This is a genomic window from Bradyrhizobium sp. 17 (genome assembly GCF_023073515.1).
Lineage (GTDB): Bacteria > Pseudomonadota > Alphaproteobacteria > Rhizobiales > Xanthobacteraceae > Bradyrhizobium > Bradyrhizobium canariense_D.
Genome location: NZ_JADPJQ010000105.1, coordinates 242162 through 299361 on the forward strand (window position 1 = coordinate 242162; position 57200 = coordinate 299361).

Annotated in this window: 49 protein-coding genes, 1 pseudogene and 3 riboswitches (1 of these 53 cut by a window edge); of the genes and pseudogenes, 37 read left to right on the forward strand and 13 right to left on the reverse strand. The window is 65.8% G+C overall.

Features of this window, described 5'->3' with window-relative positions; translation table 11 throughout:
• Both IVB13_RS20120 and IVB13_RS20125 read left to right on the forward strand, forming a co-directional pair.
• Nucleotides 1–967: ABC transporter substrate-binding protein (locus IVB13_RS20120; RefSeq protein ID WP_247490138.1), on the forward strand; the 967-nt coding region annotated here is incomplete at its 5' end.
• 355 nt (nucleotides 968–1322) lie between these two features.
• A complete protein-coding gene (locus tag IVB13_RS20125) occupies nucleotides 1323–2297 on the forward strand; it encodes a magnesium transporter CorA family protein (protein WP_204510757.1) in 975 nt (324 codons plus the stop codon).
• A gap of 42 nt (nucleotides 2298–2339) precedes the next feature.
• Here IVB13_RS20125 and IVB13_RS20130 read toward each other — a convergent pair whose 3' ends face one another.
• Both IVB13_RS20130 and IVB13_RS20135 read right to left on the reverse strand, forming a co-directional pair.
• A complete protein-coding gene (locus tag IVB13_RS20130; RefSeq protein WP_247370821.1) occupies nucleotides 2340–2966 on the reverse strand; it encodes an alpha/beta hydrolase in 627 nt (208 codons plus the stop codon).
• A complete protein-coding gene (locus tag IVB13_RS20135; RefSeq protein WP_247490140.1) occupies nucleotides 2963–3901 on the reverse strand; it encodes a ring-cleaving dioxygenase in 939 nt (312 codons plus the stop codon). Before IVB13_RS20135 ends, IVB13_RS20130 begins: the two co-directional genes overlap by 4 nt.
• A 130-nt stretch (nucleotides 3902–4031) precedes the next feature.
• Here IVB13_RS20135 and IVB13_RS20140 point away from each other — a divergent pair, with 130 nt between their 5' ends.
• On the forward strand, nucleotides 4032–4943 hold the full coding sequence (locus tag IVB13_RS20140) for a LysR family transcriptional regulator (RefSeq protein ID WP_247490142.1): 912 nt from the start codon (nucleotides 4032–4034) through the stop codon (nucleotides 4941–4943).
• Between the two features lie 52 nt (nucleotides 4944–4995).
• Here the strand turns inward: IVB13_RS20140 and IVB13_RS20145 are convergent.
• From IVB13_RS20145 to cobU, 6 genes and pseudogenes are all read right to left on the reverse strand, one after another.
• A pseudogene (locus IVB13_RS20145) lies at nucleotides 4996–5878 on the reverse strand (alpha/beta hydrolase).
• 76 nt (nucleotides 5879–5954) lie between these two features.
• Complete coding sequence (locus IVB13_RS20150; RefSeq protein WP_247490144.1) at nucleotides 5955–8630, reverse strand: hybrid sensor histidine kinase/response regulator; 2676 nt, start codon at nucleotides 8628–8630, stop codon at nucleotides 5955–5957.
• A complete protein-coding gene (locus tag IVB13_RS20155) occupies nucleotides 8627–9658 on the reverse strand; it encodes an ABC transporter substrate-binding protein (RefSeq protein ID WP_247490146.1) in 1032 nt (343 codons plus the stop codon). The genes IVB13_RS20150 and IVB13_RS20155 overlap by 4 nt, the downstream gene beginning before the upstream one ends.
• Before the next feature lie 177 nt (nucleotides 9659–9835).
• The gene (gene bluB, locus IVB13_RS20160; protein ID WP_026233630.1) at nucleotides 9836–10468 is read right to left on the reverse strand and encodes a 5,6-dimethylbenzimidazole synthase; all 633 of its coding nucleotides are present in this window, start codon (nucleotides 10466–10468) and stop codon (nucleotides 9836–9838) included.
• 4 nt (nucleotides 10469–10472) lie between these two features.
• On the reverse strand, nucleotides 10473–11255 hold the full coding sequence (gene cobS / locus IVB13_RS20165; protein ID WP_018458652.1) for an adenosylcobinamide-GDP ribazoletransferase: 783 nt from the start codon (nucleotides 11253–11255) through the stop codon (nucleotides 10473–10475).
• A complete protein-coding gene (cobU, locus tag IVB13_RS20170) occupies nucleotides 11252–11755 on the reverse strand; it encodes a bifunctional adenosylcobinamide kinase/adenosylcobinamide-phosphate guanylyltransferase (protein WP_018458653.1) in 504 nt (167 codons plus the stop codon). The genes cobS and cobU overlap by 4 nt, the downstream gene beginning before the upstream one ends.
• Nucleotides 11756–11877: 122 nt before the next feature.
• On the opposite strand from cobU, the gene cbiB reads away from it, so the two are divergent.
• Nucleotides 11878–12819 (forward strand): adenosylcobinamide-phosphate synthase CbiB, encoded by a 942-nt coding sequence (gene cbiB, locus IVB13_RS20175; protein ID WP_247338634.1) that lies wholly within the window; start codon nucleotides 11878–11880, stop codon nucleotides 12817–12819.
• Between the two features lie 11 nt (nucleotides 12820–12830).
• Nucleotides 12831–13793: a threonine-phosphate decarboxylase CobD gene (cobD, locus tag IVB13_RS20180; RefSeq protein WP_162496361.1), complete on the forward strand. Its 963-nt coding sequence runs from the start codon at nucleotides 12831–12833 to the stop codon at nucleotides 13791–13793.
• Here the strand turns inward: cobD and IVB13_RS20185 are convergent.
• Together IVB13_RS20185 and cobO are read right to left on the reverse strand one after the other, a co-directional pair.
• The gene (locus IVB13_RS20185) at nucleotides 13782–15230 is read right to left on the reverse strand and encodes a cobyric acid synthase (protein WP_247338638.1); all 1449 of its coding nucleotides are present in this window, start codon (nucleotides 15228–15230) and stop codon (nucleotides 13782–13784) included. The genes cobD and IVB13_RS20185 overlap by 12 nt on opposite strands.
• 10 nt (nucleotides 15231–15240) lie before the next feature.
• A complete protein-coding gene (gene cobO / locus IVB13_RS20190; RefSeq protein ID WP_247338640.1) occupies nucleotides 15241–15876 on the reverse strand; it encodes a cob(I)yrinic acid a,c-diamide adenosyltransferase in 636 nt (211 codons plus the stop codon).
• Between the two features lie 40 nt (nucleotides 15877–15916).
• A riboswitch (cobalamin riboswitch) is annotated at nucleotides 15917–16135 on the forward strand.
• A gap of 94 nt (nucleotides 16136–16229) precedes the next feature.
• On the opposite strand from cobO, the gene IVB13_RS20195 reads away from it, so the two are divergent.
• Genes IVB13_RS20195 through cobJ form a run of 7 tightly spaced genes read left to right on the forward strand, consistent with a single transcriptional unit; the run spans nucleotide 16230 to nucleotide 24161 of the window.
• Complete coding sequence (locus tag IVB13_RS20195) at nucleotides 16230–16613, forward strand: DUF1636 domain-containing protein (RefSeq protein WP_247338643.1); 384 nt, start codon at nucleotides 16230–16232, stop codon at nucleotides 16611–16613.
• Entirely contained in the window at nucleotides 16610–17659 is a 1050-nt protein-coding gene (cobW, locus tag IVB13_RS20200; RefSeq protein WP_247338645.1) for a cobalamin biosynthesis protein CobW, read from the forward strand. Before IVB13_RS20195 ends, cobW begins: the two co-directional genes overlap by 4 nt.
• Entirely contained in the window at nucleotides 17659–20907 is a 3249-nt protein-coding gene (gene cobN / locus IVB13_RS20205; RefSeq protein ID WP_247490150.1) for a cobaltochelatase subunit CobN, read from the forward strand. The genes cobW and cobN overlap by 1 nt, the downstream gene beginning before the upstream one ends.
• Nucleotides 20904–22067, forward strand: a complete 1164-nt coding sequence (cobG, locus tag IVB13_RS20210; protein ID WP_247490152.1) for a precorrin-3B synthase — start codon at nucleotides 20904–20906, stop codon at nucleotides 22065–22067. Before cobN ends, cobG begins: the two co-directional genes overlap by 4 nt.
• Entirely contained in the window at nucleotides 22067–22696 is a 630-nt protein-coding gene (locus tag IVB13_RS20215; protein ID WP_247490154.1) for a precorrin-8X methylmutase, read from the forward strand. Before cobG ends, IVB13_RS20215 begins: the two co-directional genes overlap by 1 nt.
• Nucleotides 22697–22698: 2 nt before the next feature.
• Complete coding sequence (locus tag IVB13_RS20220) at nucleotides 22699–23430, forward strand: precorrin-2 C(20)-methyltransferase (protein WP_247404376.1); 732 nt, start codon at nucleotides 22699–22701, stop codon at nucleotides 23428–23430.
• Nucleotides 23427–24161, forward strand: coding sequence for a precorrin-3B C(17)-methyltransferase (cobJ, locus tag IVB13_RS20225; protein ID WP_018458664.1), 735 nt, complete (start codon nucleotides 23427–23429; stop codon nucleotides 24159–24161). Before IVB13_RS20220 ends, cobJ begins: the two co-directional genes overlap by 4 nt.
• Here cobJ and IVB13_RS20230 read toward each other — a convergent pair.
• The gene (locus tag IVB13_RS20230; RefSeq protein ID WP_247404374.1) at nucleotides 24137–24883 is read right to left on the reverse strand and encodes a cobalt-precorrin-6A reductase; all 747 of its coding nucleotides are present in this window, start codon (nucleotides 24881–24883) and stop codon (nucleotides 24137–24139) included. The genes cobJ and IVB13_RS20230 overlap by 25 nt on opposite strands.
• On the opposite strand from IVB13_RS20230, the gene cbiE reads away from it, so the two are divergent.
• The 8 genes from cbiE to cobT all read left to right on the forward strand — a co-directional run bounded on the left by cbiE (nucleotide 24882) and on the right by cobT (nucleotide 32088).
• The gene (cbiE, locus tag IVB13_RS20235; protein WP_247404372.1) at nucleotides 24882–26063 is read left to right on the forward strand and encodes a precorrin-6y C5,15-methyltransferase (decarboxylating) subunit CbiE; all 1182 of its coding nucleotides are present in this window, start codon (nucleotides 24882–24884) and stop codon (nucleotides 26061–26063) included. The genes IVB13_RS20230 and cbiE overlap by 2 nt on opposite strands.
• On the forward strand, nucleotides 26060–26428 hold the full coding sequence (locus tag IVB13_RS20240) for a cobalamin biosynthesis protein (RefSeq protein ID WP_018458667.1): 369 nt from the start codon (nucleotides 26060–26062) through the stop codon (nucleotides 26426–26428). The genes cbiE and IVB13_RS20240 overlap by 4 nt, the downstream gene beginning before the upstream one ends.
• A complete protein-coding gene (gene cobM / locus IVB13_RS20245; protein ID WP_018458668.1) occupies nucleotides 26425–27207 on the forward strand; it encodes a precorrin-4 C(11)-methyltransferase in 783 nt (260 codons plus the stop codon). Before IVB13_RS20240 ends, cobM begins: the two co-directional genes overlap by 4 nt.
• Entirely contained in the window at nucleotides 27207–28517 is a 1311-nt protein-coding gene (locus IVB13_RS20250; protein ID WP_247393806.1) for a cobyrinate a,c-diamide synthase, read from the forward strand. The genes cobM and IVB13_RS20250 overlap by 1 nt, the downstream gene beginning before the upstream one ends.
• Nucleotides 28514–29245 (forward strand): uroporphyrinogen-III C-methyltransferase, encoded by a 732-nt coding sequence (cobA, locus tag IVB13_RS20255; protein ID WP_018458670.1) that lies wholly within the window; start codon nucleotides 28514–28516, stop codon nucleotides 29243–29245. The genes IVB13_RS20250 and cobA overlap by 4 nt, the downstream gene beginning before the upstream one ends.
• A gap of 45 nt (nucleotides 29246–29290) precedes the next feature.
• Nucleotides 29291–29511: riboswitch (cobalamin riboswitch) on the forward strand.
• A 36-nt stretch (nucleotides 29512–29547) separates the two neighbouring features.
• Nucleotides 29548–30225: an energy-coupling factor ABC transporter permease gene (locus IVB13_RS20260; RefSeq protein ID WP_085395464.1), complete on the forward strand. Its 678-nt coding sequence runs from the start codon at nucleotides 29548–29550 to the stop codon at nucleotides 30223–30225.
• A gap of 45 nt (nucleotides 30226–30270) precedes the next feature.
• Entirely contained in the window at nucleotides 30271–31020 is a 750-nt protein-coding gene (gene cobF / locus IVB13_RS20265) for a precorrin-6A synthase (deacetylating) (RefSeq protein ID WP_247404365.1), read from the forward strand.
• A gap of 15 nt (nucleotides 31021–31035) precedes the next feature.
• Nucleotides 31036–32088: a nicotinate-nucleotide--dimethylbenzimidazole phosphoribosyltransferase gene (gene cobT / locus IVB13_RS20270; protein WP_247404362.1), complete on the forward strand. Its 1053-nt coding sequence runs from the start codon at nucleotides 31036–31038 to the stop codon at nucleotides 32086–32088.
• Here the strand turns inward: cobT and IVB13_RS20275 are convergent, their stop codons facing one another.
• A complete protein-coding gene (locus IVB13_RS20275) occupies nucleotides 32089–32661 on the reverse strand; it encodes a histidine phosphatase family protein (RefSeq protein WP_162496359.1) in 573 nt (190 codons plus the stop codon).
• 72 nt (nucleotides 32662–32733) lie between these two features.
• Nucleotides 32734–32936, forward strand: a riboswitch (cobalamin riboswitch).
• A gap of 116 nt (nucleotides 32937–33052) precedes the next feature.
• Between IVB13_RS20275 and IVB13_RS20280 the strand changes: the two genes are divergently transcribed.
• From IVB13_RS20280 to IVB13_RS20310, 7 genes are all read left to right on the forward strand, one after another.
• Nucleotides 33053–35410 (forward strand): TonB-dependent receptor, encoded by a 2358-nt coding sequence (locus tag IVB13_RS20280; RefSeq protein ID WP_247338654.1) that lies wholly within the window; start codon nucleotides 33053–33055, stop codon nucleotides 35408–35410.
• 11 nt (nucleotides 35411–35421) lie between these two features.
• Nucleotides 35422–36858, forward strand: coding sequence for a PepSY domain-containing protein (locus IVB13_RS20285; RefSeq protein ID WP_247490157.1), 1437 nt, complete (start codon nucleotides 35422–35424; stop codon nucleotides 36856–36858).
• A gap of 469 nt (nucleotides 36859–37327) precedes the next feature.
• A complete protein-coding gene (locus tag IVB13_RS20290; protein WP_247490159.1) occupies nucleotides 37328–39337 on the forward strand; it encodes a hydantoinase/oxoprolinase family protein in 2010 nt (669 codons plus the stop codon).
• On the forward strand, nucleotides 39334–40914 hold the full coding sequence (locus IVB13_RS20295; protein WP_247404354.1) for a hydantoinase B/oxoprolinase family protein: 1581 nt from the start codon (nucleotides 39334–39336) through the stop codon (nucleotides 40912–40914). The genes IVB13_RS20290 and IVB13_RS20295 overlap by 4 nt, the downstream gene beginning before the upstream one ends.
• Before the next feature lie 10 nt (nucleotides 40915–40924).
• On the forward strand, nucleotides 40925–42220 hold the full coding sequence (locus IVB13_RS20300; RefSeq protein WP_247490161.1) for an aminotransferase class III-fold pyridoxal phosphate-dependent enzyme: 1296 nt from the start codon (nucleotides 40925–40927) through the stop codon (nucleotides 42218–42220).
• Nucleotides 42221–42357: 137 nt separating this feature from the next.
• Nucleotides 42358–43290, forward strand: a complete 933-nt coding sequence (locus tag IVB13_RS20305) for an N-carbamoyl-D-amino-acid hydrolase (protein ID WP_247490164.1) — start codon at nucleotides 42358–42360, stop codon at nucleotides 43288–43290.
• Between the two features lie 5 nt (nucleotides 43291–43295).
• Nucleotides 43296–43964, forward strand: coding sequence for a flavin reductase family protein (locus IVB13_RS20310; protein WP_026233636.1), 669 nt, complete (start codon nucleotides 43296–43298; stop codon nucleotides 43962–43964).
• On the opposite strand, the gene IVB13_RS20315 is transcribed toward IVB13_RS20310, so the two are convergent.
• On the reverse strand, nucleotides 43961–44623 hold the full coding sequence (locus IVB13_RS20315) for an aspartate/glutamate racemase family protein (RefSeq protein ID WP_247490166.1): 663 nt from the start codon (nucleotides 44621–44623) through the stop codon (nucleotides 43961–43963). The genes IVB13_RS20310 and IVB13_RS20315 overlap by 4 nt on opposite strands.
• Nucleotides 44624–44679: 56 nt before the next feature.
• On the opposite strand from IVB13_RS20315, the gene hydA reads away from it, so the two are divergent.
• The 10 genes from hydA to IVB13_RS20365 all read left to right on the forward strand — a co-directional run.
• Complete coding sequence (gene hydA / locus IVB13_RS20320) at nucleotides 44680–46149, forward strand: dihydropyrimidinase (protein WP_247490168.1); 1470 nt, start codon at nucleotides 44680–44682, stop codon at nucleotides 46147–46149.
• Nucleotides 46150–46165: 16 nt separating this feature from the next.
• Nucleotides 46166–47140: an NAD(P)-dependent oxidoreductase gene (locus IVB13_RS20325; RefSeq protein WP_247490170.1), complete on the forward strand. Its 975-nt coding sequence runs from the start codon at nucleotides 46166–46168 to the stop codon at nucleotides 47138–47140.
• Between the two features lies 1 nt (nucleotide 47141).
• Nucleotides 47142–47891 carry an SDR family oxidoreductase gene (locus IVB13_RS20330; protein ID WP_247404347.1) on the forward strand — a complete coding sequence of 250 codons (750 nt, stop codon included), beginning with the start codon at nucleotides 47142–47144 and terminating at the stop codon, nucleotides 47889–47891.
• Nucleotides 47888–49324, forward strand: coding sequence for an NAD(P)/FAD-dependent oxidoreductase (locus IVB13_RS20335; protein ID WP_247490172.1), 1437 nt, complete (start codon nucleotides 47888–47890; stop codon nucleotides 49322–49324). The genes IVB13_RS20330 and IVB13_RS20335 overlap by 4 nt, the downstream gene beginning before the upstream one ends.
• 119 nt (nucleotides 49325–49443) lie before the next feature.
• Complete coding sequence (locus tag IVB13_RS20340) at nucleotides 49444–51063, forward strand: ABC transporter substrate-binding protein (RefSeq protein WP_085352389.1); 1620 nt, start codon at nucleotides 49444–49446, stop codon at nucleotides 51061–51063.
• A 28-nt stretch (nucleotides 51064–51091) separates the two neighbouring features.
• A complete protein-coding gene (locus tag IVB13_RS20345; protein WP_247490174.1) occupies nucleotides 51092–52123 on the forward strand; it encodes an ABC transporter permease in 1032 nt (343 codons plus the stop codon).
• Nucleotides 52120–52968, forward strand: a complete 849-nt coding sequence (locus IVB13_RS20350; protein WP_247490175.1) for an ABC transporter permease — start codon at nucleotides 52120–52122, stop codon at nucleotides 52966–52968. The genes IVB13_RS20345 and IVB13_RS20350 overlap by 4 nt, the downstream gene beginning before the upstream one ends.
• Complete coding sequence (locus IVB13_RS20355; protein WP_085352390.1) at nucleotides 52965–54635, forward strand: ABC transporter ATP-binding protein; 1671 nt, start codon at nucleotides 52965–52967, stop codon at nucleotides 54633–54635. The genes IVB13_RS20350 and IVB13_RS20355 overlap by 4 nt, the downstream gene beginning before the upstream one ends.
• Nucleotides 54636–54776: 141 nt before the next feature.
• A complete protein-coding gene (locus tag IVB13_RS20360) occupies nucleotides 54777–56378 on the forward strand; it encodes an ABC transporter substrate-binding protein (RefSeq protein ID WP_247490177.1) in 1602 nt (533 codons plus the stop codon).
• Nucleotides 56379–56395: 17 nt separating this feature from the next.
• Nucleotides 56396–57200, forward strand: partial view of an ABC transporter permease gene (locus tag IVB13_RS20365; RefSeq protein ID WP_247338677.1) — the 5' portion only. The gene runs 137 nt beyond the window's last position; 805 of the gene's 942 nt are visible here — the first part of the coding sequence; the start codon lies at nucleotides 56396–56398; its stop codon lies beyond the right edge, outside the window.

A 57200-nucleotide genomic window follows, 5' to 3' on the forward strand; every position in this document is an offset into this window, starting at 1 on the left:
GCAGCCGGTCGGGACCGGGCCCTATCAGCTGGGCGCCTGGGCCAAGGGCTCCTCGATGACCCTGACCAAATGGGCTGACTATCGCAACGCCGCCGCGATCAAGCTCGCGAAGGTGACGATCCGCTTCATCTCCGATCCGTCCGCACAGACGGCGGCGCTGCTGTCGGGCGACGTCGACGCGTTTCCCCGGGTGTCGGCCCAGCGCACCATCGCGCAGTTCAAGGCGGATCCGCGCTTCAACGTTATGGTCGGCGGCTCCAGGGCCAAGACCATCGTCGGTATCAACCATCGCAAAAAGCCGCTCGACGATGTTCGCGTGCGCCGTGCCATCCTCGCCGCGATCGATCGCAAGGCGATGATCGACGGTGCGGTCGACGGTTTCGGCACGCCGATCGGAAGCTTCTACGTGCCGGGCGCGCTCGGCTATGTCGACACGACAGGCATCAACCCCTACGATCCCGAGAAGGCCAAGAAGCTGCTGGCCGAAGCCGGCGTTACCACCCCGCTCGAGCTGTCGTTGAAGCTGCCGCCGCCGTCCTATGCGCGCCAGGGCGGCGAGGTCCTCGCGGCCCAGCTTGCCAAGGTCGGCATCATCGCCAAGATCGAGAACGTCGAATGGGCGCAATGGCTGTCGCAGGTGTTTGCCGGCAATGGTCCGCATAATTTCGACCTCACCATCGTCAGCCATGTCGAGCCGTTCGATCTCGTCAAGATCACCGAGCCGGACTACTATCTCGGCTACAACAACGACGCCTTCAATGCGCTCTACAAGCAGATCGTGTCGACGCCGGATGAAGCCGCCCGTGCCAAGCTTCTCGGCGACGCCCAGCGCATGCTGGCCACCGATGCAGTCTCGGGCTATTTGTACCAGCCGCAGCTGATCACCATCACCAACAAGAAGCTGAAGGGCGTCTGGAAGGACGTACCCCAATACGAGAACGATTTCTCGACATGGGCGTGGGAGTAGGGCGCGCATGTCGATTGCGCGATGTCGGTGACGATCTCTCCCAACGGAAGAGATCGTCACGAGACCGGTCCAAACAAAAAACCTGAAGAACAACCCCATGCACAGTAGCCGAGGGTAGTGATTTCAATGACTTGCGCGCGACGCGATTGATGAGTTGCGCGTCGCGCGATGCCGTTGACGCGTCGGGCAAAACACTGGCATGATGGCATCATCGAAGAAGGCCGCGCCCGCTTGGTTTGATTGGGCCGCTCGATGCTCCCCCGACTTTTGAACGTTCGGAACCCTCATGCGTTAGCTCGGCGCAGGATGGCCGCAGGCCGTGCGATCCGGCGCGAGGGTATGCGGAGTTCGGTTCTTGCTCAAACTATACAGGTGGCCATCCGACGACTGGCAGAAGATCGGCGCGGAGATGCCCTCCGAGATCATCTGGGCTGATCTATTGGACGCAACCGCGGAGGAAAAGCAGTTCGTCGAACGATTGCTCGGGATACGCGTTCCGTCCGAGGATTCGCTCAGCGAGATCGAAGCGTCGAGCCGCCTGATCCTCGACAACGGCACGCTCTATCTCAGCTCGCCGGCGGTCCGGCTCAACGAGAACAACGAGGCCGAGATCACGCCGGTGGGATTCGTCATCGGACCGCACGTGCTGGTGACGGTGCGTTTCGCGCAGCTGCCGATCTTCGAGGACATCGGCAAGCGCATCGGTTCCGATGACAGCCTGGAGAACGGCATGTGCGTGTTCACCAGCCTGATCGAGGCCATGGTCGACCGCGGCGCCGATGTCCTTGAGCATCTCGGCGCGAAGGTCGACAGGCTCTCGCGGGACGTCTTCAAGGGCGGGCTCGTTCGCAGCAAGCGGCCGGTCCGCTCCAGCCGGCGGATGCGCGAGGCGCTGGAAAACATCGGCGAGTTGGCGGATCGGCTCGCCAAGGCGCGCGATGTCCTGCTTGGCGTTGGCCGCATCGCTTCATTCGCCGGCGATGTCGGGGGTGAATGGATCACCGCCGCGTCGAAGAAGCGGCTCGAAGCCGTCTCCAAGGATGTCGCTTCGCTCGGCGATTACGAGACGCGATTGTCGGACAAGATCCAGCTTCTGCTCGATGCCGTGCTCGGCTTCATCAACATCCAGCAGAACGAGCTGTTCAAGATCTTGACGATCGTCTCGGTCGTCGGCGTGCCGCCCACGATTCTGGTCGGCATCTGGGGCATGAACTTCAAGCACATGCCGGAGCTGGACTGGACCTTCGGCTATCCGCTGGCGTGGCTCGCCATCATTGCCAGCGGCGTGCTGCCGCTGATTTGGTTCAAGCGGCGTGGCTGGTTCGAATGAAGCCGCGGCGCACCGTTCGAAATCGATGCGCCGCTTCTTCTGTCAGGCGACTTCGGCGGCGAATTTGCCGATCCAGTCGCGGGCAAGCGTCAAATCGGCCTGCGATAATTGATGGCCCGCCGGCAGGACCTTGTGACCGACCTGCGCGCCCGCTTCGGAAAGCAGTGATGCGAGCCGGGCCGAATTGCTCGCCGGCACGATCGGATCAGCCTGCCCGGACAACAGCAGGATCGGCTTGCCTGCGAGGTTGACCTTGGGCGGATCCGACAGCGGCACCATGGCGCGGAGCAGGATCGCACCAGCAAGCGCGTCCGGCTTCAGCAACAACAGCGCGGCTGCGATGTTGGCGCCGTTGGAGAAGCCGACCGCGACCGGCGCGGCGAGGCCATATCGCTGCCGCGCTTCCGCAACGAAGTCGCCGAGCTCAAGGGCGCGGCGGCGCACGTCGTCCTCGTCGAACACGCCCTCAGTGAGGCGGCGGAAGAAGCGCGGCATGCGGTGTTCGAGCACGCGGCCGCGCGGCGATAGCAGGGCCGAGCCGGGCGAGATCATCTTGCCGAGCCCGAGCAGGTCGTTCTCGTCGCCGCCGGTGCCGTGCAGCAGCAGGAGAGGAGGAGAGCCCGCGTCACGCGCGGGCTCGAAACGATGGATGAATGAACTCTCGGTCACGACACCCTCTCTTCCAGGTTCGGCAACACGCCCTCGATCTGCTTGCGCTGTGCTTCGAGGAAGCTCGGCAGCTTCAGGTCGCGTCCCAGCGTTGCCACGGGCTCGTCGACGGCGAAGCCTGGGATGTCGGTCGCGATCTCGAACAGCACGCCGCCGGGCTCGCGGAAGTAGATCGAGCGGAAGTAGTTGCGGTCGCGCTGTTCGGTCGGGTGCAGGCCGTGATTGCTCACGAGCCTTTGCGCCATCTTGCCCTGCTCGGCGTCATCGGCCGCGCGGAAGGCGATGTGATGCACGGAGCCGCCACCTTGGTGTCCGCGCAGGAAGCCCTTGGCTTCGTAGATGTCGACGACGCTGCCTTCGGCATCGCCCGGTGCCTTGAAGCGGATCACCGAGCCTTCGCGCGCCGTCTCCTTGAAGCCGAACACGTCGGTGAGGACGGCAGCCGTCTTCGCGGCGCTGTCGAGCAGCAAGGTCACGCCGTGGAAGCCGCGGATCGCATGCTCGGCCGGCACCTCGCCATTGCTCCAGCCGGGCTCGCTCTCGGCACCGGGAATGCCGACCAGCGCGAGTGCCATGCCATCTGGGTCTGTGAACGGCAGCACGGACTCGCCAAAACGCTTCTCCAGCGCCTCGTAAGCGATGCCCTTCTCGACGAAGCGCTGCGTCCAATAGCCGAGCGAACCTTGCGGCACGCGGAAGGCGGTCTGGTGCGTCTCGCCGACGCCGCGGCGCCCGGTCGGCACGCCGGCCCAGGGAAAGAACGTCAGGATGGTGCCGGGGCGACCGGTCTCGTCGCCATAATAGAAGTGATAGGTGCCGGGATCGTCGAAATTGACCGTCTTCTTGACGAAGCGCAGACCGAGATCACGGGTGTAAAAGCCGAAATTCCTGATGGGGTCGCCCGCGATCGCGGTCACATGGTGCAGTCCAGACATTGTCGGTCCTCCAAACCTCGGGGAGCGGTCTTGCTCTGCAGGGAAATATCGTTCCGCTTTGGATTGGAGACAATCCATGCAAATATGACGTCTATGTCTACGATTTGGAAACAATCGCCGGCGCCAGCCTATGGATAAGGTCGCCAGCCTCCGGGCCTTCGTAAAGGTGGTCGAAAGCGGAAGTTTTGCCGAGGCGGGCCGGCAGTTGCGGCTGTCACGCTCGGCGATCAGCAAATACATCGCCGACCTCGAAGAAAGCCTCGGCGTCCAGCTCCTGAACCGGACCACGCGCCATGCGAGCCCGACCGAGAACGGCCAGCGCTATTTCGAGCGCGCGGTCGTGATCCTGTCGGAGATCGAGGCGGCCGACCAGGCCGTAGCGCAAGCCCAGTCGGCGCCGCGCGGCCTGTTGCGCGTCAACGCGCCGATGTCGTTCGGCACCCTGCGGCTCGGGCCGGTGCTTGCCGATTTCATGGCGCGATTTCCGGAGCTGCAGCTCCAGCTCGTCCTCAGCGACGATCTGCTCGATCCCGTCCAGGATGGCTTTGACGTAACCTTGCGGATCGCCGAATTGGAATCCTCGAGCTTGATCGCGCGCAAGATCACGCCGGTGGCGCGCATGATCTGCGCTTCGCCCGATTATCTCGCGCGTCACGGCACACCAAAACATCCGCAGGATCTGCGCGGGCATGCCTCGCTGACCTACGGCTTCCTGCTGACGGGCAATCAGTGGAAGCTCACCGGCACCGACGGTGATCATTGGATCCAGCCGGCCTGGTCGCTCTGCGTCAACAATGCCGAGGTGCTGCGCGATGTCGCGATCAAGGGCAGGGGGCTCGCGCTGCTCCCGGAGTTCATCGCCGCCCACGCCTTGAGGACAGGCGAACTGCGAACGGTGCTGGACAAGTATTCTGCGCCGCCGCTTGCGCTCTATGCGGTGTATCCGCCGACCCGACATCTGTCGGTGAAAGTGCGGCTGTTCATTGATTTCCTGGTCGAGCGGTTTGGCCGGGAGGGCGAGGCGTCAACCCGATCAAAATGACCCGCGCGGAACGGCTGAGCCGAGATATGTCGGCTCCGCGCGGCTCGCTGCTCTATTTTTTGTTATCGAGGAATTGGCGTATCGCCTTCACGGTCGCCGCCGGTTGCTCTTCCATCAGCCAATGACCGGCGTCCGGAATGACCAATTCGGTGACGTCAGTCGCGGCGTTTCGCATCACGACGGCCTCTGTCGCACCGAAGGATTTTTCGTCCCCGACAGCCAGCACGGGGAATGGTCAACTTGGTCGCGATTGCCTTCATGTTGTCCTCGGCGTCGGTTCGGATCGACCTGAACTGGGCGAACGCAGCACGCATGGCGCCCGGCCGCGCATAGAGCGCTGCGTAATGACGGCGTGTTGCGTCCGCGATCCTGGAAGGCGTCCCCGCGAAGTCATTCCAGAAGCGGTCGAGGTAGATGCGCTCGCGGCCCTTGACCAGCCGCTCCATGTCCGGGCCTCCGAGATCAAAATGCCAAAGCTGCGGGCTGCGAACCACCTCGTCCCATGGCGGCACCCCAGGCACCGGGGCATCCATCAAGATCAGCTTCTCGGCCAGGTCGCGATAACGGGCCGCGTAGGCCTAGGCCACCATGGTTCCGATGTCGTGGCCGACGACGACGGCCTTTTCGATGCCGAGCGCTGCGAGAACGGCCCGCATGTCGGCAGCCTGGGTCCATTTGTCGTAGCCATTGTCGGGCTTGCTCGAGAGGCCCATACCGCGAAGATCGGGCACGACAACGGTGTGGTCGCGCGCGATATCAGCGGCGAGCTTGACCCACATGTCGCCGGTATCACCAAAACCGTGGATCAGGATCACGACAGGCCCCTGACCGCCGACGCGAACATGAATCTGCGTGCCGTTGGCCGCGATGGTTTTGGTCTTGAAGCCGGACGGAAACTGTTCGACCTCGGCGCGCGCGGCAGGGGCGAGCAGCATGAGAAGAATGGCGAGACATCTTGCGCGCACCGGCGCCTCCGATCATCTTGTATTTCAGTCCAGTGACCGAACGCTGTTAGGCCGGCCGGAGCAATTCATCCAGCGCGTTCATCGAGGCCTCTCGAAGCGCGGCGAGTTCGCGGGCGGCGCTCTCGCATTCGGGCGGGGACATCGTGACTGCCGCCAGCTCGACCTCACGGCAGAATTCGAAAAGGCGGACGAGGCCGAGCGTACTCGCGCCGCTGCCGAGCTGGTGCGCGCCGCGAGCGAGCTGCGCGGGATCGCCAGTCGCCGCAGCCTTGGCAATCTCCTCGACCAGCTTTTCGCTCGTCAGTTCCAGCAGGTCGTGGAGTTTTGCGATCTGCGCCGCGCCCAGCAGCTCCTTCTGGTCATCAAGGAAATGCCGGTCGATCAAGGCGCCTGCGGCGAGCTGCGGCGTGGCTGGCTGGTTTTGGGCATCGTCCTCGATCGCCTCGCGCAGCGCATTGATCAGGATCGGCTTGCTGACGATCCTGGCAATGCCTGCGCCCGCGAGCCGCTCGCGGGCGCGGCGCGACATGTCCGCGGTTACCGCGATGATGCGCGGCATGCTCGGCAGACCAAGCTTGCGGATCCGCGATGCCGCCTCGACGCCGTCGATGTCGGGCATGTGCAGATCCATCAGGATGATGTCGAACGCCTGATCGCGGGCGAGCGCGATGGCCGACGCGCCGTTCGTGGCGATGGTGGCGCGGTGGCCGAGCCTCTCGAGCATCGCTTCACCAACCTCGCAATTGACGGGATCGTCGTCGACCAGCAGCACGCGAAGCTGCCGCGATGGCGGCTGAACCGCACCTTGCGCGATGTCGGTGGTGGCGAGGCCAAGCGGTACCTCAAGCATGAAGGAGCTGCCCCTACCCGGCGTGCTCGCCACCGTCAGCTCGCCGCGCATCAGGCGGGTGAGGCGCCGCGCGATCGCCAGTCCAAGACCGGTGCCGCCGAACCGCCGCGCGATGCTGTCGTCAGCCTGGACGAAATCCTCGAAAATCCGCTTGTGCATGTCGGGCGCGATGCCGATGCCGGTATCGCGCACGGTGATGCGCAGCAGCACATGATCGTTATGTCCCTCGGCGGCCGCGCTCAAGCCGATGCCGCCCCGCGGGGTGAACTTGATCGCGTTGCCCATCAGATTGAGCAGGATGCGATTGAGCCGCACCGGGTCGCCGTGCACGGAAGTATTGACCGACGCGTCGCAGGCGAGATCGAAGGAGAGGCCCTTGTGAGAGGCCTGCGGACGCATCAGATCGGCGGCCGTCTCGATCAGCTGGTCGAGGCGGAAATCGCGGGTCTCCAGAGTCTCGGCGCTGGCCTCCAGGCGCGCATATTCGAGGATGCCGTCGACCAGCGCGATCAACGTTTCGCCCGACGCGGCCGCGGTCGTGAGGTGGCGCCGCTGCGCTTCGCCGAGGCTGCCGTCGTCGAGCAGTTGCAGCACCCCCATGACGCCGTTCAACGGCGTGCGCAGCTCGTGGCTGACGACCGCGAGAAAGCGCGATTTGGTCTCGTTGGCCGCGACCGCCGCGCTGCGCGCGCGCTCGGCGGCATCGTGCTCGGCAAGGGCCTGGTCGCGGGTCTTTTCCAGTTCGGAGGTGCGTTCGATCACCTTGCGCTCGAGCGTCGCATAGGATTCGCGCAAGTGAGCGGCCATCCGGTTGAACTGATCGCCGAGCGCCTCCAGCTCGTCACCGGTCTTGATCGCGAGCCGCAGGCTGAGGTCGCCGCTGCCGATCCGCCGCGCGCCCTGCGTCAGGATCTGGATCGGCACGGTCATGCGCCGGCTCAGAAAGAGAGAGACCAGCACCGCACATGCCAGCAGGATGACCAGGAGAAAAGTCGAGCGCCCGATCGACGCATAGATCGGCGCATAGGCCTCGGTGAGCGGCAGCTCGACGAACACCAGCCAGCCCAACGAGGGGACCGTCGCATAGGTCGACAGCACGCGTTGACCGGACAGATCCTCCTTGACCAGGCCGCCGGAGGGCGGCCCGATGCCATCGAGCGCGGCTCGGACGTCGGGATGGCCCGAGAGATCGCTGCGGCGCAGCGCCCGCCACAAATCGGGATGCGCGATCAGGATACCCATGCGATCGACCACATAGGCCTTGCCGGTGTTGCCGACCCTGATTCCGGCGACGAGGTCCCAGATGAAGCGAAGATTGACCTCGGAGACAATCACATCCGGCGCCAGGCCCGTTCCGCGCGTGGCGAGTGTCATGAACGGCTCGGTGTCGCCGAGGAAGTAGACCGGCCCGTAATATGCGCGGCTTTCGTTGGCGCCGCGGAAGGCCTGCGAGGCGGAGAGGTCGGTCTTGCTGCCGATCCTGTCCGCGACACGGCGCGACACGCGCACCTGCTCGCGGCCTTGGGCGTCGAGCTCGGCGATGTCCGCAATCGCAGGCGAGAGGCGCAGGAGGCGGATGGCGTTCAGGCGCTGGTCCTCGTTCGTGGACAGCTCCGGGGGCAGGCGCGAGAGCCATCTGATCTGGTTTTCGATCTGGCCAATGAACTGGCCGATCTGGACGGCGGCGCTTGCTGCCTGCTCGCGCTGGGTCGCCGCCAGGAGTTGCTTCTGCTCGCGATAGGAGAACCAGACGTCGAAGCCGGTGTTGATGGCGAGCGCGGCGAAAGCGAGCGCGACGATCGAGTAGAGGTATTTGCGGAACAGCCGGCCGGGAGGTGGCCGCAAATCTCCCTGGTCGATCGTCTCGTTCACTCGCGGATCTCGTCGGCGCGCGCGAGCAGTGTGAATGGTATCGTCAAATCCAGCGTGCGGGCGACCGTGCGGTTGATCAGGAGTTCGTATTTCCGTGGCGATTGCACCGGCAGATCGCCGGCCTTGGTGCCGCGCAGGATGAGATCGATATAGTCGGCCGAGCGCACTTCGAGCGTCGGCCCGTAGCTCATCAGCCCGCCCGCATCCATGAAATAATAGAACGGGTAAATCGCAGGGACGCGATATTTGGCCGCCGCCGCCACCGCCGCCTGCCGGTGGACCACCAGGAAGCTGTCGACCAGCGCAATCATTGCCGCCTTGGGGGGAGCGGAAAAGGGCCTGACGGCTTCGTCGATCTCCGTTGGCGCGCTGACGGGGGCGGGGATCACGGACACGCCGGCCAGTGCTGCCTCTTGCTCGATGGAATCGAGGAAGAAACGGCCGCCGCGAGGAGTGGTCGCCGGGTTGTACAGGATACCGACGCGCGCAAGATCCGGCACGGCCTCCCGGATGAGCTGAAGCCATTTGCCGCCCATCTCGGCGCTGCTGTTGGTGAAGCCGGTCACGTTGCCGCCGGGATGGGCGAGGCTTTCGACGAAGCCGTTGCCGACGGGATCGTTGGCCGTCGCGAACACGATCGGAATGGTTTTGGTGGCTTCCAGGACTGCTGCGGTTTCTATCGTCGAGCCGGTCAGGATCACATCCGGCTTGAGCGCCAGCAATTCCTGAACCGCGGTTTTCACTCTATCCGGCGCGCCGAAGGTCGAACGGAGCTCAAGGCGGAAATTGACGCCTTCGACCCAGCCTCGCTGCCTCAAGCCCACGATGAGGCCACCCAGGCGGGAGGTCGGGCTGTCCATCATGCTCCTTCTGGTCAGTTCGTCGTCGAGCGGCAATGCCGTCAGCGATCCCACGACCCGTACGCGATCAGATGTTGCGCCGAGCGCCAGCCACCCCGCGGCGGTCGTGCTGGCAAGGCGAATGAACCCGCGGCGATCGACCGCGAGAGCGGAAGGCCGTTCGGTCATGACATTCTTTGCATGGTGGCTAGCCCCAGGCGCATGCTTAGCGCGAACGGCCGGCATCCACAATTGACGAAAAAATGCGTTTGTGACTGCTCATTCGCAGCGTTTGGCAGTCCGATACCGTATTCCTACGTCGGCAGTCGTTCGCAACACGGAAGATGGATCTCCGGCGTGGCCTGATTAACGCTGCAGCGTGAATTCCTCTGCCCCCCGCCGCTGCTCCCACTTCGCCTGTTCCAGCTCGGGCCGGTCGCATTCGACTTCCGGATAGCCGATACAGAGATAGGCGATGAATTTCCAGGTGTCGGGCACGTCGAGAATGGCGTGGATGCGATCCGGATGGAGGATCGATACCCAGCCAAGCCCGATGCCCTCGGCGCGCGCGGCCAGCCACATCGCGGTGATCGCCGCAACCACGGAATATTCCGTCGTCTCCGGCATCGTCGCGCGGCCGAGGCCGTGACCGGTGTCGCTGGCCTTGTCCGCGAACACGGCGAGGTGGCCGGGGGCCTGTTCGAGACCCGAGAGTTTCAGCGTGGCATAGCGTGCTGCGCGCTCACCGGCATAGGAATTCAGCGCGTCCGCGTTGCACGCTTTGAAGTCGTCGATCACGGCGCGACGCCGTGCGGCGTCATCGACGATGACGAAGCGCCAGGGCTGGCTGAGGCCGACCGAGGGTGAGAGACAGGCCGTCTCGATCAGGCGATCGATGGCGCCGTCCGGCAACGGGTCGGCGCGAAAGCGGCGCACGTCGCGGCGCCACACGAACAGCTCGCGCAAGTGCTGGCGAAAGGTGTCGTCGAACTCGACCATCACGTCAGCCTCCGATCTGGACAGCTGCGGCAACCAGCAGGATCAGGATCTCGCCGGTCTGCTCGAACGCGCCAAGGATGTCGCCGGTCTGCCCGCCGATCTGGCGGATGGCAAGTCGCGCCAGCATCAGGCCGGAGAGGGCGAGCAGGATCAGGCTCACCAGCGCCTTGCCCGGCCCAAGCGCGAGCACGAGCGCGAGGATTCCAACAGCGAATGCGATCGCAACGCTTCGACTCGGCGGTGATCCGGCGCTCGCCGACAGGCCGTCAGGTCGCGCAGGCGCGACCTGCGACATGAAGGCCGGCAAGCCCGCGCGGGCCGCAGTGTGCGCAGCGCACAGTGCGAGCGCGACGGCCCACGGATTGGCGATCGTCGCGAGCGCGCTCCAGCGCAGGCCGAACGACAGGATCAGCGCGCAGACGCCATAGGTGCCGATCCGGCTGTCGCGCATGATCTCGAGCTTGCGCTCGCGGGTGCGGCCGCCGCCGAGCCCGTCGGCGGTATCGGCAAGGCCGTCCTCGTGCAGCGCGCCGGTGACGAGGGCGGTCGCGGCCAGCGCGAGCAGGGCGGCAAGGTTCGGCGACAGACCCAACAGGCTCGCGACCTTGTAGACCAAGGCGCCGGCAAGGCCGACCAGCAGTCCCGCGACTGGAAGAGCCCAGGTCGCGCGTGCGACGGCGCCGTCAGCTGCGGGCTTCGACAATGCGACGGGGAGGATTGTCACGAACGATGCCGCCATCCTGAGATCGGCGATGACGTCTCGCAAAAATTGGTCGCGCGGCATCATTTCAGTTTCATCGGCAGGCCGGCGACGACGAACTCGGCCTCGTCCGCAACGGCGGCGATGGCCTGGTTCATGAAGCCGGCGGCGTCGCGGAAGCTCCGCGCCAGCGCATTGTCGGGGACGATGCCGAGGCCGACTTCGTTGGTGACGAAGACGACGGGGCTCTTCTGGCCGCGCAGGAAGAGGGCGAGCTTCATGACTTCGTGATCCCAGTTGCGCTGCGCAAGCATCATGTTGGAGAGCCACAGGGTCAGGCAGTCCACCAGTCTAGGCCCGCCGCCATCGGTCTCGATCAGCGCCTGCAGAAGATCGAGCGGTACCTCCCGCTCGATCCAATCGGTTGAGCGGCGTCTGCGATGCTTTTCGATGCGTGCTTCCATTTCCGCGTCGAGCGCCTCGGCCGTCGCGATGTAGACGGGTCGGCCCGGAAAGCTGCGTGCGCGTTTTTCCGCATGGGCGCTCTTGCCCGATCGCGCTCCGCCCGTGATCAAGATGACGGCCATAAAAATCTCCTGTCGGCCAGCACTAATCACCAAACGCGGCCAAAAACAAAGCCGAAATCCGCCAGCCGGGGGCTTGCGCTCCGGCCGTCGTTTGCGCAACAGGGGCGGGACAGGAGGCGGGTGTGGGTTTTGCGGGTGCGATGGCGGTGGCGATGGTGGTGGATGCCCTGTTGGGCTGGCCGTCGTGGTTGTTCGCGCGGATCGGCCATCCCGTCACCTGGCTGGGCGGGCTGATCTCTGCCATCGACACCTCGTGGAATCGACCGTCCGATCCGCCGGCATTTCGCCGCGCCGCGGGTCTTGCCGGAGCACTCGTCGTGATCGCGCTCGCTGTCGCGCTCGGCTGGGTGCTGCAGTCTCTGCTTCCCTTGGGATTGATCCAGCTCGTGCTGGTCGGGGTTCTGGCCTGGCCGCTGATCGCCTTGCGCTCGTTGCACGACCACGTTGCTGCCGTCGCAAATCCCATGCGGGCCGGTGATATCGCCGCCGCACGCGAGGCGGTCTCGCGCATCGTCGGCCGCGATCCCGCCGCGCTTGACGAGGCCGGGATCGCGCGCGCTGCGATCGAGAGCCTCGCCGAGAATGCGTCCGACGGCATCGTCGCACCGGTGTTCTGGGGCGCGCTGTTCGGTCTGCCCGGCATTTTGGGCTACAAGGCGATCAACACGCTGGACTCCATGATCGGCCATCGCTCTGAACGCCACGAAGCCTTCGGCTGGGCCGCGGCGTGCATCGACGATGTCGCCAATTTCATTCCGGCGCGGCTGACCGGACTTCTGTTCGTGCTGCTGGCGCCACGGCGATCAGAGGCGCTGTCGTGCATGACGCGGGATGCACGCCGTCACCGTTCGCCCAATGCCGGCTGGCCGGAAGCGGCCATGGCGGGCGCGCTTAGTGTGCGGCTCAGCGGTCCGCGGATCTATCACGGCAGCATCACGAACGAGCCATGGCTGAATGAAGCTGCGCGCGATCCGCTTGCCGCCGACATCGATCGAGGCTTGACGGTTTACCGCCGCACCATGCTGCTGCTCGCCGGCATCCTTGCGATCCTGGCCTTCGCGTGAAAGAACAGCGCATGCGCGAGCACGGTGGAAATCTCGATCAGGCCCAGCAGCGCTTCGGCGGTCGCGCGGAGGACTGGATCGATCTGTCGACCGGTATCAACCGCCTGCCTTATCCCGTGGGCGAGGTGAGTTCGCGCGCGTGGAGCGCGTTGCCGTCGCGCGCCGAGATCGAGGCGCTGCATCAGGCGGCGCGGCACGCTTACCGCACGAGCGCGGCGGTTGTCGCGCTCGGCGGCGCACAGGCGGCGATTCAACTGCTGCCGCAACTTGCGCCACCCGGCCGCGCGCGCATCCTCGCCCCGACCTACAACGAATATGCCGGGGTCCTCTCGGCCGCCGGCTGGGAGGTCCAGGAGGTCGGGGACTTCGACGCATTGGCGGGCGCGGACCTCGCCATAGTCGTCAATCCCAACAATCCCGACGGCCGATGCCACCCACCAAGGGATTTGCTGACGCTGCTGCCGCGCGTCGGTCGTCTCGTCGTCGACGAGAGTTTCGCCGATGTAGCCCCGCAGCTATCGCTTGCATCCGGGGACCGGCCGGGGCTGCTGATCCTGCGCTCCTTCGGAAAGTTCTATGGCCTTGCCGGCCTGCGGCTAGGCTTCGCGCTCGGCAATTCGTCCGACATCGCCAGGGTCGCGGCGATATCGGGACCTTGGCCGGTCTCGGGAGCGGCGATCGCGATCGGCTGCCGCGCTCTGCGTGACGATGCCTGGGCCGAGGCCACGTCCGCGCGGCTCGCGCGAGACTGCGTTCGCCTCGACGGGATGGTGCAGTCGCAAGGCTGGACGCTGGTTGGCGGGACGCAGCTGTTTCGTCTCTACGAGACGCCTGACGCGCCTGCCGCGCAGGAGAAGCTGGCGCGTCGCCATATCTGGTCTCGCGTGTTCGCGCGAGAGCCGACATGGCTGCGCCTCGGGCTTCCGGGCAGCGAATCCGAATGGACCCGCCTGGCCGAGACTCTAGCGCGCTAGGGCGAGCAGGCCGTCGACATCGAGATGGGCTTCGATGTGATCGGCGAGCGCATCGAGCGCGCTCTCGACCCTTGCGTGATAGGGCTCGTCGCCGGCGGGAATGTCGAGCTTCGCCAAAAAGGCCTTGCGGAAATCATCCGACGTGAACAGGCCGTGCAGATAGCTGCCCTGCACGCGCCCGTCGCGCGAGATCGCGCCTTCCGGTTCGCCATTCAGCCTTGCGAATGGCCGCGCGCGGTCTGGCCCATCAGTGCGGCCGATATGGATTTCGTAGGCTTCGATCGGTTGATCCGTCGCGGCATGCAGCGCCGCGACGCGTGTCAACGTCTTCTCCGAGCTCATCACCGTTTCCACATCCAGAAGTCCGAGACCCGGTGTGTCGCCGGCGGGGCCCTCGATCCCCTCGGGATCAGCGACGCTGCGTCCGAGCATCTGATAGCCGCCGCAGAGGCCGAGCACATGGCCGCCTCTGCGGTAATGCGCCAGGAGATCGATGTCCCAGCCCTGCGCGCGCAGAAAGGCGAGGTCGCCACGGGTGGATTTCGAGCCGGGAATGATGACGAGGCGCACGTCGCCGGGAATGGCCTCGCCCGGCCGCACCATCACGAGATCGACGCCGGGCTCGAGCTTGAGCGGATCGAGATCGTCGAAATTGGCGATTCGCGACAGCGCGAGACAGGCGATCTTGCATTGGCCCGGTTTGCGCGCATCGCTCAGGCCCAGCGCATCCTCGGCCGGCAGCTCGCCGGCGCGCGCGAACCAGGGCAGCACGCCGAGGCCGCGCCATGCGGTCTTTTCTTCGATCAGTCTGTAGCCGTCGTCGAACAATGTGGGATCGCCGCGGAACTTGTTGATGACAAATCCCTGGATCATCGCGGCATCGTCCGGGTCGATCACCGTCTTGATGCCGACGAGTTGCGCGATGACACCGCCGCGGTTGATGTCGCCAACCAGCACGACCGGCACGTCGGCCTTGCGCGCAAAACCCATATTGGCGATGTCGGCCTTGCGCAGGTTCACTTCGGCCGGACTGCCGGCACCCTCCACCAGAACGAGATCGGCGCGCGCCTTCAGCCGCTCGAAGCTCTCCAGCACGGCGCCCATCAATGACGGTTTCATCGCCGCATATTCACGCGCACGCGCGGTCGCGATGCGTTTTCCTTGCACGATCACCTGCGCGCCGACATCGGTCTCGGGCTTGAGCAGCACCGGGTTCATGTCGGTGTGCGGCTCGACGCCGGCGGCGAGCGCCTGGAGTGCCTGGGCGCGGCCGATCTCGCCGCCGTCAACGGTGACGGCTGCATTGTTCGACATGTTCTGCGGCTTGAACGGGACCACGCGCAGGCCGCGTCGCACAAAGGCGCGTGCGAGGCCGGCAACGATGAGCGACTTGCCCACGTCCGAGCCGGCTCCCTGGATCATCAATGCGCGCGCCATCGCGAGTTTCTTAGAACTCGACGCCGGCTTGCGCCTTGATGCCCGAGCGGAAGGGATGCTTGACCAGCGTCATCTCGGTGACGAGATCGGCGATCTCGATCAGCTCGTCCTTGGCGTTGCGGCCGGTGAGCACGACATGCGTCATCGGCGGCTTCTGCGTCGTGAGGAATTCGACGACCTCCGCGATGTCAAGATAGTCGTAGCGCAGCGCGATGTTGATCTCGTCGAGCACGACCATGCGGAGATTCTGGTCGAGGATCAGCTCCTTGGCCTTCTCCCAGCCGGCGCGCGCGGCGGCGATGTCGCGGGCGCGGTCCTGCGTCTCCCAGGTAAAACCCTCGCCCATGGCGTGGAATTGGCATAGGTCGCCGAAATGGCCGGTCAGCATGCGGCGCTCGCCGGTGTCCCAGGCGCCCTTGATGAACTGCACGACCGCGCAGGGGAAGCCATGGGCGACGCAGCGGACGATCATGCCGAAGGCCGAAGAGGACTTGCCCTTGCCGGCCCCGGTGTGGACGATGATCAGGCCCTTTTCGCCGCTCTTGGTCGCCATGATCTTGTCGCGGGCGACCTTCTTCTTCGCCATTTTCGAGGCGTGGCGGGCGTCGGTTTCGTCGGCCGTCTGGGTATCCGGTTCGGGCGTCATCGGACGGGGTCCTTCGGCTTGACAAGAGGCGGTCGGGGGCAAATGGTGGCCCGGCGTTGGTTCCTGTCCTACGACAGGCGAAGAGGGAATGCGATAGGGTCCGAATCGGCAAGATTTGGTTCCAAAATGCAGCCGCCCCCGCGACCGTGACCGGAGAGATGCCCGAAGCCACTGATCCCCTGGGGATCGGGAAGGCGGGGATCGAAGGGGAAACCCTGCTCCGCAAGCCGGGAGACCTGCCAACGCGGACGATTTTGGACCGGCGGACGGGGTGTTCCGCGACGGGGAAACGGGCCTTCGCAAGAACGGTTCGTGGGCCTCATCGCTTCCCGCTGTTTATTCTGGAAGAAGCGATGACCGTCACACTTCATGTCTGCATTACCTGCCGCGCCGGCGAGACACTTGGCGAAGGCGAGACGACGCCCGGCAAGCGCCTGCATGGCGCGATCCTCGAGGCCGGCGTGCCCGACGGCGTCAGCGTGGTTCCCGTCGAATGCCTGTCTGCATGCAACCAGGGTTGCTCCGTCGCGCTCAGCGCGCCCGGCCGCTGGTCCTATGTCTATGGCCGTCTGTCGGATGCGAATGCGAGCGATGTGGTCGCGGGCGCCGCGGCCTATGCGGCCGCGCCCGACGGCCTCGTGCCCTGGCGCAGCCGCCCGGAGGTATTCCGCAAGCAATCGCTTGCCCGCATTCCCCCCATTTCCCCCTTGGCCGTCGTGCCGGAGGCCGCCGAATGAATTCGCTCGCAAAAGTCCCGGTCACGGTCGTCACGGGCTTTCTCGGCTCCGGCAAGACCACGCTGATCCAGCATCTGCTTGCCAATGCCAACGGCAAGAAGCTGGCGGTGCTCGTCAACGAGTTCGGCAGCGAGGGCGTCGATGGCGAGATTCTGAAATCCTGCGCCGATGCGAATTGCCCGGAAGAGAACATCATCGAGCTCGCCAATGGCTGCATCTGCTGCACCGTCGCCGACGATTTTATTCCGACCATGGAGAAGCTGCTGTCGCGGGCCGTCAAGCCCGATCACATCCTGATCGAGACCTCGGGCCTGGCGCTGCCCAAGCCGCTGCTCAAGGCGTTCGATTGGCCGGAGATCCGTTCGCGCATCACGGTCGACGGCGTGATCGCGCTGGCCGACGCCGAAGCTGTCGCCGCCGGCCGTTTTGCGCCCGACCCTGACGCCGTCGAAGCGCAGCGCGCGGCGGACGGCAATCTCGACCATGAGACGCCACTGTCGGAAGTGTTTGAGGACCAGATCGCCTGCGCCGACATCGTGCTGCTGACCAAGGCCGATCTTGCGGGCGCGGCAGGCCTCGAAGCAGCCAAGGCGGCGATCACCGCCGAGATATCGCGCCGCGTGCCGATGCTGGCGATCACCGACGGCGCGATCGACGCGCGCCTCATCCTCGGCCTCGGTGCTGCCGCCGAGAACGATCTCGCCGCGCGTCCCTCGCATCACGACGGCGAAGAGGATCACGAGCACGACGATTTTGCGTCCGTCGTGATCGATCTTCCTGAGGTCACCGATATCGAAGCGCTGGTTGCATCCGTTCAGCGTCTGGCGCGCGAGCAGAATGTGCTGCGCGTCAAGGGTTACATCGCGGTGCAAGGCAAGCCGATGCGCCTCTTGCTGCAAGCGGTCGGCGAGCGCGTGCGCCACCAGTTCGACAAGCCCTGGGGCGCGGGCGCGAGGCAGTCAAAGCTGGTCGTGATCGGCGAGCACGGCGATATCGACGAGGCCGCGATCAAGGCGGGACTCGGTCTTTCAGGATCCGGTATCTGATGCACGTCGTCTTCCGCGAGAGCCGCGGTCTCGAGGAGACCGCGATACCAAGGGACATTGGCCAGGACCCGGCCGATCTCGTGGTGCTCTCGTATTCGGATTCCGATCTTGCCGCGTTCGCGGCCGGCTGGCGCCGTGGCCGCGACAGCCTGCCGTCGCTGCGGCTCGTCAATCTCGCAGAACTTCGTCATCCCCTCTCGGTCGACACCTATGTCGAACGCACGCTTGCGCACGCGCGCGGCATTCTCGTGCGTTTGATCGGCGGGGAATCCTATTGGCCGTATGGGCTCGCGGCCCTGCAGCAGCTGGCGAAGGAGCGCGGCATCGTGCTGGCCGTGCTGCCGGCCGACGGCCGCGACGATACGCGGCTGGACGCGTATTCGACCCTGCCGGTCTCGACGTTGCGGCGGCTCAAGGTGCTCTGCGACACCGGCGGCCCCGTCGCATCGCAAGCCGCGATCGCGCAGCTTGCGCTGGCTTCGGGCCTCTATGCGGGACCTATTATCGGCGACATGACCGTGCCCGAGATGGGCTTTTACGATCCCGCGCGCGGCGTCATTGCAGCGCCGGCGTCGGGTGAGGGCAGGCCGCGCGCGCTCGTGACCTTCTATCGCTCCTATCTCACCGCTGCCGACACCGGCCCGGTCGATGCCCTGATCGCCGCATTGCGCGAGAAGGGATTCGACGTGTTTGGTGTGTTCGTCACCTCGCTGAAAGCCGCGGGGGTCGCGGATTGGTTGCGGGTGCATCTTGCGCAAAATCCTCCGGCCGCGATCGTCAATGCGACGGCGTTCTCGGCGATGGCCGACGACGGCACGACGCCGTTCGATGCCGCATCCTGCCCCGTGTTCCAGGTCGCGCTCTCCACGGCCCGCCGCGAGGACTGGGCGAGCTCGCTCCGCGGCCTGTCGCCCGGCGACCTCGCGATGCATGTGGTGCTGCCCGAGGTCGACGGCCGCCTGTTCGCGGGCGTGGTGAGCTTCAAGTCTGCCGCGATGCGCGATCCCGATTTGCAATTTTCGCATCTGGCACACAAGCCCGACGAGGAGCGCGTGAAGGCCGTGGCCGCGCGCGTTGCGGCCTGGCGGCGTCTTGCGGAGACGCCGGCCGCTGACAAGCGGATGGCACTCGTGCTCTCCAACTATCCGGGCCGTCCGCATCAGATCGCGCACGCGGTGGGTCTCGATGCGCTGGCGTCGGTCGAGGCCCTGGTGTCCGATCTCGCGGAGGCCGGCTTCGATCTCGATCCGGTCCATGCGCTCGGTGAGACGCTGCTCAAGCAGACCTTGAGCTGGAGCGTCGCCGATTACCGTGCTGCACTGTCGCGCCTTCCGCAAGTGTTGCAGGATGATCTCGCGCAAGCCTGGGGCGCGCTGGAGACCGATCCGGGTTGTCGCGACGGCGCGTTCCATTTCGCTGCGATTCAATGCGGCCGGTCGATCATCGCGGTTCAGCCGGAGCGTGGCGATGCGACCGCGCGCGATGCCGACTATCACGATCTCGCCCGCACGCCGCGCCATGCCTATGTCGCGTTCTATCTCTGGCTCCGCGAGCAGGGCTGTGATGCCGTCGTGCACATGGGCGCGCACGGCACGCTGGAATGGCTGCCCGGAAAATCCGTGGCGCTGTCGCAGGCGTGCTGGCCGGAAGCCCTGATCGGCGATTTGCCCGTCATCTATCCCTTCATCGTCAACGACCCCGGCGAGGCTGCGCAGGCCAAGCGGCGCCTGGGGGCCGTCACCATCGGCCATCTGCCGCCGCAGCTCGCAATATCAGCGGTGCCGGACGGATTGCGCAGGCTTGAACACCTCCTCGACGAGTACTCGACGGCCGATGGTCTCGATCCCGCCCGCCGCCAGCGTCTGATCGCCGCGATCCGCGATGAGGCAGGAGCGGCTGGCCTCGAAGACGATCTTGGCCTCGATGCAGCGGCCGCTCCGGCCGAAGCGATCCCGCGGATCGACCGCTTCGTCTGCGATCTCAAGGAAAGCCAGTTCGGCGACGGCCTGCACGTGTTCGGCCGCGGCGCCTGCGGTGAAGCAGAGCGCGACGCTTTGCGGGCCGCGCTTGCAGGCCGGCGCGTCGCGCCGGGGCCGTCAGGTTCGCCCTATCGCGGCCGCCAGGACGTGCTGCCCACGGGACGCAACCTTTTCGCCGTCGATCCGCGCGCGGTGCCGACGCCGTCGGCGCACGCGCAAGGCATCAAGCTCGCCGAAGAATTGCTACGTCGTCATCTGCAGGATCACGGCGACTGGCCAAAGGGCCTTGTCGTCGATCTCTGGGGCTCGGCGACGATGCGCACCGCCGGCGAAGAGTTCGCCATGGCGCTGCATCTGGCCGGCCTTGCACCGCGCTGGGATCACGCGTCCGGCCGTGTCACCGGCTACGACATCATCGCGCCTGCGGAGCTTGGCCGGCCCCGCATCGACGTCACGCTGCGTGTCTCGGGCCTGTTTCGCGACGTCTTCTCAGGCCTTGCGCAATTGTTCGAGGCGGCAGCCGAGGCGCTGTCGGCCCGCGAGGACGAGGGCGACGAAAATCCCTATCGCCATCGCACATCGCGCGTGTTCGCGCCGCGTCCCGGACAATACGGCGTGGGTCTCTCGGCAATCCCGGACGCCTTCACGCCCGAGACGCGCGAAGCCGCCGGCGAAGCGTGGCTCTCGGCATCGTCATGGGCGTTCTCGGCCGATGGCGAAATCAAGCTCGATCGTGCCGGTATCGAGAAGCGGATCGTATCGGCCGATGCTTTTGTTCACATGCAGGATTTGCCGGAAACCGATCTTCTGCTCGCGGCCGACTATGCCGCGCATGAGGCCGGCATTGCGGCTGCCGCGGCCCATCTCGGCGCGGCGGGACCATCGCTCTATCATCTCGATGCGACGCGCCCCGAGCAGCCGCATGCGCGTACGCTGACCGAGGAAATCTCCCGTGTCGTCCGCGCGCGCGCGGCCAACCCGGCCTGGATCGCGGGCATGATGCGCCACGGTTTTCGCGGGGCGGCCGAGATCACCGCGACGCTCGAGCACATGGCCGCCTTCGCGCATCTGGCCGGCGCCGTGCCGCCGCATCTGTTCGACCTCTACTACGATGCGACGCTCGGCCATGACGACGTCCGCGCCTTCATGGCCCGCGAAAATCCGGCGGCACTCGCCGCGATGGAAACGTGTTTCACGCGCCTGCATGAAGCCTCGCTCTGGCGAACGCGCCGCAACTCGATTGCGGCTGCGCTGCGGGAGGCCTCATGAGTGCTTCCGTGGTCAAGGGCTGGTGTCCCGGCGCGCTGCGCCCGATGCAATCGGGCGACGGGCTGGTGATCCGCGTGCGTCCGTTCGGCGGACGGCTCGACGCGGCGCAGATCTCCGGACTGGCTCATCTCGCCGAACGCCATGGCAATGGCCTGATCGACGTGACCAGCCGGGCCAATCTCCAGATCAGGGGCGTCAACGAGACCAGCCACAGGCTGCTGCTCGATGGCCTTTCCCAACTGGCGCTGCTCGACCCGGATGCGGAGACCGAATCCCGTCGCAACATCCTTGTGACGCCGTTCTGGCGTAGCGGGGACGAGACCCAATCGCTCGCCGCCGAGCTCGAGGAGGCGCTCGCCGACAGCCGGCTCGAACTTCCAACCAAGTTCGGCTTCGCCATCGATGACGGCACCTCACGCGTGCTGGCGGGCGCTTCCGCGGACGTGCGGATCGAGCGCGATCGTTCCGGCGGACTGCTGGTGCGGGCTGATGGCGACAAACTCGGCCGCTCCGTCGCCCGTGGCGAGGCCGTGACCACCGCGCTCGCATTCGCCGGCTGGTTCGTGACCTCAGGCGGCGCGAGAGGCGGGCGAGGGCGGATGGCGGCGCATCTTGCGGCCGGTGCAATCCTGCCGGCGGAATTGCGCGGCGAGGCCGAGCCGGCGCCGATCATGGCCGCGGCGCGTCCCGGCCTCTATGCGCAAGGTGCGATGGTCGGGGTCGCCTTCGGACAGATGGCGCATGCAACGCTCAACCAGTTCGCCGGTTGCGGACATGCGCTGCGCATGACGCCGTGGCGAATGGTTTTGAGCGAAGGCAAGCGCGTGATGCCGAACGCGACCGGCCTGATCACCGAGGCCTACGACCCTGCGCTGCGCGTCATCGCCTGTAGCGGTGCGCCACGCTGTCGCGAGGCGCATGCCGATACCCATGGCCTTGCCGCGGCCCTGGCGCCGAACATCGGCGCGGCCGCACGGCTACACGTCTCCGGCTGTGCCAAGGGCTGCGCCCATTCTGGTCCCGCCGCCATCACTCTGGTCGCGACCGGCGCAGGCTTCGATCTCGTGCGCGCCGGGTCGACGCGCGATGAGCCCATCCTGCGCGGGCTGAATCGCGACGACATCGTCAAAGATCCCTCCATCCTGATGGGAGGGCACTGATGCCGCACACGTACGAGACCGACGGCGCTGCGATCTACCGGCAGTCCTTTGCCACCATCCGGGCCGAAGCCGATCTTGCGCGCTTCACGCCGGACGAGGAGCAGGTGGTGGTGCGGATGATCCATGCCGCCGGCATGGTGGGCCTCGAAGCGCATATCCGCTTCACATCAGGCATGGCGGTCGCCGCACGCGCGGCCTTGCAGAAGGGCGCACCGATCCTGTGCGACGCGCGCATGGTCTCTGAAGGAATTACGCGGGCGCGGCTTCCCGCCGCCAACGCCGTCATCTGCACGCTGGGCGACGAGACCGTTCCCGCGCTCGCGCAGTCCATGCGCAACACCCGTTCGGCCGCGGCCCTGGAGCTGTGGCGGCCGCATCTCGACGGCGCGATCGTGGCGATCGGCAATGCGCCGACCGCGCTGTTCCATCTCCTCAACATGCTGGAGGACCGGGACTGCCCACGGCCCGCGGCAATCATCGGCTGTCCGGTCGGCTTCGTCGGCGCGGCCGAATCCAAGGCTGCGCTGATGGCCGTTTCCCCGGTGCCGGCGCTCACGGTCGAAGGCCGCCTTGGCGGTTCCGCGATCGCGGTCGCCGCCGTGAACGCGCTCGCGAGCCGGAGCGAATAGCGATGGGACGCATCATCTGCTGCGGCCTCGGCCCTGGTGACCCCGACATGATGAGCGTGCGCGCCGATCGCACGGTGCGCGGCGCGAGGCATGTCGCCTATTTCCGCAAGAAGGGCCGGCCCGGCCAGGCGCGCCGCATCGTCGAGGGCATGCTGGCTGCCGACGTCACCGAATATCCGATGGAATATCCTGTTACGACCGAGATCGCCTTCGACACGCCTGAATATGTCCAGTTGCTTGCCGGCTTCTACGACGAATGGGCGGAACGGTTGGCGCGGCTGGCGCGCGCGGTCGACGTCGTTGTGCTCTGCGAGGGCGATCCTTACTTCTACGGCTCCTTCATGCATCTGCACACGCGCCTGCAGGGCCGCGTCGAGATCGAGGTGATCGCCGGCATTCCCGGCATGGTCGGCTGCTGGAATGGCGTGGGACAGCCGATTGCGCTCGGCGACGACGTGACGACGGTGCTCATGGGCACGCTCGCCGAGGACGAACTCGAACGCCGCATGCGCGATTCCGATGCGCTCGTGATCATGAAGACTGGGCGCAATCTCGCGAAAGTGCGCCGCGCGCTCGCTGCCGCCGGACGGCTGGACGATGCGTGGCTGGTCGAGCGCGGCACCATGCCGGGCGAGCGCGTGGTGCGGCTTGCGGAGATCGACGCCGCCGACTGCCCCTATTTTGCGATCGTGCTCGTGCACGGCAAGGGCCGGCATCCGGACGCCGCCGAATGACGGGCACGCTGACCATCGCTGGCCTCGGCCCGGGCAGCGCTGCGCTGGTGACGCCCGAGGTCTCCGCCGCGCTTGCCGCCGCGACCGACATTCTGGGCTACGCGCCCTATGTCGCGCGCGTGCCAGCGCGGGCAGGGCTCACTTTGCATCCTTCCGACAATCGCGAAGAGCTGCAGCGCGCGAGCGAGGCGCTGCGGCTCGCGGCCGAAGGCGGCCAAGTCGTCATCGTGTCCTCCGGCGACCCCGGCGTCTTCGCGATGGCGTCCGCCGTGTTCGAGGCGCTCGAACAGGCGCCGCAATGGCAGGAGCTGCCGATCCGCGTGCTGCCCGGCGTCACTGCGATGCTGGCGGCTGCCGCGCGCGCCGGCGCACCGCTCGGCCATGATTTCTGCGCGATCAATCTCTCCGATAATCTCAAGCCGTGGGCGGTGATCGAGAAGCGCCTGCGGCTCGCCGCGGAAGCCGATTTTGCCATCGCGATGTACAATCCGCGCTCGGCGAGCCGGCCGGAAGGATTTGGCCGTGCGCTCGCGGTGCTGAACGAGGCCGGCTGTGGCGACCGTCTTGTGATTTTCGCGCGCGCGATCAGCGCCGCCGACGAAAAGATCGAGACCGTCAGGCTGAACGAAGCCCGGCCCGAGATGGCCGACATGCGCACGCTGGTGATCGTCGGCAACTCGCAGACACGCCGCGTCGGCCGCTGGGTCTATGCGCCGAGGCAGGCCCGATGACCGAGCCACTGCATGATCTCGGCCACGCTCTCGACCCGCAAGCGTTCCGGCAGTTGCGGTCGCGAGATCATGATCACGGGCAGGCCGAGCCTGCGGGCGGCGTCGATCTTGGCGCGCGCGCCGTCGCCGCCGGAATTGCGGGCGACGATCCGGGTGATGCCTCGCGCGCGCAGCATCTCCAGTTCGCCCTCAAGCGTAAACGGCCCACGCGACACGATGACGTCCGCGGCGAAGGGCAGCGGCGCATCGGGCGGATCGACGAATCTCAGCGTGTAGGCGTGCTGCGGCTTGGTCGCGAACGGCGCGATGTGCTGGCGGCCGATGGCGAGGAACACATTTGCCGGCACTTCAGGCAGTGCGGTGACCGCGGCGTCGACATCAGGTATTTCGATCCAGTTGTCGCCGGGCGCTTTGGTCCACGGCGCTCGCTCGAGAGCGATCAGCGGCGTGCCGGTTTCCGCACATGCCGCGACCGCATTGCGGCTCATCTCGGTGGCAAAGGGATGCGTCGCGTCGATTACATGCGTGATGTGTTCCCGACCAATGTAATCGACAAGTCCGCTTGCGCCGCCAAAACCGCCGATCCGCGTCGGCAACGGCTGACCGGCGGGCGCGCGGGTGCGGCCGCCATAGGAATACACGGCATCGACGCCGGCGCGCGCGATCTCCGCCGCGAGCAGGCTCGCGTCGGCCGTTCCGCCCAGAATGAGGGCGCTCGTCATGGCTGATCCCTGGCTGACCATCATCGGTATCGGCGAAGATGGCCTTGCCGGGCTGTCCGAGGCAAGCCGAAAGGCGCTCGATGATGCCGAAACTGTCTTTGGCGGTGAACGGCATCTTGCACTCGCCGGCATAACCGGGCGCGGCCGTCCATGGCCGGTGCCGTTCGATGCAGAAATCGTGTTGAGCTGCCGTGGTCGCCCGACGGCGGTGCTCGCCTCCGGCGATCCGTTCTGGCACGGGGCCGGCGCGAGCCTCGCCGAGAAGCTCCATGGCGACGAATGGATCGCGTATCCGGCTCCCTCGACATTCTCGCTCGTTGCTGCGCGGCTTGGCTGGCGTCTGGAATCCGTTGCCTGTCTCGGTCTCCACGCCGCGCCATTCGAGCGTCTCGTGCCACACCTGGCGCGAGGGGCACGCATCATTTGTCTCGTGCGCGACGCAAAGGCGGCAGGCGATCTCGCGAAACGGCTGACGGCGCGCGGATGGGGTGCCTCGGCATTCTGGACACTCGCTGCGCTTGGCGGGCCGCGCGAAAGGATCAACGCGCATCGCGCCGACAGCTTCGCAGGCGATCTTGCCGGAAATCTGGTCGCGGTAGCCGTTGAGGCGGCGGGCGCGCAGGGCATCCCCCACAGCTCGGGACTATCGGACGAACTCTTCGTCCATGACGGCCAGATCACCAAGCGTCCGGTCCGTGCGCTCGCGCTTTCGGCGCTGGCGCCGCGTCCCGGTGAACGGCTATGGGACATCGGTGCGGGCTCGGGCTCGATCTCGGTCGAGTGGACGCTGTGCGGGGGCACCGCGATCGCCGTCGAGGCGCGCGAGGATCGCGCAGCGAACATTCGCAGCAATGCGACGGCGTTCGGGTTGGCACATCGGATCACAGTCATCGCGGGAAAAGCGCCTGAAGCCCTTGCTACGCTGGACGGGCCTGACGCCGTGTTCATCGGCGGCGGTCTCGACATCGCGATGTTCGACGCCATCTGGCCGCGGCTCTCGCCCGGTACGCGGCTGGTCGCGCATTCAGTAACGTTGGAGACGGAAGCGTTGCTCGGTGAGCTGCACCAGCGCCACGGCGGCGAATTGATGCGGGTCGAGATTGCGCATGCCGCTTCGCTCGGCCGCTACCGGTCCTGGGAGGCCGTGCGGCCCGTGGTGCAATGGAGCGCGGTCCGATGAAGGTCGCCGGGCTCGGATTCAAGCGGGACGTCACGCTGGCCTCGCTGCGTGAGGCGCTTCTGGCGGCCGGTGGTCCCGAAGGCCTCGCAGCAGTGGCGACGGTCAGCGATAAGGCCGACGAGGAGGTGTTGAAGCAGCTCGCGCGCGAATGCGGCTTGCCGATCAAGGCGGTTGCCGCCGAAATGCTTGTTGGCATCGACACGCCGACGCAGTCAAAGCTCGTCGTGGAAAAGTTCGGGACGGGATCGGTTGCCGAGGCGGCGGCGCTCGCAGCGGCCGGACCTCGCGCGCGATTGATTGCGACGCGGGTGGTCTCGCAGGATCGCACCGCGACCGCGGCGATCGCGGAAGGAGACGGCGCATGACGGTGCATTTCATCGGGGCAGGGCCAGGCGCTCCTGACTTGCTGACGTTGCGCGGCCGCGATCTCATCGCCGCCTGTCCGGTCTGCCTCTATGCTGGCTCACTTGTGCCCGAGGGCGTCTTGGCGCATTGCCCGCCCGGGGCGCGGATCGTCAACACCGCGCCGCTGTCGCTCGATGAGATCGTCGCGGAGATCGCCGCCGCCCATGCCGATGGCAAGGACGTTGCGCGGCTGCATTCCGGTGATCTCTCGATCTGGTCGGCGATGGGCGAACAGCTCCGCCGCCTGCGCACGCTCGACATTCCCTACACGGTCACGCCCGGCGTTCCCTCTTTCTCGGCCGCCGCGGCTGCGCTGGAGGCCGAGCTGACGCTGCCCGGCCTTGCCCAGACCGTGGTGCTGACGCGCACGCCGGGCCGCGCCAGCGCGATGCCCGAAGGCGAGAAGCTTGCCGCCTTCGCCGCCACCGGCGCGGTGCTCGCCATCCATCTGTCGATTCATCTGCTCGACAAGGTCGTCGCTGAGCTGACGCCGCATTATGGCGCGGATTGCCCGGTCGCGATCGTCTGGCGTGCGAGCTGGCCCGAGCAGCGCATCATCCGCGCCACGCTCGCAACACTCGACGCTGCTGTCGGGGGCGAGATGGAGCGCACCGCGTTGATCCTGGTCGGCAAGACGCTGGGCTCGGCGGATTTTTCCGAGAGCCGTCTCTATGCTGCCGACTATGACCGCCGCTATCGGCCGGTCGGCGCCGAGCCGCGCTTTCCGGAGGTGTCGTGATGGCGGCAGGGCTCGTTATCTCCGCGCCGGCCTCCGGCGTCGGCAAGACCACACTGACGCTGGCGCTTGCCCGCGCCTGGCGCAACAGCGGATTGCGGGTGCAGTGCTTCAAGAGCGGCCCCGATTACATCGATCCCGCGTTTCATGCCGCCGCGACGGGACGCGCCTCGGTCAACGTGGACAGCTGGGCGATGGATCGCGGGACAATCTCGCATCTCGTCAGTCGTGGCATTGACGCCGATGTCGTGCTGGCCGAAGGCTCAATGGGCCTGTTCGACGGCGTTGCCGCGCGCGGCGTCTGCGGCACCGGAGCGACCGCCGATATCGCAGAGATGCTGGACTGGCCGGTGCTGCTGGTGATCGATCCCTCGGGCCAGGCACAAACGGCGGCCGCGATTGCCGGGGGCCTTCGCGACTACCGCCCCGGTGTGCGCCTTGCAGGCGTCGTGCTCAATCGCGTTGCCAGCCCGCGCCACGAAGCCCTCGTGCGGCGCGCGCTGCTGGATGCCGGCATCGCCGTGTTCGGCGCGTTGCCGCGCCATGCGGAGATCAGCCTGCCGAAACGGCATCTCGGACTGGTCCAGGCCGAGGAGCAGGCGGAGATCGGCAAGCTGATCGACGAGGCCGCGCGCTTCGTTGCCGAGCATGTCGATCTCGACGCGGTGCTGCGTTCGGCGGCCACCTGGTCGCCGCAACCTGCCGCAAGCGGCGTCAACGTGACGCCGCCCGGCCAGCGCATTGCGCTTGCCCGTGATGCCGCGTTCTCCTTCGTCTATCCGCACATGCTGGAAGCGTGGCGCGCGGCGGGTGCGGAGATCTCGACATTCTCGCCGCTCGCCGATGAAGCCCCTGATCCGGTCGCCGATGTGTGCTGGCTGCCTGGCGGCTATCCCGAGCTGCAGGCCGGCAGGATCGCTGCCAATGCGCGCTTCCGCAGCGGATTGCGCGCCTTCGCCGAGACGCGCCCGGTGCACGGCGAATGCGGGGGCTATATGGTGCTGGGCACCGCTTTGACCGACGCCGATGGCATCAGCCACGAGATGACGGGCCTGCTCGGCCTGGAGACGAGCTTTGCCAAGCGCCGCATGCATCTGGGCTATCGTCTGGCCGAGCTCGCCGCGCCGATGCCGGGTCATCAGGCGGGTGCACGCCTGCGTGGCCATGAATTCCACTATTCGACCATAGTCGCGCAGCCCGACACGGCGCTGGCGGTCGTGCACGACGCGACAGGTGCGGTCATTGCCGAGACCGGCTCGCGGCGGGGACAAGCTACCGGCACGTTCTTCCATCTGATCGCGGAGGACCGGTGAGCGGTTTTGTCTCCTTTGTCTCCGCCGGGCCCGGCGATCCCGAGCTGCTCACGCTCAAGGGTGCAGCGCGGCTGCGCGAGGCCGACGTTGTGCTCTATGACGATCTTGCTTCAGGCGCGATCCTCGATCTGGCCCGGCCCGGCGCCAATCTCGTCGCGGTGGGAAAGCGGGCAGGGCGGGCCTCGACCAAGCAGCACCATGTCAACCGCCTGCTGGTCGACTATGCCGTGACAGGCGCGCGCGTGGTCCGGTTGAAGTCGGGCGATGCCGGCATCTTTGGCCGGCTTGAGGAGGAGCTCGAGACGCTGCGCGAAGCGGGCATCGGCTACGAGATCATTCCCGGCGTCACCTCGGCCTGTGTCGCCGCCGCGCAAGCCGGCATTCCGCTGACCCGGCGTCACACCTCGCGCCGCGTGCAGTTCGTGACCGGGGCGGACGTCACCGGCGAGCTGCCGCCAGATCTCAATTGGGCGGCGCTGGCCGATCCGGAGGCGACAACCGTGGTCTATATGGGCCGGCGGACGTTTCCGGCGTTGGTCGTCAAATTGATCGAGCACGGGCTCGCCCCAACCACGCCGGCGTTGTTTGCCGAATCGCTCGGCCGTCCCGATGAGCGGCTGGTCCGCACCACCATTTCGGAACTTGCCGAGCAGCTTGCGCGGGGCGGAGCGGCCTCCACGGCGGCCGTCATCCTGTTCGGCGCGCTGGCGGGGAATTATCCGTCATGACTGCCTCGTCCGCCCGTCGCCCCTTGACGCCCGGCCGGCGAAAGAGGCACACAGGAGACGCATGGTGCTCGACGCGGCGCAAAGCGCCGGAGCATAATCGGGAATGGGGATGGGCGGACCCAGTTGCGGCGCCCAAAACCCCAGCCGCCCCCGCGACTGTAAGCGGTGAGGGACTTCGATCAGCCACTGGGCCGCGAGGCCCGGGAAGGCCGGAGACTCCCAGTGAACCGCGAGCCAGGAGACCGGCCGTGCATGTTTTGAGGCCAAGGCCGTCGGGTGTGACGGCAAGAAGGATCTGAGCCATGCATATCGAACCCGGACTAGTCTCGGACGCCAAGCTCGTATTGAGTTACGCAACCGGCATCGCTGTCGGCGGTGTTGCCCTGAAGCTCGCGGTTGAGACCGTGCGCGAGCAGGGCATCACGTCGTTCGCGGCGCGGACGCTCGCCACCACGGGGCTTGTGTTTATCTTCTTCGAGATCCTGCCGCACTTCCCGGTCGGCGTCTCCGAAGTGCACTTCATCCTCGGCTCGACCTTGTTCCTGCTGTTTGGCGCGGCGCCTGCGGCCTTCGGCCTCGCGTTTGGCCTGCTGTTCCAGGGCATCTTCTTCGAGCCGCCCGACCTGCCGCAATATGGCATGAACGTCACCACGCTATTGGTGCCGCTGTTCGGAATCCAGGCGATCGCCACGCGGATCATTTCGAGCAACACGGCCTATGTCGATCTGAAGTACCGCCAGGCGCTGGCGCTTTCGACGACCTATCAGGCGGGCGTCATCGCCTGGGTGGCGTTCTGGGCGATTTATGGCTCCGGCTTCGGCGCGACCAACCTCGCCAACATCGCGACCTTCGCGGCGTCCTATGCGCTGGTCATCGTGATTGAGCCGCTCGCCGATCTCGGCGTGCTGGCGCTGGCAAAGTCGCTGCGCGGCGTCACCGCGCCCGGCCTCGTCACGCCGCGTTTGCACAACGCGGCCTAGAGACAAGCGAACGGGCGGCCATGATGGCCGCCCTTCGCAGCCACCATGCTCACGCTCTCTCTGATAGGCATCGGTTGCGGCGATCCCGAGCAGCTCACGCGTGCCGCGATTACTGCCATCAACGCGGCCGATCTCGTCCTGATCCCCCGCAAGGGGACGGCCAAGTCCGACCTCGCCGATCTCAGGCGGACGATCTGCGCCGATGTGCTCACCAGCGACACGACCCGCATTGCCGAGTTCGATCTGCCCGTGCGGGACGCCGCTGAAGCGGACTATCGCAAGGGCGTGGACGATTGGCATGATGCCGTGGCTGCCGTCTGGTCGCAGACGATCGGGGATCATCTCGAAGGAGAGGGCAAGGTCGCGCTGTTGATCTGGGGCGATCCCTCGCTTTACGATTCCTCGCTGCGTATCGCGCGGCGGCTCGATCCCTTGCCGACAATCGAAGTCGTGCCCGGCATCACCTCGATCCAGACGCTGTGTGCGGCGCATGCGTTGCCGCTCAACGACATCGGCGAGCCCTTTCTAGTTTCGACCGGACGCCGCTTGCGCGATGGCGGCTGGCCGCAAGGTGTCGATACCGTGGTGGTGATGCTCGACGGCGGCACGGCATTCGAGTCGCTTGATCCGGCGGGCCTGCACATCTGGTGGGGGGCCTATCTCGGCATGCCCGATCAGATCGTCATGTCCGGCGCGCTGGCCGAGATCGGCCCGCGCATCGTCGCCGTGCGGCAAGAGGCGCGCGAACGGCACGGCTGGATCATGGACAGTTACATCCTCAAGCGCAGGCTGTGAGGCAAGCGAGGCAGCATGCTCCCCGAATGGGTCACCCAACAATGCCCCGACATCTCCGCAGTCCACCGCGAGGCGGCGGTGGCGCGGCAGGCGCAACTGACGAAACCGACCGGCGCGCTCGGCCGGCTCGAGCAGCTCGCGATCGAGCTTGCGGGCCTGCAAGCAACCGAGCAGCCGCGCGCGGCGCGGGTGCCGATCATCATCTTCGCCGGCGATCACGGCATCGTCGCGCAGGGCGTCTCGGCCTATCCGCAGGAAGTGACGATCGCGATGCTGGCGAACTTCGCCTCCGGCGGTGCCGCAATCTCGGTGCTGGCGCGTGAGCTGGGCTCCAGCCTGGAGGTCGTCGACGCCGGCACGCTGGCGCAGGAGGAGATGGCTGGAATCGTGACCGACAAGCCGCGCAGCGGTACGCGCGATTTCAGCGTCGAAGCTGCGCTCACCCCCACGGAGCTGGCATTTGCGTTCGAAGCCGGCCGACGTGCGGTGACGCGCGCACAGGCCGGGCAGCCCGATCTTCTGATCTTCGGCGAGATGGGCATCGGCAACACCACGACATCGGCGGCGATCGCGGCCGGCTTGCTCGGCGTGAGCGCCGCGGAGATCGCGGGCAGCGGTACCGGCATCGACGCGGCCGGCCGTGCGCACAAGGCGGGGGTGATCGACGCTGCAATCGCACGCCATGACATTGTGGGCGCTGCGCCCGAAAAGATCCTGTGCGCCGTCGGCGGTCTCGAGATCGCCGCCATCTGCGGTGCCGTTATCGCGGCTGCACAGCACCGCATCCCCGTGTTGATCGACGGCTTCATCGTGTCGGTCGCGGCGCTGGCGGCGGTGCGGCTCAACCCTTCGTGCCAGCTGTTCCTGCTGGCCTCGCACCAGTCGGCGGAGCAGGGGCATCGGCTGGTGCTGCGCGCGCTGAACGTGCAGCCGCTGATCAGCCTGGATCTCAGGCTCGGCGAAGGATCGGGCGCGGCCATCGCGCTGCCGCTGGTGCGGTCGGCCTGCGCGCTCCACAACGGCATGGCGACCTTTGCGCAGGCCAATGTGCCTGATCGTCCGGCCTGATCAAATCGTCCGCTGATTGACGGAGACGACGCGCCAGCCGGTCGCGAGCCGGTCAATCCTGGTCAGCGACAGCGGATCGATCATGAAGCGCAGGGCCGCTTGTGGCGTCAGGTCGAGCGCGATGCACAGCGCCGCCCGGATCGTGCCGGAATGCACGACGAGCGTTGCGGCCCCGGTGCCGATCTTCGACAAACCCAGGCGGACCCGCGCGACCTGTTCCTCAAAGCTTTCGCCGCCGGGCGGCCGTCCGCGCGCCGGATCGCTCCAGAACCGTGCATAGGCCTCGCCACCGGTCGCGGCGAGTTCGTCATGCCGACGGCCGGTCCAGTCGCCAAAGTCTTGCTCGCTGAATTCGTCCAGCTGCAGCGGCTCGAGTCCCAGCGCGCGGGCCGTTTCGACGGTGCGCCGCGACGGGCTCGCATAGCTCGCGGCGTCCCGCGGCAAGCGCTGGCGCAGCGCCTCCAGCTGCGCGCGAGCACCGAGATCGGCCGGCGCGTCGGCTGCATGGATGATCCCCGAAACGCCATCGACGGGCGCGTGCCGTATCAGCCAGAGGAAGGTCTCGCCTTCCATGCTTTTCTCCAAGGAAACTGGTCGTTGTGGCAATAGCGCCGCAACTGGCACATTGACTCTGTCTGGATCGTAATCCTAGATGCTCGCGACGGTTTCCCCGAGAGGGGATGAAAAGGGAATGCGGTGCGGGGAGTTTGTCCCCAATGCCGTGGCTGCCCCCGCAACTGTAAGCGGCGAATCTTGCGTCACGAGCCACTGGGTATCTCGGTCCCGGGAAGGCGATGCAAGGTACTGACCCGCAAGCCAGGAGACCTGCCGTCAGCCGTGGTCACACGCGAAGATGTCGGTCGGGGAGTACAGACATTCGGCTTCACCGGAAGGCTGACAAGCCGGACGATGGAACCCTGGTTCGCGGTGACGTGCCACTGACGTCGCTCCGAGGTCCAAGACCGTGTATTCCCTTCGTATTGTACGACCACGCCGTTTCCTACTGGCATCCGCCGCTCTCACATCTTTCGTCGCCATCGACATGCCAGCGGCCTTGGCGCAGCAGGCCCGCGAGCCACTGCCGCCCGTCGAGGTGTCGGCGCCACAATCCCGCAGGCAGGCCAAGCCGGCCGGACGGGACGCGCAGCGCTCACGCCGCGCAGCAGCGCGCCGGCCGGAGACTGCATCCGCAGTGCCCAAGCCCGTCGCGCCGACCACGGCGGCACAGACGCCGCTCAACACCAATGCCGTCGCCGAAAGCGCTTCGCGCCTCGGCCTGACCGTGCGAGAAACGCCCGCGACCGTGGAGGTGATCTCGGCCGCAACCATGCGCGAGCAGGGCTACCGCACCGTGTCCGACGTTGCGCAGGGAGCGGTGGGCGTCACAGCCGGCGACAATCCGGCCGAGCCTTCGGCTTTCTCCATGCGCGGCTTCACCAACAGCCAGATCAACACGCTCTATAACGGCATCAAGATCGGTCCGCAGAACATGACCTCGCGGATCATGGACACGGCCAATCTGGAGGCAGTCGAATTCCTGAAGGGTCCGGCGTCGCTGATGTCGGGCGAGGGCGCCGCCGGCGGCGCGATCAACTTCGTCACCAAGCAGCCGCACACCGGTCCGATCCGGAACGAGGCAGATTTCTCCTGGGACTCGCTGAACTCGTTCCGGGCGCATTACGGCTCGGGCGGCAGCACCAATGTGCAGGGGCTGGACTACCGCTTCGACGTCAGCCGTTCCTCGCTCAACGGCTTTGCCGACGACACCAACACCAAGACGGTCGATGTCTCCGGCCAGCTCAACTACCGCATCTCCGACAGCCTCAAGGTCTGGGGCGCGATCGAGTATCGCGAAGATCGCTCGAAAGCCTATTGGGGTGCGCCGCTGGTGCCGATTGCCTTCAGCGGCTCGCATGCGACGACGGGGATCGTTTCCGGCAATTACGTCTCGAACTACAACAAAACCGATCTCGGTGCGGTCACGATCGACGACCGCACCTTCAATACCAACTACAACGTCCTCGACAACAAGAACGTGGCGAAGGAGGTGTGGCTGCGCGGCGGTTTCGAGCTGAATCTGGCGCCCGACCTGACGCTGAAAAGTCAAGCCTATGCTTACGGAGCTGAGCGCACATGGTTCAACAATGAGATCGAGGCGTTCAATTCCGGGACCAACATGGTCGATCGTGAGCGCTTCTATGTCGCGCACAGCCAACGCTTGGTCGGCAACGTCACCGATTTGATCTGGGATGCGAATATCGCCGGCTTTGACAACCGTTTGGTCACGACGCTTTCCTCAAGCTACCTTGATTTCGTGAGGCCGGGCGCCGCAAATTTCCCCGGCGATTCCGTTCCGCTGGTCGATCCGCCTCGCGGCTATTACGGCCTGCTCACCATTCAGCAGCAGACCGCGCGCATCGACAATGAGGCGCTGTCATTCGAGGACCGGCTGAAGTTCACGCGCAGCTTTGCGCTGGTCGGCGGCCTGCGCGTCGAGCATATCGGGCTCGACCGCAATTCGACCGACAAGTTCGGTCTGGAGAAGGCGAACTTCCCGTTCTCGCAATCCTGGGTCCCGACCACAGGCCGTATCGGCTACACCTGGGAAGCCGTACCGGGCCTGACCTTTTTCAGCCAATACGCCACCGGCGCCGACATCTCGGCCAACAACATCTTCCTGCTCAATCCGACCGATCCGCTGAACCTGACCACCGCGCGCACCTACGAGACCGGCGTCAAGCACCTGTTCTGGGACAACCGGGCGGAGTGGTCGTTCTCGGCCTACGACATCCTGCGCAAGAACGTCTATGCCGCGGCCGGCGGCATGCAGCTCAACCTTGCCGGACGGCAGGAATCGAAGGGCGTCGAGCTTGCCGCGTCCGTGCGTCCGATCGATCCCCTGCGTCTCTGGGGCAACATCGCCTATGTCGATGCGCGCTACGCCGACTTTAATTTTGTCGGCGGCTCGTTCTCCGGCAACACGCCGCCGAACGTGCCGCGCGTCGTGGCGAATGCCGGAGCGTCGTATCGGTTCTTCACGCCGTGGCCCGTGGAAGTCGGCGTCACCGGCCGTCACGTCGGCGACCGCTACAACACCGATGCGAATGTCGTGACGATGAAGGCCCACACTGTCGCGGACGTCTATGCCTTCGTCGACATCCCGAAGACGGTGTTCAACGCGGTCGACCAGGCTCGCCTGACTTTCCGGGTGCGCAACATCGCCGACAAGCGCTATGCGATCTGGGGTGATCCGTTCTATCCCGACCAGATCCTCTTGGGTGCACCGCGCACCTATGAACTCTCGGCCGCATTCAAATGGTAGGATGCTGATCGATGATGCGCGCGATCGTCCTGCTGCATCGATGGCTCGGGATCGCGTTCTGCCTGCTGTTCGCGATGTGGTTCGCGACGGGAATCGTGATGCACTTCGTTCCGTTTCCGTCTCTGACGGAAGCGGAACGCTTCGCCGGGCTTGGGCCGCTGGATGGCGCCGAGACGAGGCAGCTTGCGGTCGCTGATGCCGTGGCCGCGAGCGGCATTGCTGATGCGACTCGCGTTCGCCTGATCCAGCGCAGTGACGGACCGGTCTATGTCGTCTCGGGGCCGTCGCGCGCGGGCGCAGTGCGTGCCTCCGACGGAGCCGGCGCCTCGGTCGCATCTTCCGACGTCGCGCTGGCCATCGCGCGAGACCACGCGCGCAGCCGCGGGCTGGATGCCGCGCGGGCCGCAATCCTTGCGCGCGCGGACTATGACCAATGGAGCGTGCCGAACGGCTTTGACCGCCACCGGCCCTTGTTTCGGGTTGCCCTGGGCGACGCCGCTGGAACGGAAGTCTATGTCTCCTCGCTCACCGGCGAGATCGTCCTGGATACGACGCGCAACGAGCGGACCTGGAATCTGGTCGGGAGTGTGCTGCACTGGATCTATCCAACGGTCCTGCGAAGCAACTGGTCGCTGTGGGATCGCGTGGTCTGGACCTTGTCGCTGCTGGCCCTGATCGCGGCTTTGCTTGGCTCTGTGCTCGGCCTTGCGCGGATCAAACCTCGAAGCGGTCTGATCGGCTCGCCCTATCGCGGCTGGCATGCGCTGCATCATCTCATCGGCCTCGTTGCGATGGTGTTCGTGCTGAGCTGGATTTTCAGCGGCTGGCTCTCCATGGATCACGGGCGGCTGTTCTCGCGCGGGCAATGGGCCTCCGCTGAATCCAGCGTGATGAACGCTTCACCGAACTGGACGGCGGCCCCATCGCTCGATCGGCAGCCTGTATCGCCATCGACCCGTGAAATCGAATGGTTTGCCTTCAACGGCACTCTCTATCGGCGGGATCGAACGGCCCTTGCCGGTCAGACCTTGATCAAGGCAGGGGACGCGCCCCGCGATGGACCGACGAGATCTCTGGATGTGCACGAGGTCCAGGGGTTGACCGCGCGCCTGGCGGCCGGCTGCGGCGGTCCGTCTGTACTTGCCGAGGACGACAACTATCCCGCGCGGTCCACTGTCCCGGGCGCCCCGGTCTACCGCTCGTATTGCGGTGACCTCTGGTTCGACATCGACGGCGCCGACGGCAATTTGCTGCAAAGGCTGGATCCATCGCGGCGGGCCTATCGCTGGTTCTACGGCGCGCTGCACACGCTGGATTTTCCGGTTCTCGTCGCGCACCCGTTACTGCGCGACGGCTTGGTCGTCGGGCTCTGCTCCCTTGGCTTTCTGTTCTCCATCACGGGCATCATCATCGGCTGGCGCCGCCTGCGTCCGTCCTTCGCGGCCTGAGAGCCGGAGCGGGCAAAACCACCGCTTACTGATCGTACAATAAAGAGAGGCTGAGCCGACTGCCATGCATAGCTCATAAGCAATCGCATGGTCCGTAGGGCCGGTCGATCGCCTGCAAATTAGACAGTGCGTGCGGGGCGCGTGGATTGCGCTGCAGCGGATGTGGTGTTTCGTCCGGAAAAATTCGTGGTGCGCCGCACTTATGTCGCGTCGAACGATCCACACCGACGTGCTCTCCATGCGGGCAGGGCTGCACTAAAATGTGCCTCGCCGCGCCGCGCCGGTCGCGGGCTGGTCCAGTGCATTGCGACAACTCTGGCCCTATCCCGAGGCCATCGCTCTGTCCCACGCTCGCAAGCGGTGGCATGACAGGGGATGATGATGAGCGCTCTCGGTTTGCGATTGAACCTCGCGAAGGACGGGAACCACCCGGCGTCCGGTTCGAATGTCGTCCGCAGCTGACCCACACATGAGCACTGACGAAAATCACTGGGAAGTTGGCACCGATATCGGCGGCACCTTCACCGACATCATCGCGATCCGACACTCCCCCGCGGAGGCACGGATCGCGAAGGTGCCGTCGCGACCTCAAGCTCCGGTTCAGGCGATGCTGGAGGCGATCGAGGCGGTCGGCCTGCGCAAGAGCGAGGTCAAGCGCTTCGTCCACGGCACCACGCGCGTGACCAACGCCATCGTCGAAGGACGGCTGCCGAAAGTGGCACTGGTGGCGACCGAAGGCTTTGCCGACGTGCTGGAGATCGCGCGCTATCGCCGCCGCGATCTCTATCGTCTCGACGTCCCGCCAAAATCGCTGCCGCTGGTGCCGCCGGAACGATGCTTCGGGCTTGCTGAGCGCCTCGATCACGAGGGCCGGGTGCTGAAGGCGCTGGATGACGCGGAGATCGAGCGTCTGGTGGCCTGGCTGAAGGGGACCGGCGTGCAGAGTGTCGCGGTCGCGCTGCTGCATGCCTATGCCAATCCGGTGCACGAGAAGATGCTCGGCGAGCGGCTCAAGGGCGTCGTTGCCCACGTCTCGCTGTCGCACGAGGTCAATCCCGAGGCGCGCGAATACGAGCGGACTTCGGCGACCGTGTTCAACGCCGCGGCGATGCCGATTGCGGTGGAATATCTCAGCGAACTGGAGCTGCGGCTGCCGATCGGTCCCGGCCTGCAGGTGTTTCATTCGGCCGGCGCCATGGTGCCGATCTCGGCCGTGAAGCGGCGGCCGCTGGTGATGGCGATGTCGGGCCCCGCGGCCGGCGTCTCCGCATCGGTCAGCATCGCGCGCCAGCTCGGCACGTCCCGGATGCTGACGTTCGATATGGGCGGCACCACGACCGACGTGTGCCTGATCGTCGACGGTCAGGCCGAGATGACCGACGGCCGCATGCTCGGCGACAAGCCGCTGCGCCAGCCGATGCTCGCGGTGCACTCGATCGGGGCGGGCGGCGGCTCGATCGTGCGCAACGGCTCCGGTGGCCTGACGGTCGGACCGGAAAGCGCCGGCTCCGAGCCTGGACCGGCCTGCTACGGCCGCGGCGGTACCGAGCCGACCATCACCGATGCCAACGCCGTGCTCGGCTATCTCAATCCGGACGCCAAACTCGGCGACCGGATCGGAATTGACATCAAGGCAGCCAGTGATGTCATCGCGCCGATCGCGCGCACTCTGGGGCTGAGCCTGACCGAAACCGCGCTCGGCATCATCAAGGTCGCGAACGCGACAATGGCGCGCGCGCTCCGCCGCGTCACCGTCGAGCGCGGCATCGACGGGCGCGACTGCACGCTGCTCGCCTTTGGCGGTGGTGGCCCGATGCATGCCGCGGGCCTTGCAGATCTCTACGGGATTGCCGAGGTCGTCGTTCCCAGCGCGTCGAGTGCGTTTTCGGCACTGGGCTGTCTCACTGCCGATTTCAGCTTCCTCCAGCAGCAAACTCTGCGCGCTGCGCTCCATGGCATCGACCTCGCCCGTGTGTCGGAGCGGATCGGGGTGCTGATCGACGATGCCTCGGCGCCGCTGATCGCCAACGGGGTTGCCGCGACCGAGATTCAGATCGAGCTGGTGGCCTTGATGCGCTACGCGGCGCAGAACGACGCCATTCCGGTGCCGTTCGCGCGACCGCTCGACGTCATCACGCTGAAGAAGGATTTTCTGGCCCGGCACCACGAGCTGTTCGGCTATGCGACGGGCGAGAGCTGCGTCATCGAGTCCGTGCGGGTGCAGGCGCGCCGTCCATCGACGACCGTCGTGAGCCGGCCGGCCATCGCGGTCAGAACGGTCTCCAAAGGCGAGCGCATCTGCTCGTTCGATGGCTTTCACGACATCGCCACAAGCATCATCAACCGTGCCTCGCTGACCGAAATCGTCAGCGGCCCGGCCATCATTGAAGACGCATGGTCGACCGTGGTGGTCCCGCCCGGCTGGCAGGCGAGGCCTGATGTTTCAGGCAATCTGTTCCTGACGCGGGGGGCCGCATGAAGCTCGATCCGTTCGTCGTCGAAGTCATCCGGCACGGGCTTTCGGCCGCCGCCGAGGAAATGAGCCTGGTGATGACGCGCTCGGCGCGCTCGCCGCTGCTGCGCGAGGCCGGCGACCTGTCGTCGGCGATCACGGACGCCCGCGGCGACCTGGTCGGGCAGGGCCGCGACATCCCGATCCATCTCGGCGCGATGGCCTACACGGTCCTCGAATTGCTGAAAGTGGTGCCGCGCGACAGCCTGAACGACGGCGACGCATTGATCTACAATGTCGGCCCGCTCGGCGGCAATCATCTCAACGACGTCAAGGTCGTGCGGCCCGTCTTCGTCGATGGCGAGATCGTCGCGTTCGCGGTCAGCCTCGCACACTGGCCCGATATCGGCGGCACCTGGCCCGGCAGCTATTTTGCGAAAGCCATCGACACCTTCCAGGAGGCGATGCGCATTCCGCCGGTTCTGATCGCCACGGCAAGCGGCGTCAATACGTCGATCGTGCAGCTGCTCAAGGCCAATGTTCGCGATCCCGAATCCTGCGAGGGCGATCTTCTCGCACAGATCGCCGCAACGAAAGCCGGCGAGAAGCGCATCGTCGAGCTCTGCCGCGAGCACGGCAAGGCGGTCTTCACGGCGGCGCAGTCGCGCCTGCACGATCTCTCCGAAATCGAGATGCGCGAGGCGTTGCGCGATCTGCCTGATGGCGTCTACGAGGGTGAGGACTATCTGGACGACGGCGGCGTCGACGACGCGCCCGCGCGCATTCATGTCAAGATCACCATCGCCGGCGACGAAGCGACCTTCGATCTTTCAGGAAGCTGCGACCGCGTCTCGAATTTCTGCAACACGACGCCGTTCATGGCGCGCTCGGCGGTGGCCTATGCCGCGCGCATCATGAGCGGGCGCGACATGAACCAGAACGCGGGCGCGTTGCGGCCGCTGACCATCATCACGCGCCCTGGCTCGATCCTGGAGCCGGGCTGGAATGCCTCGGTTGCTGCCGGCAATCATGAGACCTCGATGCGCATCGTCGATGCGATTTTTCGGGCAATGCAGGACACTATTCCGGAGCGCCTGTCTGCGGGCGGGGCGACCACGGCGGGCGTCCTCTTCTTCGCCGAGCCGCGGCAGAACGGTTCGTGGAAGATGCTTTACGAGGTGCACGGCGGTGGCGAGGGCGCGCGGCATGATCGCGACGGCATCTCGGCGACGCGGGTGCATCTGTCCAACACCTCAAACACGCCGGTCGAGGTGATCGAGGCGAATTACGCGATCCAAATCGAGCAGCAGGCCATTCGCTGGCAGTCCGGCGGCGCGGGCGCCCATCGCGGCGGGGACGGCGTCATTCGTAGCTATCGCATCCTGGCACCCTCAATGCATCTGACCACCTGCATCGAGCGCATGGTGATGGCGCCGTTCGGCATGCAGGGCGGTAAGCCCGGCAAGGCCTGCCGCATCTCGCTGATCCGGCAGGGCGCGAACGTCGCGATCGACGGCAAGTCGAACCTGGTGCTGCAGCAAGGCGATCTCGTCACGATCGAGACCTGTGGTGGCGGTGGCTACGGCGCCGAGGCTGCGGAATGAGGGGATTGCAATGAGCAGATTGTTGCGAACCGGGCTGAATGCCGGCGACAGCGCGCCCATGGACGTGGTCGGCGGCGAGGGCGTCTATTTTCATCTCTCGGATGGTCGCAAGCTCATCGACGGCAGCAACACCGGCGGCGGTCTCGGACATCGTCATCCCGCGATGGTGGAGGCGATCCGCCGCGCCGCGGATACGCCCGTCGTGAACGAGGGCTGGACCTGGGTCGGCCGCGAGCAGGCGGCTGACGACTTGATGGCCACCGCGTTCAAGGGCGAAGACGATTGGGTCGGTGCGGTGCGCTTCTGCATCAGCGGCAGCGAGGCCAATGACATGGCGCTGTCGCTCTGTCAGGCCCTGACGCAGCGGTCCGCGCTGGCGACGCGCGAACGCGCCTATCACGGCATTACGGGCCTCTCGCGCAGCATGACCGTGCAGCCGCAATGGCATGGCGGCCTCGCGGTGCATTCAGGCGGTTCGCGGCTGCCCGCGCCGATGGCGCCGGTGCGGATATTGCCGGCGCCGCAGGGCGCGATCTACGGCGCGCCGGCCAACAATGTTCCCCCCAGCGAATATCTGGCCGATGCCACGCGCCTGCTTTCGGATACGGCAGCGACGATCATCGACTACACGCAAGGCGGCATCTACTACGATGGCGCCTATCAGGACGAGGTGGCGCGGTGCGCGCGGCAGGCCGGCTCCTACTGGATCGCCGACGAAGTGGTGACTGGTGCGGGCCGTGCCGGGCGCTGGTTCGCGTTCCAGGGAGCCGAAAGTCGTCCCGATATCGTGACGCTCGGAAAATCGCTCGGCGGTGGCGCGGCGGCGGTTGCCGCGGTCGTGGTGTCGAAAGACATCGTCGAGCGGCTCAAGGGCACGAGCTGGCAGAATTACGGCACGTTGCGCGGGCATCCCATCAGCATGGCTGCCGTCAGCGCCTATCTGAAAGTCATCAGCGATGACGAGATTTTGGAGCACGTCAGGGGTCTCGAAAAGCTGTTCACCCGCCGCCTTCTGGCCATCGCGCAGAAACATCCAAGCGTGCAGCGCCTGGCGGGGCAGGGGCTGCACTGGACCGTGGAGTTGCACGGGCCGGACTGGCGCTCCTGGCATGCCGACACCACCGAGGTGCCGATTGCCTCGCGCGTCGCGGAGCGGGCGCTGGAGGCGGGCGCCGTGATCGGGACCAGCGGCGAGCAGACTTCCCTGTTCCTCGCGCCGCCACTCGTGATTTCCGAGCATGAGGCCGGGCAGCTTCTGGACGCGCTGGACCACGGTCTCGATATTGCGGATGAGGAGCAGACATGAGGATGGAGCGTGCAGCGCACACGATGCCGATGTGCAGGCGCCGGCTGGCAAGTCCGGGCGATGCTGCGTTATGCTGCGCGCGCCGGCACGTGCTTGAAACTGTAGCTTAGCTCAAAGACATCACCAGGAAATCGCTGATGCGTATCGTCAATGTTGCCGCCGCCCAGATGGGCCCGATCCAGAAAGCGGACAGCCGCGAGGCCGTGGTCAAGCGCATGATCGCGCTGATGGATGAGGCCAAGAGCAAGGGCGCCGACCTAATCGTCTATCCGGAACTGGCGCTCACGACCTTCTTTCCGCGTTGGTACGTGGAGGACCGGGCCGAGTTCGACAATTGGTTCGAGCGCGAGATGCCGAACGCGGCGACGAAACCGTTGTTCGAGCGCGCGGCGCAGCACCAGATGGCGATGAATTTCGGCTATGCGGAGCTGACGCCGGACGGGCATCATTTCAACACTGCTGTTCTCACCGACAAATCCGGCAAGATCGTCGGAAAATATCGCAAGATCCATCTGCCGGGCCATGTGGAATACGACACCAAGCGCTCGCACCAGCATCTGGAGAAGCGCTATTTCGAGCCGGGCGATCTCGGCTTCAATGTCTGGCGCGAGCTGGGCGGCATCATCGGCATGGCCATCTGCAACGACCGGCGCTGGCCCGAGACCTATCGCGTGATGGGCCTGCAGGGCGTCGAGATGGTGCTGATCGGCTACAACACGCCGTCGGTGAATGCGGAGAGGAGCGATGAAGGCGTCGAGAAACGGTTGTTCCATAACCGCCTCTCGGCGCAGGCCGGCGCCTATCAGAACGCGACCTGGGTTGTCGCGGTGGCCAAGGCCGGTAACGAGGACGGACACCCGCTGTTCGGCGGCAGCCTGATCGTCGATCCCAACGGCGAGATCGTCGCCGAAGCGAAGACGGAGGAGGACGAACTGCTGGTCCATCCTTGCGACCTCAATGCCACCACCTTCGGCAAGACCACGATCTTCAATTTCGCGCAGCACCGCCGCATCGAGCATTACGGCCTGATCACCAGCCGTACCGGCGCGGTGCCGCCGCCGGAGACGTGACGTCGATGACTGGCCAGAGCACATCCGGCATATCCTTGCGCGAGCTCGATCCGCGCGACCGCTACAAGCTGCTCTGCGGCGTGGTGGTGCCGCGGCCGATTGCGCTGGTGACGACGCTCGATGCCAACGGGGCGGTCAACGCCGCGCCGTTCAGCTTCTTCAACGTGTTTTCGGAGACTCCGGCGCTGATCGTGCTCGGGCTTCAGCACAAGCCGGATCACAGCCCGAAGGACACCACCCGCAACATCCATCGCGACGGCGAGTTCGTCGTTCACATGGTTGATGAGGCGCTCTCCGCGGCGATGAATGACTGCGCGGTCGATTTCCCGTCCGGTGACAGCGAGGTCGCCGCGGCAGGGCTGGCGACGCTTCCCTCTGTAGACGTGAAGGTGCCGCGCCTCGCCGCGGCACCCTTTGCGCTCGAATGCCGGCGCCATGTCGCCCTAAATTTTTCGCCCGATCGCGAACTGCTGGTCGGCGAGGTGCTCCGGGTTCACGCCCGCGAGGGCCTCGTCGACGAGGCCAACATGTATGTCGATCTCGACGCCTACCGGCCGATCGGCCGCATGTTCGGCAATCTCTACACGACGCAGCGGGATACGTTCGCGCTTGTCCGGGAGAGCCACGCGCAATGGCTCGCGCGGCAGGACGCCAAAGAGCTGAAGGACGCCTAGTGGTTCGAGAACTGCACCGTACCCAGCGCCATGGTGACGGCCGCCTGTGTCGGGTCGATCACGGCAATGCCGAGCGCCTCTTCCAGCGGGCGGCGGTGCCGTGCCATGCCGGCGCAGCCCATCACGATGGCACGGGCGCCGTCCTCGTCGCGCAGCGCGCGGCCGACCTCGATCATCTTCGCCAGCGTGCCTTCGCCCGAGGCGGTTTCCGCGACGCTCATGTTGAGCGGCCGCTCGCCGGCGAGCCGTTCGGTCAGTCCCATCTGCCTGAGATAGCGCATGTGACGTGGGATCGAGCGCTGGGCGATCGCGATGACGCCAAAGGTTTCGGCGCGAGCCAGTGCGGTCAGCACGCCGCACTCGGCGATGCCGAACACGGGGCGGTCGGTGCCTTCGCGACAGACCTGAAGCCCGGGATCGCTGTAACAGGCGATGACAAAGGCAGCCGAGCTGTTGTCGCCCTCGACCAGCCGGCGCAGCGGCATGGCGACGCCGTCGACATCGGCCTGGCTTTCAATGCCGAACGGACCCTCGGCCAGCGTCTGGCAGACCAGCTCCGGCCCGCCCTCGAAACCGAGCGGCTTCAGCGCGTCCTCCAGCCCTTGGGTAACGACAGGGTTGGAGTTCGGATTGATGACGAGAATGCGCGGTCGGGACATGCTGGTCTTCCTGCAAAATTTCGATCACTTGCCTTAAGCCTATCATGGAGTGCCTCATGACTGAACCCGCTTACGACCTGATCATTCGCGGCGGACGCGTCGCGACGACAACCGACGTCTTTGAAGCCGATGTCGCCATCTCCGGCGAGACCATCGCCGCTATCGGGCGCGGGCTTCCGTCCGCGAAGCGCGAGATTGATGCCCGCGGCAAGCTGGTGCTGCCAGGCGGCGTCGACAGCCACGCCCATATCGAGCAATTGTCCGCTGCCGGCATCATGAACGCCGACACCTTCGAGAGCGCGACCGTCTCGGCCGCCTTCGGTGGCACGACCACGGTGATCCCGTTTGCCGCCCAGCATGTCGGCATGAAGCTGCCGCAGGTGGTGGAGGATTATCACGCCCTCGCCAAGAAAGGCGCCGTGATCGACTACGCCTTTCACATGATCATTGCGGATGCGACCAAGGAAACGGTCGAGGAGCACATTCCGGCGCTGGTGAAGCAGGGCCATGCCTCGATCAAGATTTTCATGACCTACGACCGGCTCAAGGTCGACGACGAGCCGCTGCTGGACATCCTTCTTGCCGCGCGCCAGTCCGGCGCGATGTTGTGCGCCCATGCCGAAAACCACGGCATCATCGCCTGGATAGTGAAGCGCCTGCTCGCGCGCGGCTACACCATGCCGAAATACCACGCCGTCAGCCACGCCCGCGTGTCGGAGGCGGAAGCCTTTACCCGGCTGATCGGCATGGCGGCGCTGATCGACCAGCCCATCATGATCTTCCACGTCTCGACCGCCGAGGGCGCCAAGGTCATCCGCGACTCGCGCGGGCAGGGATTGAAGGTGTTCGCGGAGACCTGTCCGCAATACCTCTTCCTCACCGCTGCCGATCTCGACAAGCCCGGGGTGGAGGGCGCCAAGTGGATGTGCAGCCCGCCGCCCCGTACGCATGCCGACCAGGAGGCGTTGTGGCAGGCGCTGTCGCTCGGCGATCTCCAGACCATCTCGTCGGATCACGCGCCGTATCGCTATGACGAGACCGGCAAGCTGCGCGCCGGCCCCAATCCGAACTTCAAGCAGGTCGCGAATGGCCTGCCGGGATTGGAGCTGCGCCTGCCGCTGCTGTTCGACGCGATGGTGTCGAACGGGCGGCTGGGCCTGGAAAAGTTCGTCGAACTGACGTCGACGGCGCCGGCCAAGATTTACAATCTGCATCCGCGCAAGGGCTCGATCGCGGTCGGCGCCGATGCCGATATTGCAATCTGGGATCCTAATCGCGAGGTCGAGATCGCCGATGAGATGATGCACGACCTTGCCGGCTACACGCCGTTTGCAGGCCGCAAGCTGAAGGGCTGGCCGGTGTCGGTGCTGTCGCGTGGCCGAGTGATCATCGATGGCAACAAGTGCCTCGCGAGCGCAGGCAGCGGCCAGTTCCTGGCACGCAGCGGCGGCGAGGCGGCCATGCCGACGGGGCGGCTCGTGGCCGACATGGATCCCGAGCGCAATTTCGGAGCGAAGCTACTGTGACGGTGGATCGCGCGCGATGAAGATCGTCATCTTCGGCGGCACCGGCTTTGTCGGGCTCAATGTTGCGGAGGCGCTGCTCGCGCGCGGCCATGACGTGACGCTGTACGACCGTGCAGAGTTGCCGCCATCCGCGCGGCGGTCTCTTGCCGACTACGGCGCACGGCTCAAAGCGGTGCGGGGCGATATCACCGACGCAGATGCCATCGATGCCCTCATCGCCGAAGGAGTTGATGCGATCGTGCTCGGCGCGGCCATCACCGCCGGTGATGAACTGGAGAGGGCATCGACCGCGCGCGTTCTCGAGATCAACGTGATGGCGCAGATCCCGATCCTGCTCTCCGCGATCCGGCATGGCGTGCGCCGGGTCGTCAATCTCTCCTCGGCATCGGCCTATGGCGCCGCGGGCGCGCGGGTCGAGATTCTGGACGAGGACACGCCTTGCGATCCGGTCTCGTTCTACGCGATCAGCAAGTTCACATCGGAGCGATCGGTTGCGCGTCACGCCGAGCTCTTCGGCGGTGATTTCCTAAATGTGCGGCTGAGCGCGCTATTCGGACCGTGGGAGCGACCGAGTTCCGTGCGCGACACGCCAAGCCTCCAGTTCCAGATCTTGGCCGCGTTCGCGCGCGGCGAGCCGGCGATCATGCCTGAAGCGGGCATGCGGGATTGGATCTACGCGCCGGATGCGGCCGAGGCCGTCGCACTGCTGATCGAAGCCGAGCGGCCGCGCCACCGGCTCTACAACATCTCCCGCGGAGAACTTTGGCCTGCGCTGCAATGGGGCGAGGCCTTTGCGGCGTTGCATCCCGGCCTGGAGTGCCGGGTCGCGGCGCCCGGCGAGAAAACCGTCATCAAGCTGCATGGGCCCTATCGCGCGCCGCTGTCGGTGAACCGGATGGCGGATGAATTCGGCTGGCGCGCGCAGTTCGGCTGCGCCGAGTCGGGGGCCGCGATGAGTGCCTGGTTGACGCAGCACAAGGAGTGGATCTGACATGCGGCTGCAGGGGCGCACGGCCATCATCACGGGCGCAGGCTCCGGCATCGGCCGCGCCAGTGCAAAGCTGTTCGCGGAAGAGGGCGCACGTCTTGCTCTGGTCGATCGCGATCCAGCCGGACTTCAGGAAACGTTGAGCTTGGTCGGCGAGGCAACGACGCATATTGGCGACGTCGGCGATGCCGATTTCGCCGAGGCGGTGGCAAATGATGTGGTAGCACGGCACGGCCAGCTCGATATCCTGATGACTGCCGCTGGCTTCTCCTGTGGCGGCACCGTGTTGACAACGGACCCCGCCGATTGGGATGCGGTGTTCCGCACCAATGTCGGCGGCACCTGGCTGTGGGCGAGGGCAGCCGTGCCGCAGATGCAGCGGCAGAACAGCGGTTCGATCATCACGCTGACGTCGCAGCTTGCGATTGCCGGCGGCAAGGGCAACAGTGCCTATATCGCCGCCAAGGGCGCGATTGTCAGCCTGACCCGGACGATGGCGGTGGATTTCGCGGCGGACGGCATTCGCGTCAACGCGATCGCGCCCGGTGCGATCGACACGCCGATGCTTCGCCGCAGCTTTGCGCGCCACGCCAATGCGGACGAGGTGCGCGAAGCCTCCCGCGACCGCCATGCCATGAAGCGGTTCGGCCAGGCCGATGAGATCGCGCAGGCCGCGCTCCACCTCGCAAGCGATGCCTCCTCGTTTACGACCGGGACCGTGATGGTGGTCGACGGAGGCTGGCTCGCGGCATGAGTGATGCGCTGACAGAGCTGGAAGCGAACGTTCGCGCCGATCTCGCGCGGATCGCGCATCCCGGTGCCGCCTGGCTCGAACCGAAGACGGGACCGGATGGCAAGCCGGCGCTGGATGTGCTCGTGATCGGCGCCGGCCAATCCGGCATCGCCATCGGCTTCGGCCTGCTGCGCTCCCGCGTCAGCAACATCCTGCTGCTGGACAAGGCCGAGGAGGGGAAGGAGGGGCCATGGCTCACCTATGCCCGCATGCCGACGCTGCGCAGCCCGAAGGACTATACGGGACCTGACCTCGACATCCCCAGCCTGACCTATCAATCCTGGCATGAGGCCCGCTTCGGCACGGAGAGCTGGCAGACACTCGACCTGATCCCGCGCGGCCACTGGGCTGAGTATCTGCTCTGGCTGCGGCGCACAGTCGGCTTGCCGGTGCGCAACGGGAGCGAGCTTCTGGAAATCCGGCCGGCGCGGGATGGTTTGCTGGCCGCACGCGTGAAACGTGGCGATGGCGTCGAGACACTCCATGCGCGCAAGATCGTGCTTGCGACGGGGCAGGAGGGGATGGGGAACTGGATGATCCCCGAGCCGCTGAGCCATCTGCCCATGAGCTCGGTCGCAACCGTCGCCGACGACATCGACTTCGAAAACCTTCGCGGCAAGCGCGTCGCCGTGATCGGTGCCGGCGCATCTGCCTTCGACAACGCAGCAACCGCGCTGGAAGCGGGCGCGGCGGAGGTGCACCTGCTGTGTCGTCGTGCGCAGATCCAGCTGATCCAGCCCTATCGCTGGCTGACTTTCCGCGGCTTCCTCCGCCATCTCAGCGATCTCGACGACGCCTGGCGGTGGCGCTTCATGCGCACCATCCTCGACATGCGCGAAGGCTTTCCGCAGGCAACTTACGATCGCTGCGCAAATCACGCCAATTTCACATTGCACGAGGGCGCCCCGATCGAGGCGGCCCGCGAGACCGATCGTGGTGTGGAATTGCAGACGCCGCGCGGCGCCATACCTGCGGATTTCGTCATCTGCGGCACCGGCATCGACATGGATTTTTCCGGCCGTGGCGAGTTGCGCGCATTTGCCGGCAATATCGCAACCTGGGCCGACCGCTACCAGCCCCCGGAGAGCGAGCGCAGCGCGCGGCTCGGTCGCTTTCCCTATCTCGCCGACGATTATGCCTTCACCGAGCGTGTCGCGGGCGATACGCCGTGGATCTCGAATATCCATCTCTTCGCCATCGCCTCCACCATGAGTTTCGGTCCGTCGGGATCGTCGATCAACGCGATGACGACCGCGGCGCCGAAGCTGGTGAATGGCCTGACGCGCGGCCTGTTTCGTGCCGATGTCGAACGGCATTGGGCCTCGCTTCGCGCCTATGACGTGCCGCAGGCCGTGGTGACGCGGCCAGCGCGAAACTTGGAGGAATCGCGATGATCGTCCATGCGCCGCCGCGACAAAGCGTCCACAAGAGCGCATCAAGAGACTGGCGCGCAACTTGCTTCTTTCTTAACCTGTCCTGTCGGCGTTCTTGTCGAAAATTTTGGGGAAAACGAATGCGTTTTGTGTCTTTCAGGATGGCATCCTCCGTGCTCGCCACCACTGCGCTTCTGCTTGTCGCCGCTGCGCCTGCGCAAGCGCAAACCAGGGCGGAGACGCTGCGCTATGTCACCGGTGCATCGGTCAACACGCTCGATCCCAACATCCCGGGCTCGACGCGGGAATCCTTCGCACTGAGCATGAGCACTTACGACCGCCTTGTGGCGTTCGGCCGCAAGCAGCTCAACGGCAAATGGGTGTTCGATCTCGACAAGATCACCGGCGAGCTCGCCGAATCCTATGACGTCAGTCCGGACGGACTGAAGCTGACGTTCCGTCTGCGCAAGGATGCCAAGTTCCAGGACGGCTCGCCCGTGACCGCCGAGGACGTCAAATGGTCGCTGGATCGCTGCGTCACCGCGCCGATCCTCGGCAAGGCACAATTGCTGACGGGATCATTGACGTCGGCTGACCAGTTCAAGGTGATTGACCCCCTCACGATCGAAGTGACGCTGCCGAAACCCGACAAGCTCGCGCTGCCGAATCTCGCGACCGTCTACCCGCTGATCATCAACTCGAAGGTCGCCAAGGAGCATGCGACCCCGGAAGACCCCTGGGCCACGGCGTGGCTGAAGGAGCACACCGCCGGCAGCGGTGCCTATGTCATCGAGAGCTTCAAGCCCGGCGAGCAAGTGATCATCAAGCGCAACGAGGATTGGAACCGCGGCTCGCCCGACAAGCCGGCGTTCTTCAAGCGCGTAATCGTGCAGTCCGTGCCGGAGCCCGCGACCCGCGCCAATCTTGTCGAGCGTGGCGATGCCGATCTCGTCGTTGATCTCCAGGCCAGCGACGTGCAATCGCTCGAAGCCAAGGGCAAGCTCAAGGTGATCTCGACGCCGCAATACAATTCGATCACCTTCGTCTCGATGAACAACCAGATCCCGCCTTTCGACAACGTCAACGTCCGCCGCGCCGTCGCCTTCGCGCTGCCCTATGAGGACATGTTCAAGGCTGCCCTGTTCGGTCGCGGAGCCCCGCTGTTCGGTGCGACTTGGCCGGATGGCAAGCCGTTGAACGGCATCTATCCGTTCCAGGCGCCGGTGAAGACCGATCTCGACAAGGCGAGGGAGTATCTGAAAGCTGCTGGACTCCCGGAGGGTTTTTCGACCACCTTCAGCTTCAACGTCGGCCAGGCCTCGACCGCCGAGCCGATGGCGGCCCTCGTGAAGGAATCGCTTGCCAAGATCGGGATCAAGGTCGACATCCAGAAGCTGCCGGACGCGCAGATGTCGACGCAGATCAACGAGAAGAAGCTGCCCTTGTTCACGGAAGGCATCGTCGCCTGGCTGCCCTCGACCGATTACTTCTACCGCAACTTCTACACGGGCAATCAGCGCTGGAATTACAGCTCGATCAACAATCCGGAGCTGGCGACGATCGCGCAGGAAGCGCGCTTCGAGCCCGACAAGGCCAAGTACGAGGAGGATGGCCGCAAGCTCAACGCGATCCATTTCAGCGAGATGCCGCAGATCCCGCTGTGGCAGCCGAACCAGGACGCCGTGATGGCCTCGTCGATCGAGGGCTATACCTACGAGTTCCATCGCCAAGTGGATTATCGGGACGTCAGCCGCAAGTGATCTCGACATGCAAGGGCTCTGAATGGTGATGACAGTTCTTGGTGCGACGGTGGCGCGGGCGGGGAGGCGGCTTCTGTCGTCGCTGCCGGCGTTGTTCGGCGTGCTGGTCTTCACCTTTCTACTGATGCGGGTCCTCCCCGGAGATCCCGCGGTGTTCTTCGCCTCGGGGCCCAATGCCGGCAAGGAAGAGATCGAGCAGATCCGCAAGCAGATGGGGCTCGACAAGTCGGTGCCGGAGCAGCTCGTGTTCTATCTGTCCGATATCGGGCGCGGCAATCTCGGCCGCTCCATGATGACCGGCCAGCCGGTCCTGAAGGACCTTCGCGAACGGCTGCCGGCCTCGCTGGAGCTCACCTTCACGGCGCTGCTGATCGCGCTGATCGCGGCGGTCCCGCTCGGCGTGGTCGCAGCCTTGAAACCGGGATCGCTGGTCGATCACGGCGTGCGGCTGTTCTGTGCGCTCGGCGTCTGCGTGCCGACCTTCGTCTCGGGCCTGCTGCTGATCTATGTGTTCTACTATCTGCTCGGTCTTGCGCCTGATCCGACCGGGCGGATCGACGTCTTCACCTCACTGCCGCCGCAGCGCACCGGGTTCCTGTCGATCGATTTCCTGATCGCGGGGGACATCGAAGGCTGGTGGGCGGCCTGCAAGCAGTTGATCCTGCCGGCGCTGAGCATGGCCCTGTTCGTCATCGCGCCGCTGGCGCGGATCACACGTGCCTCGATGCTGGTCTCGCTCGGTAGCGATTTCGTGCGCACCGCGCGCTCCGTCGGATTGTCCTGGCAGAAGGTCGTCGTCACCTATGCGCTGCGCAATGCGATCCTTCCCGTCATCACCATTGCCGGCATCGTGTTCTCGACGATGCTTGGCGCCAATGTCCTGGTGGAGAAGGTGTTCTCCTGGCCGGGCGTTGCCTCCTACGCGCTCGATGCGCTGCTGTCGTCCGACTATGCGCCGGTGCAGGGTTTTGTGCTGCTGATGGCTGGCATCTTCGTGCTGGTCAATCTGGTCGTCGATATCTGCTACGGCATCGCCGATCCCAGGGTGTCGATCGGATGACCAGCGCAACCCTCCGCCATTCGGTCTGGATTTTGCGCGGCAACCCGCTGACCGGCGTCGCCGCGGCCGGTGTCCTGCTGTTCGTCCTGGTCGCGATCTTCGGACCGTGGCTCGTGCCCTATGATCCCATCGTCTCCAATGTCTCGGAGGCCTTGCAGCCGCCGAGCGCGGCGCACCTTGCCGGCACCGACCAGCTCGGGCGCGACGTGTTCAGCCGCCTCGTCGTTGCGGCACGGCTCGACCTCGCCATCGCGGTCTCGGCGGTCGGCATCTCCTTCGTGATCGGCGCCGTCGTGGGCTCGTTCTGCGGCTATGCCGGCGGCAGGCTCGACCGCTCGGTCGGCCGCTTCGTCGATGTCATGATGGCCTTTCCGCTGTTTGTGCTGGCGATGGCGATGGTTGCGGCGCTCGGCAACCGGATCGAGAACATCGTGATTGCGACCGCGATCATCAATCTGCCCTTCTACATCCGCTTCGCCCGTGCCGAGGTCAACGTCCGGCGCAATGTCGGCTGGGTGGAGGCGGCGCGTTCCTCCGGCGAGAGCCATTTCTCGGTGGTGCTGCGTTTCCTGTTGCCGAACATCCTGCCGGCGATGGCGGTGCAAATCTCACTCAACCTCGGCTGGGCGATCCTGAACGCCGCCGGTCTTTCCTTCATCGGCCTTGGCGTCAAGCCGCCGACCCCGGAATGGGGCATCATGGTCGCGGAGGGGGCGCGCTTCATCTCGACGGGGCGGTGGTGGCTGGTGGCCTTTCCGGGCCTCGCGTTGATGATGGCCGTGCTGTGCTTTAACCTCCTCGGTGACGGGATGCGGGACATTCTCGATCCGCGCATGCGCACATGAGCGAGGAATTGCTCAGGATCGACGACCTCCACGTCGAATTCTCGACGCGACGAGGGATGGTCGAGGCCGTGCGCGGTGTGACGCTCACGGTCGAAGCCGGCGAGATGCTTGGCCTCGTCGGCGAAAGCGGCTCTGGCAAGTCGGTCACCGGTTTTGCCACGACGCGGCTGCTCGATGCGGCCGGCCGCGTCACCGCAGGCAAGATACTGTTTCGCGGGCAGGACGTCACAAAACTCAGGGGTGACGATCTCCGGCAGCTCCAGGGCGCCGCGATGTCGATGATCTTCCAGAACCCGCGGGCGGCGCTCAATCCGATCCGCGCGATCGGTTTGCAGATCGCGGACGCGATCCTCACGCACAAGCGGATATCGAAGGATGCCGCCCGCGCCGAAGCGCTGGAGCTGTTGCGCGCCGTCCAGATCCGCGACCCCGAGACGCGGATGAACGCCTATCCGCACGAACTCTCGGGCGGCATGTGCCAGCGTGTCATGATCGCGATCGCGATTTCCTGCAATCCCGCGCTGTTGATCGCCGATGAGCCGACGACCGGACTCGATGTCACCACGCAGAAAGTGGTGATGGACCTCCTGGCGGAGATTGCCGCCGCGCGCGGCATGGCGACGATCCTGATCACGCACGATCTCGGGTTAGCGGCGCGATATTGCCGCCGTATCGCGGTGATGGAACGCGGCCGCATCGTCGAAGAGGCAAGCCCCAGGACGCTCTTCGGCGCGCCGCAGCACGCCTATACCAGGCGTCTGGTGGCGGCGTCGCCAACCGCGACCTCCCGGATTGAGGATCTCGTGACGGAAGAGGAGCGGGAAGGCTACGCGGCTGTCATCGGCAGGCCCAGACGGGAGCCCGTCCACGGGACTCCGCCGCTGCTGGAAGTGCGCAAGCTCGCAAAACGCTTCGACGAGGGCGCTGCGGCGGTGGCGGACTTCTCGATGACGATGGCCGGCGGCGAGAGCGTCGGCCTCGTCGGTGAATCCGGCTCCGGCAAGAGCACGACGTCGCGCATGATCTGCCGCCTGATCGACCCGAGCGAGGGCGAGATCGTGTTCGACGGCCAGGCGATCGGCCATGTGGCGTCGCGCGACTTTCACCGCTCGCAGTTCCGCAAAGATATCCAGATGGTGTTCCAGGACCCGAACGAGAGCCTCAATCCGCGCTTCACCGCCTTCGACTGCATCGCCCATCCCCTGATGCGGCTCGATCGTATGCGTGGGGGCGATGCGCTGCGCAAGCGGGTGGAAGACTGCGCCGATCGCGTGGGGCTGCCGCTGGATCTGTTGCCGCGCTTTCCGCATCAGCTCTCCGGCGGCCAGAAGGCGCGCGTCGGCATCGCCCGCGCCATCGCCTGCCGGCCGCGCCTTCTGGTGCTGGACGAGCCGACCGCTGCGCTCGACGTCTCCGTTCAGGCCGTGGTGCTGCAACTGCTCGACCGCCTGCGGCGCGAGAACGACATCGCGCTGCTGTTCGTCAGCCACGATCTCAACGTGGTGCGGATGCTCTGCGACCGCACCATCGTGCTGCGCAATGGCGGCATCGTGGAGCAGGGCGAGAGCCGGGCGTTGTTCGACAATCCCAAGACCGACTACACGCGCAAGCTGGTCGAGGCGATCCCGCATATCGAGACCGGCCCGGTGCTGGCGGCCGCGCTTTGAGGTCTCGACTGGCCCAGCTAGTGCGGATATCGCGCTGGCGAAGGTCTGGTTAGTGGCATACCATTTGCACGCCAATGAGCTCTGGTTTCACCTGTTCTTGGCCAACGATGGCCGGCATCACGGCACTATTGGGAGGATTTCATGGATCGCAGGACCGTATTGAAGGGACTGGCCGGCGCGGGCGGTCTGGCATTGAGCGGCCTCTCGGCCCCTGCGATCGCACAAGGCGCCTCCGCGCGCACCCTGCGCTTCGTGCCGCAAGCAAATCTCGCCAATTTCGACCCGATCTGGGGCACGCAATATGTCGTGCGCAATGCCGCCGCGCTGGTCTGGGATACGCTCTACGGCGTCGATTCCGCGCTGCAGCCGCAGCGGCAGATGGTCGAGTCCGAGGAAGTGACCGACGACGGCACCACCTGGACGTTCAAATTGCGGCCGGGGCTCAAATTCCACGACGGCGAGCCGGTGCTGAGCAAGGACGTCGTTGCGAGTCTCACTCGCTGGGCGGCACGCGATCCGATGGGGCTGATGCTCAAGGCGCTGCAGCAGGAACTCACCGCTGTCGACGACCGCACCTTCAAATGGGTGCTGAAGCAGCCGTTCCCGAAGATGCTCTACGCGCTTGGCAAGAACAATTCGCCTTGCGCCTTCATCATGCCGGAGCGCATTGCGCAGACCGACCCGTTCAAGCAGATCGGCGATTATGTCGGCTCGGGGCCGATGAAGTTCGCCAAGGCTGAGTGGGTCCCGGGCGCCAAAGCCGTGTTCGAAAAATTCGCCGACTATGTGCCGCGGCAGGAGAAGGCATCGTGGCTCGCCGGCGGCAAGCAGATGCTGCTCGACCGCGTCGAATGGATCGTGATGCCGGATCCGGCGACCGCCGCGGCCGCGTTGCAAAACGGCGAGATCGACTGGTGGGAGAACCCCATCGCGGACCTCGTCCCGGTCCTGAAGAAGAACAAGAACATCAGCGTCGACATCGGCGATCCCCTCGGCAATGTCGGCTCGTTCCGCATGAACTTCCTGTATCCGCCCTTCAACGACGTGCGGGCGCGGCGCGCAGTGCTGATGGCGATGAGCCAGGAAGACTATATGCGTGCGCTCGTCGGCGACGACAATTCGCTGTGGAAGTCGCTGCCGGGCTTCTTCACGCCCGATACGCCGCTCTACACCGAGGCGGGCGGCGAAGTCTTGAAGGGCAAGCGCGATCTCGACGCCGCCAAGAAGCTGCTCGCGGAGAGCGGCTATTCCGGCCAACCGGTGACGTGCCTGGTGGCGCAGGACCAGCCGATCACCAAGGCGTTCGGCGATGTGACCGCCGATCTCTTGAAGCAGCTCGGCATGAATGTCGATTTCGTCGCGACCGATTGGGGCACGGTCGGCTCCCGCCGCGCGCAGAAGACGCCGCCCGGACAGGGCGGCTGGAACATGTTCCACACCTGGCATGCGGGCTCGGACTGCATCAATCCGGCGCCCTACACCGCCATTCGCGCCAACGGCGACAAGGCGTGGTTCGGCTGGCCGAGCAGCCCCGGCACCGAGAAGGAGGTCACGTCCTGGTTCGAGGCCAAGAACCTCGACGAGGAGAAGGCCGCGGTCGCTCGCCTCAACAAGGTCGCGCTCGAGGACGTCGTCTACGCGCCGACCGGCTTCTTCCTCAGCTACACGGCCTGGCGCAAGAACGTCTCCGGCATCACGAAAGGGCCGCTGCCGTTCTTCTGGGGCGTGTCGAAATCCGCATGACCCTGCGCTGAAGCCAGATGCTCTCCTACATCCTCCGGCGTATCGCCTCGACCTTGCCCGTGATGGCGATCGTCGCGCTGTTCGTGTTCAGCCTGCTCTACATCGCGCCGGGGGATCCCGCCGTGGTGATCGCGGGCGATCAGGCAAGTCCGGAGGATGTGGAGCGCATCCGTCAGAGCCTCGGGCTCGACCGACCCTTCCTGATCCAGTTCGGCAGCTGGGTCTGGCGCATTCTGCACGGCGATCTCGGCACCTCGATCTTCACCAATCTGCCGGTCTCGACCATGATCGGCCAGCGTCTCGGGCCGACGCTGTCGCTGATGATTGTCACGCTCCTGCTCACGATCGTGGTCGCGGTGCCGCTCGGCGTGCTGGCGGCCTGGAAGGCGGGAAGCCTGATCGACCGGGCCATCATGGCCTTTGCCGTGTTCGGCTTCTCCCTGCCGGTCTTCGTCGTCGGCTATGTCCTCGCCTACGTCTTTGCGCTGGAGCTCGAATGGCTTCCCGTGCAGGGCTATACGCCGCTCGCCCAGGGCCTCTGGCCCTGGCTGCAAAACCTGATCCTGCCGTCGATCGCACTCGGCTGTGTCTACATCGCGCTGATCGCGCGTATCACGCGCGCCACCATGCTCGAAGTGCTGCAACAGGATTATATCCGCACCGCGCGCGCCAAGGGCCTCGGGCAGGGCGGCATCCTGTTCGTCCACGCGCTGAAGAACGCGGCAGTGCCGATCGTCACGGTGATCGGGATCGGCATTGCGCTTCTGATCGGCGGCGCGGTCGTCACGGAAAGCGTGTTCGCGATTCCCGGCCTCGGCCGGC

Coding starts and splice junctions, on each gene's coding strand:
- IVB13_RS20230 (WP_247404374.1), bottom strand. CDS start 24,883: ATGACGAGCGCCCTCATTCTGGGCGGAACGGCCGACGCGAGCCTGCTC.
- IVB13_RS20305 (WP_247490164.1), top strand. CDS start 42,358: ATGCGTATCGTCAATGTTGCCGCCGCCCAGATGGGCCCGATCCAGAAA.
- IVB13_RS20310 (WP_026233636.1), top strand. CDS start 43,296: ATGACTGGCCAGAGCACATCCGGCATATCCTTGCGCGAGCTCGATCCG.
- IVB13_RS20240 (WP_018458667.1), top strand. CDS start 26,060: ATGAAGGTCGCCGGGCTCGGATTCAAGCGGGACGTCACGCTGGCCTCG.
- IVB13_RS20340 (WP_085352389.1), top strand. CDS start 49,444: ATGCGTTTTGTGTCTTTCAGGATGGCATCCTCCGTGCTCGCCACCACT.
- IVB13_RS20215 (WP_247490154.1), top strand. CDS start 22,067: ATGCCGCACACGTACGAGACCGACGGCGCTGCGATCTACCGGCAGTCC.
- IVB13_RS20185 (WP_247338638.1), bottom strand. CDS start 15,230: ATGGCGCGCGCATTGATGATCCAGGGAGCCGGCTCGGACGTGGGCAAG.
- cobF (WP_247404365.1), top strand. CDS start 30,271: ATGCTCACGCTCTCTCTGATAGGCATCGGTTGCGGCGATCCCGAGCAG.
- IVB13_RS20275 (WP_162496359.1), bottom strand. CDS start 32,661: ATGGAAGGCGAGACCTTCCTCTGGCTGATACGGCACGCGCCCGTCGAT.
- IVB13_RS20360 (WP_247490177.1), top strand. CDS start 54,777: ATGGATCGCAGGACCGTATTGAAGGGACTGGCCGGCGCGGGCGGTCTG.
- cobU (WP_018458653.1), bottom strand. CDS start 11,755: ATGGCCGTCATCTTGATCACGGGCGGAGCGCGATCGGGCAAGAGCGCC.
- IVB13_RS20335 (WP_247490172.1), top strand. CDS start 47,888: ATGAGTGATGCGCTGACAGAGCTGGAAGCGAACGTTCGCGCCGATCTC.
- cobN (WP_247490150.1), top strand. CDS start 17,659: ATGCACGTCGTCTTCCGCGAGAGCCGCGGTCTCGAGGAGACCGCGATA.
- cobM (WP_018458668.1), top strand. CDS start 26,425: ATGACGGTGCATTTCATCGGGGCAGGGCCAGGCGCTCCTGACTTGCTG.
- IVB13_RS20300 (WP_247490161.1), top strand. CDS start 40,925: ATGAGCAGATTGTTGCGAACCGGGCTGAATGCCGGCGACAGCGCGCCC.
- cobG (WP_247490152.1), top strand. CDS start 20,904: ATGAGTGCTTCCGTGGTCAAGGGCTGGTGTCCCGGCGCGCTGCGCCCG.
- IVB13_RS20355 (WP_085352390.1), top strand. CDS start 52,965: ATGAGCGAGGAATTGCTCAGGATCGACGACCTCCACGTCGAATTCTCG.
- cobD (WP_162496361.1), top strand. CDS start 12,831: ATGCGCGAGCACGGTGGAAATCTCGATCAGGCCCAGCAGCGCTTCGGC.
- bluB (WP_026233630.1), bottom strand. CDS start 10,468: ATGGTCGAGTTCGACGACACCTTTCGCCAGCACTTGCGCGAGCTGTTC.
- cobO (WP_247338640.1), bottom strand. CDS start 15,876: ATGACGCCCGAACCGGATACCCAGACGGCCGACGAAACCGACGCCCGC.
- cobJ (WP_018458664.1), top strand. CDS start 23,427: ATGACGGGCACGCTGACCATCGCTGGCCTCGGCCCGGGCAGCGCTGCG.
- IVB13_RS20155 (WP_247490146.1), bottom strand. CDS start 9,658: ATGACCGAACGGCCTTCCGCTCTCGCGGTCGATCGCCGCGGGTTCATT.
- cbiE (WP_247404372.1), top strand. CDS start 24,882: ATGGCTGATCCCTGGCTGACCATCATCGGTATCGGCGAAGATGGCCTT.
- IVB13_RS20350 (WP_247490175.1), top strand. CDS start 52,120: ATGACCAGCGCAACCCTCCGCCATTCGGTCTGGATTTTGCGCGGCAAC.
- hydA (WP_247490168.1), top strand. CDS start 44,680: ATGACTGAACCCGCTTACGACCTGATCATTCGCGGCGGACGCGTCGCG.
- cobS (WP_018458652.1), bottom strand. CDS start 11,255: ATGATGCCGCGCGACCAATTTTTGCGAGACGTCATCGCCGATCTCAGG.
- IVB13_RS20295 (WP_247404354.1), top strand. CDS start 39,334: ATGAAGCTCGATCCGTTCGTCGTCGAAGTCATCCGGCACGGGCTTTCG.
- IVB13_RS20250 (WP_247393806.1), top strand. CDS start 27,207: ATGGCGGCAGGGCTCGTTATCTCCGCGCCGGCCTCCGGCGTCGGCAAG.
- IVB13_RS20330 (WP_247404347.1), top strand. CDS start 47,142: ATGCGGCTGCAGGGGCGCACGGCCATCATCACGGGCGCAGGCTCCGGC.
- IVB13_RS20325 (WP_247490170.1), top strand. CDS start 46,166: ATGAAGATCGTCATCTTCGGCGGCACCGGCTTTGTCGGGCTCAATGTT.
- IVB13_RS20345 (WP_247490174.1), top strand. CDS start 51,092: ATGACAGTTCTTGGTGCGACGGTGGCGCGGGCGGGGAGGCGGCTTCTG.
- cobW (WP_247338645.1), top strand. CDS start 16,610: ATGAATTCGCTCGCAAAAGTCCCGGTCACGGTCGTCACGGGCTTTCTC.
- cobT (WP_247404362.1), top strand. CDS start 31,036: ATGCTCCCCGAATGGGTCACCCAACAATGCCCCGACATCTCCGCAGTC.
- IVB13_RS20140 (WP_247490142.1), top strand. CDS start 4,032: ATGGATAAGGTCGCCAGCCTCCGGGCCTTCGTAAAGGTGGTCGAAAGC.
- IVB13_RS20220 (WP_247404376.1), top strand. CDS start 22,699: ATGGGACGCATCATCTGCTGCGGCCTCGGCCCTGGTGACCCCGACATG.
- IVB13_RS20285 (WP_247490157.1), top strand. CDS start 35,422: ATGATGCGCGCGATCGTCCTGCTGCATCGATGGCTCGGGATCGCGTTC.
- IVB13_RS20135 (WP_247490140.1), bottom strand. CDS start 3,901: ATGTCTGGACTGCACCATGTGACCGCGATCGCGGGCGACCCCATCAGG.
- IVB13_RS20195 (WP_247338643.1), top strand. CDS start 16,230: ATGACCGTCACACTTCATGTCTGCATTACCTGCCGCGCCGGCGAGACA.
- IVB13_RS20290 (WP_247490159.1), top strand. CDS start 37,328: ATGAGCACTGACGAAAATCACTGGGAAGTTGGCACCGATATCGGCGGC.
- IVB13_RS20315 (WP_247490166.1), bottom strand. CDS start 44,623: ATGTCCCGACCGCGCATTCTCGTCATCAATCCGAACTCCAACCCTGTC.
- IVB13_RS20260 (WP_085395464.1), top strand. CDS start 29,548: ATGCATATCGAACCCGGACTAGTCTCGGACGCCAAGCTCGTATTGAGT.